The sequence below is a fragment of the Methylocaldum sp. GT1BB genome, from assembly GCF_051027545.1.
Classification (GTDB): Bacteria; Pseudomonadota; Gammaproteobacteria; order Methylococcales; family Methylococcaceae; genus Methylocaldum.
This window is the reverse complement of sequence record NZ_CP194902.1, coordinates 4,938,659-4,996,329: the sequence shown is the minus strand read 5'-3', so window position 1 is coordinate 4,996,329 and position 57,671 is coordinate 4,938,659. Positions and strand designations below refer to the sequence as shown.

33 protein-coding genes (1 of these 33 cut by a window edge) are annotated in these 57,671 nt (G+C 59.7%); 14 read left to right on the top strand and 19 right to left on the bottom strand.

Annotated features, from left to right (window positions below):
• Positions 1–1,292: the 3' portion of a DegQ family serine endoprotease gene (locus tag ACR2TX_RS23350; RefSeq protein ID WP_434130786.1), read on the top strand. It extends 64 nt beyond the left edge of the window; only the last 1,292 of its 1,356 coding nucleotides appear in the window; its start codon lies beyond the left edge, outside the window; the stop codon is at positions 1,290–1,292.
• A 61-nt stretch (positions 1,293–1,353) separates the two neighbouring features.
• Positions 1,354–1,995 carry a hypothetical protein gene (locus ACR2TX_RS23345; RefSeq protein WP_434130785.1) on the top strand — a complete coding sequence of 214 codons (642 nt, stop codon included), beginning with the start codon at positions 1,354–1,356 and terminating at the stop codon, positions 1,993–1,995.
• A 193-nt stretch (positions 1,996–2,188) separates the two neighbouring features.
• On the opposite strand, the gene ACR2TX_RS23340 is transcribed toward ACR2TX_RS23345, so the two are convergent.
• From ACR2TX_RS23340 to ACR2TX_RS23315, 6 genes are all read right to left on the bottom strand, one after another.
• A complete protein-coding gene (locus ACR2TX_RS23340) occupies positions 2,189–3,112 on the bottom strand; it encodes a branched-chain amino acid transaminase (protein WP_077728859.1) in 924 nt (307 codons plus the stop codon).
• Positions 3,113–3,148: 36 nt separating this feature from the next.
• Positions 3,149–6,007, bottom strand: a complete 2,859-nt coding sequence (gene glnE / locus ACR2TX_RS23335; RefSeq protein ID WP_434130784.1) for a bifunctional [glutamate--ammonia ligase]-adenylyl-L-tyrosine phosphorylase/[glutamate--ammonia-ligase] adenylyltransferase — start codon at positions 6,005–6,007, stop codon at positions 3,149–3,151.
• Positions 6,008–6,058: 51 nt separating this feature from the next.
• Positions 6,059–6,775 carry a tetratricopeptide repeat protein gene (locus ACR2TX_RS23330; RefSeq protein ID WP_168175350.1) on the bottom strand — a complete coding sequence of 239 codons (717 nt, stop codon included), beginning with the start codon at positions 6,773–6,775 and terminating at the stop codon, positions 6,059–6,061.
• Positions 6,776–6,887: 112 nt separating this feature from the next.
• The gene (locus ACR2TX_RS23325; RefSeq protein WP_434113649.1) at positions 6,888–7,487 is read right to left on the bottom strand and encodes a hypothetical protein; all 600 of its coding nucleotides are present in this window, start codon (positions 7,485–7,487) and stop codon (positions 6,888–6,890) included.
• A 65-nt stretch (positions 7,488–7,552) separates the two neighbouring features.
• On the bottom strand, positions 7,553–10,744 hold the full coding sequence (locus tag ACR2TX_RS23320; protein WP_434130783.1) for an error-prone DNA polymerase: 3,192 nt from the start codon (positions 10,742–10,744) through the stop codon (positions 7,553–7,555).
• A 3-nt stretch (positions 10,745–10,747) separates the two neighbouring features.
• Positions 10,748–15,085, bottom strand: coding sequence for a DEAD/DEAH box helicase (locus ACR2TX_RS23315; protein WP_434130782.1), 4,338 nt, complete (start codon positions 15,083–15,085; stop codon positions 10,748–10,750).
• Positions 15,086–15,354: 269 nt separating this feature from the next.
• On the opposite strand from ACR2TX_RS23315, the gene ACR2TX_RS23310 reads away from it, so the two are divergent.
• Positions 15,355–17,277 carry an ATP-binding protein gene (locus tag ACR2TX_RS23310; RefSeq protein WP_168183842.1) on the top strand — a complete coding sequence of 641 codons (1,923 nt, stop codon included), beginning with the start codon at positions 15,355–15,357 and terminating at the stop codon, positions 17,275–17,277.
• 171 nt (positions 17,278–17,448) lie between these two features.
• Here the strand turns inward: ACR2TX_RS23310 and ACR2TX_RS23305 are convergent, their stop codons facing one another.
• Positions 17,449–18,771 carry an NAD(P)/FAD-dependent oxidoreductase gene (locus ACR2TX_RS23305; RefSeq protein WP_086134559.1) on the bottom strand — a complete coding sequence of 441 codons (1,323 nt, stop codon included), beginning with the start codon at positions 18,769–18,771 and terminating at the stop codon, positions 17,449–17,451.
• 566 nt (positions 18,772–19,337) lie between these two features.
• Here ACR2TX_RS23305 and ACR2TX_RS23300 point away from each other — a divergent pair.
• Together ACR2TX_RS23300 and ACR2TX_RS23295 are read left to right on the top strand one after the other, a co-directional pair.
• Positions 19,338–20,681, top strand: a complete 1,344-nt coding sequence (locus ACR2TX_RS23300; RefSeq protein ID WP_086134558.1) for a diguanylate cyclase — start codon at positions 19,338–19,340, stop codon at positions 20,679–20,681.
• A gap of 132 nt (positions 20,682–20,813) precedes the next feature.
• A complete protein-coding gene (locus tag ACR2TX_RS23295; protein WP_434113639.1) occupies positions 20,814–22,919 on the top strand; it encodes a RelA/SpoT family protein in 2,106 nt (701 codons plus the stop codon).
• Positions 22,920–23,401: 482 nt separating this feature from the next.
• Here the strand turns inward: ACR2TX_RS23295 and ACR2TX_RS23290 are convergent, their stop codons facing one another.
• Both ACR2TX_RS23290 and ACR2TX_RS23285 read right to left on the bottom strand, forming a co-directional pair.
• Entirely contained in the window at positions 23,402–24,793 is a 1,392-nt protein-coding gene (locus tag ACR2TX_RS23290; protein WP_434130781.1) for a Coenzyme F420 hydrogenase/dehydrogenase, beta subunit C-terminal domain, read from the bottom strand.
• Positions 24,794–24,796: 3 nt separating this feature from the next.
• Positions 24,797–25,867 (bottom strand): polysaccharide pyruvyl transferase family protein, encoded by a 1,071-nt coding sequence (locus ACR2TX_RS23285; protein ID WP_210023856.1) that lies wholly within the window; start codon positions 25,865–25,867, stop codon positions 24,797–24,799.
• Positions 25,868–25,936: 69 nt separating this feature from the next.
• On the opposite strand from ACR2TX_RS23285, the gene ACR2TX_RS23280 reads away from it, so the two are divergent.
• Positions 25,937–27,751, top strand: a complete 1,815-nt coding sequence (locus tag ACR2TX_RS23280; RefSeq protein WP_434130780.1) for a hypothetical protein — start codon at positions 25,937–25,939, stop codon at positions 27,749–27,751.
• Here ACR2TX_RS23280 and ACR2TX_RS23275 read toward each other — a convergent pair.
• From ACR2TX_RS23275 to ACR2TX_RS23255, 5 genes are all read right to left on the bottom strand, one after another.
• On the bottom strand, positions 27,748–28,359 hold the full coding sequence (locus ACR2TX_RS23275; protein WP_434132542.1) for a histidine phosphatase family protein: 612 nt from the start codon (positions 28,357–28,359) through the stop codon (positions 27,748–27,750). The two genes, ACR2TX_RS23280 and ACR2TX_RS23275, sit on opposite strands and share 4 nt — an antisense overlap.
• Complete coding sequence (locus ACR2TX_RS23270) at positions 28,359–29,246, bottom strand: glycosyl hydrolase (protein ID WP_086134553.1); 888 nt, start codon at positions 29,244–29,246, stop codon at positions 28,359–28,361. Before ACR2TX_RS23270 ends, ACR2TX_RS23275 begins: the two co-directional genes overlap by 1 nt.
• A gap of 348 nt (positions 29,247–29,594) precedes the next feature.
• The gene (locus ACR2TX_RS23265) at positions 29,595–30,392 is read right to left on the bottom strand and encodes a TIGR04290 family methyltransferase (protein WP_210023859.1); all 798 of its coding nucleotides are present in this window, start codon (positions 30,390–30,392) and stop codon (positions 29,595–29,597) included.
• A gap of 10 nt (positions 30,393–30,402) precedes the next feature.
• Positions 30,403–31,488 carry an inositol-3-phosphate synthase gene (locus ACR2TX_RS23260; protein WP_077728873.1) on the bottom strand — a complete coding sequence of 362 codons (1,086 nt, stop codon included), beginning with the start codon at positions 31,486–31,488 and terminating at the stop codon, positions 30,403–30,405.
• A 330-nt stretch (positions 31,489–31,818) separates the two neighbouring features.
• Positions 31,819–34,713, bottom strand: a complete 2,895-nt coding sequence (locus ACR2TX_RS23255; protein WP_434130779.1) for a proline dehydrogenase family protein — start codon at positions 34,711–34,713, stop codon at positions 31,819–31,821.
• A gap of 176 nt (positions 34,714–34,889) precedes the next feature.
• Between ACR2TX_RS23255 and rocD the strand changes: the two genes are divergently transcribed.
• Complete coding sequence (gene rocD, locus ACR2TX_RS23250; RefSeq protein WP_434130778.1) at positions 34,890–36,989, top strand: ornithine--oxo-acid transaminase; 2,100 nt, start codon at positions 34,890–34,892, stop codon at positions 36,987–36,989.
• 56 nt (positions 36,990–37,045) lie between these two features.
• Positions 37,046–37,330: a hypothetical protein gene (locus ACR2TX_RS23245; RefSeq protein ID WP_156880424.1), complete on the top strand. Its 285-nt coding sequence runs from the start codon at positions 37,046–37,048 to the stop codon at positions 37,328–37,330.
• Between the two features lie 36 nt (positions 37,331–37,366).
• On the opposite strand, the gene ACR2TX_RS23240 is transcribed toward ACR2TX_RS23245, so the two are convergent.
• Genes ACR2TX_RS23240 through ACR2TX_RS23230 form a run of 3 tightly spaced genes read right to left on the bottom strand, consistent with a single transcriptional unit; the run spans position 37,367 to position 40,337 of the window.
• The gene (locus tag ACR2TX_RS23240; protein WP_347258810.1) at positions 37,367–38,200 is read right to left on the bottom strand and encodes a carbohydrate ABC transporter permease; all 834 of its coding nucleotides are present in this window, start codon (positions 38,198–38,200) and stop codon (positions 37,367–37,369) included.
• Between the two features lie 2 nt (positions 38,201–38,202).
• On the bottom strand, positions 38,203–39,075 hold the full coding sequence (locus ACR2TX_RS23235) for a carbohydrate ABC transporter permease (protein ID WP_434132540.1): 873 nt from the start codon (positions 39,073–39,075) through the stop codon (positions 38,203–38,205).
• Between the two features lie 8 nt (positions 39,076–39,083).
• A complete protein-coding gene (locus ACR2TX_RS23230; RefSeq protein ID WP_210023862.1) occupies positions 39,084–40,337 on the bottom strand; it encodes a sugar ABC transporter substrate-binding protein in 1,254 nt (417 codons plus the stop codon).
• 974 nt (positions 40,338–41,311) lie between these two features.
• Between ACR2TX_RS23230 and ACR2TX_RS23225 the strand changes: the two genes are divergently transcribed.
• Positions 41,312–43,573: a TonB-dependent receptor family protein gene (locus tag ACR2TX_RS23225; protein ID WP_077728878.1), complete on the top strand. Its 2,262-nt coding sequence runs from the start codon at positions 41,312–41,314 to the stop codon at positions 43,571–43,573.
• A gap of 732 nt (positions 43,574–44,305) precedes the next feature.
• Here the strand turns inward: ACR2TX_RS23225 and ACR2TX_RS23220 are convergent.
• Both ACR2TX_RS23220 and ACR2TX_RS23215 read right to left on the bottom strand, forming a co-directional pair.
• Positions 44,306–49,450 (bottom strand): hypothetical protein, encoded by a 5,145-nt coding sequence (locus ACR2TX_RS23220; protein ID WP_434113617.1) that lies wholly within the window; start codon positions 49,448–49,450, stop codon positions 44,306–44,308.
• 13 nt (positions 49,451–49,463) lie between these two features.
• A complete protein-coding gene (locus tag ACR2TX_RS23215; protein ID WP_077728880.1) occupies positions 49,464–50,153 on the bottom strand; it encodes a hypothetical protein in 690 nt (229 codons plus the stop codon).
• 1,135 nt (positions 50,154–51,288) lie between these two features.
• Between ACR2TX_RS23215 and ACR2TX_RS23210 the strand changes: the two genes are divergently transcribed.
• The 5 genes from ACR2TX_RS23210 (at position 51,289) to ACR2TX_RS23190 (ending at position 57,447) form a co-directional block, all read left to right on the top strand.
• Complete coding sequence (locus ACR2TX_RS23210; protein ID WP_077728881.1) at positions 51,289–51,828, top strand: copper resistance protein NlpE; 540 nt, start codon at positions 51,289–51,291, stop codon at positions 51,826–51,828.
• A 654-nt stretch (positions 51,829–52,482) separates the two neighbouring features.
• Positions 52,483–53,550, top strand: a complete 1,068-nt coding sequence (locus ACR2TX_RS23205; protein WP_086134547.1) for a TolB family protein — start codon at positions 52,483–52,485, stop codon at positions 53,548–53,550.
• A gap of 969 nt (positions 53,551–54,519) precedes the next feature.
• Positions 54,520–54,828: a hypothetical protein gene (locus ACR2TX_RS23200; RefSeq protein ID WP_077728883.1), complete on the top strand. Its 309-nt coding sequence runs from the start codon at positions 54,520–54,522 to the stop codon at positions 54,826–54,828.
• A gap of 112 nt (positions 54,829–54,940) precedes the next feature.
• On the top strand, positions 54,941–55,306 hold the full coding sequence (locus tag ACR2TX_RS23195; protein ID WP_139841096.1) for a hypothetical protein: 366 nt from the start codon (positions 54,941–54,943) through the stop codon (positions 55,304–55,306).
• Between the two features lie 1,421 nt (positions 55,307–56,727).
• Positions 56,728–57,447, top strand: a complete 720-nt coding sequence (locus ACR2TX_RS23190) for a TorF family putative porin (protein WP_168183841.1) — start codon at positions 56,728–56,730, stop codon at positions 57,445–57,447.
• Positions 57,448–57,671 lie beyond the last annotated feature (224 nt).

Sequence of the window (57,671 nt, the reverse complement as noted above, 5' to 3'; positions counted from 1 at the left end):
CGTATGCGGCCTGGCCGACCAGCGTGGATGGCCAACCCCTGCCTAGCCTTTCGCCTATGCTGAAGAAGGCGATGCCGGCTGTGGTGAATATTTCGACGCGTACGCAAATTCAAGAAGCCGAGCATCCTTTGTTGCGCGATCCGTTTTTCCGCTATTTTTTCGATATCCCGAATCAACCCCGCCGCCGCGAAACCTCCAGCTTGGGCTCGGGCGTGATCGTCGATGCGCGACGCGGCTACATCCTCACCAACAATCACGTCATCGACAAAGCCGATGAGATCACGGTGACGCTCAATGACGGTCGTCATCTCAATGCAAAATTGATCGGAGCCGATCCGGAATCGGACATCGCCGTGATCAAGGTCGAGCCGCAGAACTTGAGCGAACTACCGATCGCCGATTCCAGTCAATTGCAGGTAGGCGATTTCGTGGTGGCCATCGGCAATCCATTCGGACTGGGACAAACCGTAACTTCCGGCATTATCAGCGCGCTCGGCCGGTCCGGGCTCGGCATCGAAGGTTATGAGGACTTCATCCAGACCGATGCCTCGATCAACCCCGGCAACTCGGGTGGCGCGCTCGTCAATCTGCGCGGAGAGCTGATCGGCATCAATACCGCCATCCTGGCGCCGAGCGGGGGCAATGTGGGTATCGGCTTTGCCATTCCCGCCAATATGGCGACCAGTATCATGACCGCCCTGATCGAGCATGGTGAAATTCGGCGCGGTTTGCTCGGCGTAACGGTTCAGGACTTGACCCCTGAATTGGCGCAAGCTTTTGGCCTTACCCAAACCCAAGGCGCCGTCATTACCGGCGTCCAGCCCGATTCCCCCGCTGCCAAGGCCAAGCTGGAGCCGGGCGACATCGTGCTGGCGATCAACGACCACCACGTGAGGAACAGCATGGACGTCCGAAACGCCATCGGTTTGCAGCAGATCGGCGACAAAGTCTCGATCGAAGTTCTGCACAAAGGTGAAACCATGGTCCGTGAAGCGAAGATTGCCGAGCCCAAGATCACTCGGGAGGAAGGCAAGAAGATCCATCCGAAGCTTTCCGGTACCTTGCTCGCCAATACCGAGCCGAACGAAGCGGTGCGAGGCGTGCGTGTGGAAAAGATCCATACCGCCTCCTATGCTTTCCAGGCCGGTTTGCGCCCCGGCGACGTCATCGTCATGGCCAATCGCCAGCCGGTGGGCAATCTGAAGGAGCTCAAGGCCGCCGCAAACGGCAGCGGCGAACTGCTGCTCAATCTCCAGCGGGGGAACGGCTCGTTCTTCTTGCTGCTGCGCTGATAAAGAATGCCGGCTGATTAAGGGGCTGTTTAACAGCCCCTTTTTGTTGCGAGAGAAGTCTATGGATTTTTGGTGGGCGATTTCCCAACCGAACTACTGGCTGCCCTTACTGACCGCGGCCTTGCTGCATGTGCCGATGTTTATTCTGCTCGACAGGCTGCAACTTAGACTGGAGGGCGTTCCGCTAAGCCGCGAAATCGCCGCACGGGTTGGACCGCCGTTCGTTCATGCCGCACTTGCCCTCGGATTTGTCCTTCTCGTATACCCTCACCAGTTCGGACGCGCCGGGGAGCCGGATTTCGTTCGAAATCTCCATGCCGGAGCCAGGCCGATCTCGGATCTGTTCAATCTGGCTTTCGTGCTGGCGGTCTTTTTGCCCTGGCTGCCGGTGCTCGGCAAGTACAGAGGCATGGTGACATCGCTTCAGATCACTGTCCTCGGAGCCGTGCTGTTGCACTGGCGGTATCCGGAGGTGTCGATGAAATATTTTCCGCCTGCTTCGATGCTTCTCGGACTCATCGCCTTGTCGATCGGTTCGCATTTCTTGGCACGAGAGTTCGGCGAACGTCTAGGGCGCCGATTGGACGGCGTGTTTGAAACGGAAGGGTGGGCAAATCTGATCGAAGCGCCGCTCGATTTTCTGCTGCAAGGCGCGGTGTTGCTCAGATACGGGCTCTATCTGGGTGGGCAGTTGCCGGGGTAAACGAAGCGGAGCCGCCCGCAGGGTGCCGCACACGGATTTACGGAATCGCGAACGATGCCTGTCCTGAGCCCGGTCGAAGGGCGCTTCACTTCGTTCAGCACATCCTACGAGCTTTATTGGGGTGAGCAGTTGCCTAGTTAGCAAAGTGGGGTAGGGCGGGAAAATCCCGCCCCGAAGTACGGCTGAGGGTTGATCAGCCCACGTAGCTGAGCCACTCCTGATGGTCGTTACGGCGGCCGTGCACGTAATCGAAATACAGAGTTTGCAGCTTTTCCGTGATCGGTCCGCGTCCGCCTTCGCCGATGGTCCGCCCGTCCACTTCCCGGATGGGGGTTACTTCGGCGGCGGTGCCGGTGAAGAAAGCCTCGTCTGCGACATAGACCTCATCGCGGGTAATCCGCTTTTCGACAACTTCCAGCCCGTTCTCCCGGGCGATGGTGAAGACGGTTTCGCGGGTGATGCCTTCCAGCGCCGAGGTCAGGTCCGGCGTATAGAGCTTGCCGCGGCGCACGATGAAGATGTTCTCGCCGCTGCCTTCGGCTACGTAACCCTCGTGATCGAGCAACAAGGCTTCGTCGCAGCCCGCTTCCACGGCTTCCTGAACGGCCAGGATCGAATTCAGATAGTTGCCGTTCGCCTTGGCCTTGCACATGACGCTGTTGACGGAGTTGCGGGTATAGGACGAGGTGCGGACCTTGATGCCGCGCGCCATGTTTTCGGCGCCGAGGTAACTGCCCCATTCCCAGGCGGCGATCATGACATGTACATTGAGCCCCTTGGCGTGCAGGCCCATGCCTTCGGAACCGTAGAAGCACATCGGCCGGATGTAGGCGCTGGACAGGCCGTTCCGGCTTACGGCTTCGCATTGCGCCCGGTCGAGGATGTCCTTGTCGAAAGGAATCTTCATGTTCATGATGTGGGCGGAGCGGAACAGTCGGTCGGTGTGGTCGCGCAGGCGGAAGATCGCCGCGCCCCGGTCGGTCTTGTAAGCCCGAAGACCCTCGAATACGCCGCAGCCGTAATGTAGGGTATGGGTCAGCACGTGAACCTTTGCGTCTCGCCAGGGCAGCCACTCGCCGTCGAGCCAGATGACGCCGTCTCTGTCATCCATCGCCATCAGTCGTTCTCCGAAATTACCAGTGAATTGAAAAGCTTAGCGTTCCATCACGTTCCGCCAAATCTGCTGCACGCGGGAACGCAGTTCGAAATGTTCATGGGCCGGAACCAGCGCGGGCACTTCAAGCAGCGCAAGCCGGTGGGTACGTTCACGGAAAAGGCAATAGGCCTGCCTTAATAGTCCGGCATCGTCAGAACTTAAAAAACCGGCCTTCGTGAGAGAGTCCAGCAGGCGTACCACGTCGGTCCACTCGGTCAGTTTATTGCAATCGTGAGCACGCGAAAGAACCCCGAATTGTACTATAAACTCGATATCGACGATACCGCCGAAACTTTGCTTCAAATCGAACACGTCGGGGTCTTTTGCTGCCAGATTGGCGCGCATTTTTTCGCGCATTTCGCGAATTTCGGTCCGTAGGGTTTCGGTATCCCGCTCCCGGCACAGAGACTTCTCGCGGATAGTGCCGAACCGTTCGCCGATTTCGGGATCTCCGGCGACGAACCGGGCCTTTACCAGCGCCTGCTGCTCCCAAGTCCAGGCGTTATCCATTTGGTAGGTGTCGTACGCGTCGACACTGCTGACCAGAAGACCGGAACTTCCGGACGGCCGAAGCCGCAAATCCACCTCGTAGAGAATGCCCGCGGGGGTATTCGCCGTCAAAAGATGAATGATGCGCTTGCCCATCCGCGCGAAAAACTCGGCGGTGCTGACCGGCCGCTCGCCATTGGTGAGAGCGCTGTCGACGCCGTCATAGAGGAAGACCAGATCCAGATCCGATCCGTAGCCGAGTTCCAGCCCGCCCATTTTGCCGTAGGCGATTACGCCGAAACCGCCGACTTGGTCGACGCTTGCGCCGGGAGGAACGCCGTGCCGCGCGGCCGTCAGTCGCCAAGCTTGTCGCATGACTTCGTTCACCAGCACTTCGGCGATATAGGTGAGATAGTCGCTGACCACCATGATCGGAATGGCGCCGACGAAATCGGCTGCCGCGACTCTCAAAATGCTGCTTTGCTTGAACTGGCGCAGGCCGATCAGGATTTGTTCGAGATCCTCGGGATCGATCGAGTCGAGCTTCCGGCTCAGTTCCCGTTCCAGTTCCGCCTTCGACAGCGGCGTGTAAAGCGCGCGCGGGTCCAGCAATTCGTCCAGAAGCAGAGGATGTTGGGCGATATAGTTGGTGATCCAGGGGCTGCCCGCTGCCAGTTTGACGAGCTGCGACAAAGCTTGCGGGTTCTCCGCCAGAAGGGTCAGATAAACGTTGCGGCTAGCGATGGCCTCCAATAGCGCGAAAATCCGCTCCAGGGCATTTTCGGGCTGTTCGGTCGAGGCCGTGGCTCGGAGTAGCATGGGCATCAGGCGAGCGAGTTCCGAAGCGCCCCTCGGAGTGAGATTCTTGATGGCGTGGGAAGTCTGGAACGTCTCGATGAGTTTTGCCCCGGATTCAGGTGTAGGCCAGCCGAGATTCCGCAATGCCATGTAAATCTGTTCGCGATCGCCGCTCAATGCGAAAAAGTCTCGGCCCTCGGCCTTGACCGGCGCGACGACCTGTTCGAACACCTCGTGAACCTCCCGGCGCACCGCATCGATGCGCGCTTTGAAGCTCTCCCAGGCGGAAAAGCCCATCGCGAAAGCGAGGCTGAGCCGCTGTACAGGGCCGGTGGGAAGATCGTGGGTTTGCCTGTCGGCGTATTGTTGCAGCCGGTTTTCGACCGTGCGGAGAAAGCGATAGGCCTCCTGAAGTTTTTCGACCGTGGGCTTGGGCAGCAAGCCCAGATCGGCCAGGGTTTCCAGCACGACCTGGATGCGGCGCTCCTGCAGGCGTTTCTCGCGTCCGCCGCGGATCAGTTGAAATGCCTGGCCGATGAACTCGATTTCCCGAATGCCGCCCGGACCGAGCTTGATGTTTTCCTGGCGGTCCTTGCGTTGCAGTTCCAGCGAGATTTTCTGCTTCAATTCGCGCAATTCGCCGAGCGTTCGGTAATCGAGATAACGCCGATAGACGAAAGGCTTGAGAAATTCCTGAAGTTCGCGTCCGGCTTCGATATCGCCGGCGATGGGGCGCACCTTGACCATGGCGTAGCGTTCCCACTCGCGCGCCTGGCTTTGGTAGTACGCTTCCAAGGCATAGAAGTTCTGAACCAGGGGGCCCGAGTCGCCGAACGGGCGCAAGCGCAGGTCGACGCGGAAGATGAAGCCGTCCTCGGTCTGGGTGTCCAACACCTTGACCAGATTGCGCGCCAGCTTGGTGTAAAACTCGCAGTAGCTGGTTTCGCGCTTGTCCGCCAGAACCCCGTCGTCCCGATAGGCGAAAATCAGATCGATGTCGGACGAGAAATTCAGCTCGAAGGCGCCGAGCTTGCCCATGCCCAGCACGACCAGCGATTGCGGCCGGCCTTGCTTGTTGACCGGCGTTCCCTTGGCGGCGCAGGCTTGGCGAAAAAGAAAGTCCAGGCTTTCCTGTACACACACGTCGGCGAGCGCGGATAAATCCCGGAGGGTTTCTTCCAGGCTTGCCCAGCCGGCAATGTCGCGCCAGGCGATGCGCACCATTTCCCGGTTACGGAAGCGGCGCAGAACGGCCATCAACTCCGTTTCGGTAGCTACGCCTTCCAGGAGCTGTCGCAGGTCGCCGCGACAGGTTTCCTCGTCGGTCGAGTTCACCAGCCGGCCCGATTCCAATAAGTCTTGCAGGAGCTCCGGCCGGCGGGCGCATTGTTCGGCGACGAAAGGGCTCGCGGCCCAGACCGGACCCAAAGAGCCTTTGATCTTGTCCGGAAACTCGTCGAGTTCGATTCCGAGGTGCGCCGAGTGTGCGGAAAACGCGGTCCAAGCCGAGGCTACCGGCTGTTTGAGCGGTTCGGGCAAGCGCTGCAGAAAATCGGAGTTGTCGGACATAAGACAGTCTTAACGATGATGGAGTGGGTCAGGCCTCGGGACATGATCGTTTCAGGGCTTTTTAGCATCGTTACCGAAAAACGACGTCAAAAAGCCCTGGAAGAAATCCCCGTGCTCGTCCCGCTTTTCGCGTGCGGCTATCAGTGCCTCACGGACTTCTTCCTTCAATTTGGCATCGGAAAGCAACATGTAAGGCCGAATCGGTGCTTTCTCGGCTTTTTCCAAATAAGGCAGGGCCTTGTCATACTCGCCCTGCTGCAACAAAAAGTCGCCGTAAAAATAATTCGAATCCAGGGCGTTCGGATATAGCTTCAAAGCCGCTTCCAGATATTGACGGGCCGAATCGTCGTCTCCGAAGGAGATTGGCCAGCCGGGAAGCCGGTAATAAAGATTGCCGAGGGTGATATAAGCCGATCCTTCCATGGCGCGGGGATCGATGTCTATCGCCTTGATGAGCAGTTCCCGGGCCTCGCTGACCCTGCTCAGCGAGCTCAAACCGACGTCCGCAGCGGCGTAGGTGCAGAGGACGATGGCCTCCAGAACCAGCGGATCGGCTTCTTTGGGGTACTGCTCGGACACGGCATGAACCCTGGCCAGAAGGCCTTTGAACTTCTCTGCATGTTCAGATGGCGGCAGGCGGTAAAAAATCTCCGCCCATTCGTCTTCAAGACGCCGGACGGCCTCATGAACGCCCGATTCGGCCTTCGAGTGGCTGGTACCGGGGAGAATAACAGCTAACAAGGCGAGTACGAGATGTAAGGATTTCAAATGCAAATTTTCAGCAGTGGGCGATGAAACGAGCATTCTAACAATCGAGGATCGGGTGGTTAATGAGGAATGTCTATAGATTCTCGAGGTGGCGGCCGGTCCGATTGACTGGCTACGGCTGATCGGATTTTTCGTTGCCGAAATTTCTTCTCGTTTTTTCTATCTCTCGCCGATAAGTCTCGGCGTCGCCGTAATCGAGAAACCGGCCGTATGAGGAGTGGGGCGATTTGATGCGGCGCGCGTGTTTGATGGGACACCAGTGCTGTTCGGTGCGGGCGGCAATCTCGCGGACGTACGCGAGAAGGCCGTTACCGTAGGAACAGTACGCGCAATTGAGTTTTTCGATCAGATTCAGATAAGCCAATCGTCCTCGGTCGAAGACCAGGTAATCGCCGCGTTTTACCTTAGGAATGCCGTAAATCGGGAAGCAAACCGCCTGGTATAGCGTGACGGCCAGATCCAGAAGGACGAAAGGGACGATCAATGAGTAAATGATCGGCGCGGTGAGCAGCGTGAGCGGGTTGGCCCTGACGATGTACTTGGTCAGGCTCGCCTTGAGTCTGCGGTGTTCCCGCAACAGTTCGTGGGCATAATCGATCCTTCCGTTGCGGAGCTTGATCCGGAATTCTTCCCTATGTTTGGCCAGTTCGGCTTCGAGTTCCTCTTCGAGCGCTTGGATGTTTTCGATCAGGGTCGCGATTCGTGGGTTCATGAGGTGCTCGAAGAGACGGGAAAATGGATCGTCTACGATAGCACGAAAGTCGCAGATTCAGCCGGCTAATGAAAATCCCGGCAGGGCACGCTCAAGTTACCCAGCCAGTGGCTCAAGTCTTCCAGCCGGCCGGCAACGAGGTGCAACACGCCGTCTTCTTCCTGCACCGTGCCGTGCACGGCGAGGAGTCCCGCTTGCAGAACGATGTGGCGCTGCCGCTGGACCAGGCTGGGCCAGACGATGACATTGGTCTGGCCGGTTTCGTCTTCGAGGGTGAGAAAGATGACGCCGGAAGCGGTCATCGGGCGCTGCCGGCAGATGACAAGGCCGGCGGTGCGCGCGAAGCATCCGTGGCCCAGTGCGCGCAATTCCTCGGCACTGAGCAGGCGCCGTGCGGCGAGCCGGGAACGCAGCAGAGTCAAGGGATGGCGGCGCAGGGTGAGTCCGGTGGACGCGTAATCGGCGACGATGTTTTCGCCCTCGCGGGGCGGACGCAGCAAGGGCACGCCCTCGTCGAACGCCGGCTGGCCGAACAGCGGCGTGGGGCGTTCGTGCGCGCTCATATCCCAAAACGCGCGATGCCGGTGGCCGGCGAGTCCGTGCAAGGCATCGGCCGCGGCCAATGCTTCGGAATCACGGCGGTCGAGTTTTGCGCGGGCGATCAGGTCGGCGGCATCGGCAAAGGGCTTCTCCAGCCGGGCGGCGACGATGCCTTCGGCGCCTTGCCGCGACAAACCTTTCATCAGGCGCAGGCCGAGGCGGAGGGCGGACGGTTCGGGGGGCGACCCTTCGAGTGTGCAATCGTAATCGCTGTACCGCACGTCGACTGGGCGGACATCCACGCCGTGACGGCGCGCATCCTGAACGAGCTGGGCGGGAGCGTAAAAGCCCATGGGCTGGCTGTTGAGCAGCGCGCAGGTGAAAGCGGCGGGATGATGGCATTTCAGCCAGGCCGAAACATATACCAATAAGGCGAAGCTGGCGGAATGCGATTCCGGAAAGCCGTATTCGCCGAAACCCTGAATCTGCCGGTAGATCTGCTCCGCGAACTCGGCGCTGTAGCCGCGTTCGCGCATGCCTTCGATCAGACGGCTTTGGAATTTCTCCAGACCGCCGCGCCGATGCCAGGCCGCCATGGCGCGGCGGAGCTGGTCCGCCTCGCCGGCGCTGAAACCGGCGGCCACCATGGCGATCTGCATCACCTGTTCCTGGAAAATCGGGACGCCCAGGGTGCGCTCGAGCACTTTTTTCACGTCGGGACCGGGATAAGTGACCGGTTCCCGGCCGCTGCGCCGCGCCAGATAAGGGTGGACCATGTCGCCCTGAATGGGACCAGGGCGCACGATCGCCACCTGAATGACCAGGTCGTAGTAGTTCTCGGGTTTCAAGCGGGGCAGCATGGCCATTTGGGCGCGGGATTCCACCTGAAACACCCCAAGGCTGTCGGCCCGTTGCAGCATGGCGTAGACCGCCGGATCTTCCGCCGGAATGCGGTCCAGGCTCAGTGCTTCACCGCGCCAGTTGCTCACATAATCGAGCGCCTTGCGGATGGCGGTCAGCATGCCTAAGGCGAGAACGTCCACCTTGAGCAGGCCGAGCGCTTCCAGATCGTCCTTGTCCCATTGAATCACGGTGCGTTCAGGCATCGCCGCGTTTTCCACCGGCACCAAGCGCGGCAAGGCGTCCGCCGCGATGACGAAGCCGCCGGTGTGTTGCGACAGATGGCGCGGAAAGCCGCGCAATTGCCGGACCAATCCGGCGAGCAGGCGGAGTTTCGGATTCTTAGGGTCGAAGCCGGCGGCTTGGAGGCGTTCGGTATCCACACCGTCGCCGCTCAAAAAATGGGCGGCTCCGGCCAGATGGTCGATCTGCTCGCGGCTGAAGCCTAACGCCTTGGCCACGTCGCGCACCGCGCTGCGGGTCCGGTAAGTGATGACGCTGGCGGCCAGGGCGGCGCGCTGCCGGCCGTATTTGCGGTAGATGTATTGGATGACTTCCTCGCGCCGCTCGTGCTCGAAATCCACGTCGATGTCGGGCGGTTCGTTCCGCTCGCGGGAGATGAAGCGCTCGAACAAAAGATCGAGACGCCCCGGATCGACTTCGGTGATGCCTAGGCAATAGCAGACCGCCGAGTTGGCGGCCGAACCGCGACCCTGGCAGAGAATGCTCTGCTCGCGGGCGAAGCGGACGATGTCTTGAATGGTGAGGAAATAGGGCTCATAGGCGAGATCGGCGATCAAAGAGAGTTCGTGTTCGATTTGCCGCCGCACCTTGTCGGGAGCGCCGTCAGGCCAGCGGCGCCTGACACCTTCCTCGGTCAAATGACGCAGCCAACTCTTTGGTGTATGGCCTTCCGGTACCAGTTCGGCCGGATATTCGTAGCGGAGTTCATCGAGCGAAAACCGGCATCGTTCGGCGATGCGCACGGCTTCCGCCAGCAGCTCCGGGGGATAGAGCCGGGCCAGGCGGGACAGCGGGCGGAGATGACGCTCGCCGTTCGGGAACAGCGCGTAGCCGAGCTCGGAAAGCGGCCGGTTCAGGCGAATGGCGGTGAGCGTGTCTTGCAGAGGCTGCCGTTCCGGGCTGTGCATGTGCACATCGTTGCAGGCCACCAAAGGCAGTCCCAGATCGCTGCCGAGCCGGCAAAGGCGATTCAGCCGTTCCCGGTCCGTTCCGCTCAGGAACAGCTCCACGCCGATCCAAAGACGGCCGGAAAAACGCTCCTTAAGCCAGACGCCTTGTTCCGGTTGCGGCGTTTCGCCCGGCAGCCATAGCGCCAGGCAATGGTCCAGCGGGTGTCGTTCCAGTATGAGGCGGTCCAGCCGGTAATGGCCTTTGGGCGCATTCATCCGGGCTGCGGTGATGAGGCCGGAAAGCTGCGCGTAGCCTTCCCGATCGGTGGCCAGCAGCACCAGCTTGAGCCCGTCTTCCAATCGCAAACGGTCGTCCCGGGAGCGCCAGGACGACCCTTCCAATCGCAAACGGTCGTCCGGGGAAGGGGCTGGCCGGCGCTCCCGGCCAGGTCGTTTGCGATTGGAGCGTCGAACCGATCCTTCCAACCGGAATTCGCTGCCGACGATCAGCTTCAAGCCGTGACGGCGCGCCTCCAGATGAGCTTTTACCACTCCGGCCAGGGAGCATTCGTCGGTCAGCGCCAGTGCGGTATAGCCGAGGCGGGCTGCCGTTTCGACCAGCTCTTCCGGGTGCGAGGCGCCGCGCAGGAAGCTGTAATTGCTGAGGCAATGGAGTTCGGCCATATCCTATGACGCCGAGCCGAGATAAGCCCGCAGCTGCGGTGGGACGGTCCTTTGCGTCAGCCGGTTCTTGAACTCCCACTCCCGGTGTTTTTCCACCGAAACCAGGAATTGTGTTTCCTTGCCGGCGTGCAGGGCTGTCGGGATGCCGTCCCGGAACAGCACGCGATTGCCCGGGAGCGCGGGGATTTTCGCGCCGGGCGTGACGATGCCGACGAGATTCAGCGGATCGACGGCGCTGAGCGTGACCAAGGTTTCGGTGTCTTTCTCCTTGCGCACCGCGCGCAGGGCTTCCACGGCTTCGGGCAGGGCGAACTGCTCGCCGAAATGGCCGGCCACGAAGCGTCCTCCGCGTATTTCGCCGCGCGCTTCCAGACGCCGGTAAATGCGTAGGAGATCCTGCCAGGGCGGCGCGACGGTCTCGCGGGCCAACAGCGCCCGAAACACGACGCCATAGCGCTTGAGCAGTGTGCCGGCGATATGCTCGACGGCTTCCTGATCGGCCGACTCGGATGCGTTCTCGTCGAGTAGCAAGGGCGGTTGCACGAGCGTCCAGCGCCCGGCTTCCGCCATTCCGAAGGAAAGTCCCCGATAGCGCTGCTTTTTTTGCTCGGGGATCAGCAGGGCGCGCAGCCCCATGAAACTGTCCGAGGCGACCCACCCGCGCGCCACCAGTTCCGCCAGCGTGTTTTCCAGCTGGGTCGGCAGTAGACCTGTCCACTGCGCCAGTTCTTCGAAAAAGAGAGCGCCGCGGGTTTTCAGGATATCCGCTACGTGCCGTGCGGCGGGCGACAGCTCGGTTGACTCGCTTTGAACGGCGAACTGCCGCCAGTACGATAGATGACGCCGGGCTATGAGCGCCATGGGCGAGGATTTGACGGGCCCTTGGCCGCCTTTGGCGGCGGAAAGCCGGGTCCAGACAATCTTGCCCGAAAGACACAGGGCGTCGAGCCAGGCCGGGTCGTAATCGGCAATTCGCGCCGGCAGCACATCGCCTTCCCAGGCAACCGCGGCCGCCTCGAAGCCTTCCAGTTGGGCCAGGACCGCCGCGAGGGCTTGCGCGCCCTGCATGCGGTTTTCGGGATGCACGTGCTGCCAGCGGAACAGGAAACGCATGAAATCGGCGCTGGGCACCGGTTCGATTTCCTGGCGCAGACGGTTGATGGTGTAGCGGTGGATGCGCGCCAGAAGGCGCCTTTCGCACCATTCTTCCGTGCCGGCTCCTGGCGTATACGACCCGCGCAGGACGAAGCCTTCGTTCTGCAGCGCCAGGAGAGCATACTCGACGCGGCCGACGGGAAGAGCCATGGCTTCCGCCAGTTCCGCCGCCGTGACCGGCCCGGTGCAGTCGATGCGCGCGCGGACGATTTCCTTCAGCGCGTCTTCCGGCGTCCAGGTTTGCTCCAGATACTCCGGCGGCAGTTGTGCCGCATAACCGATGCCAGCCGACGAGGAGCCATCGGCCTGCGCATACACCGCCTGGAATTGCGGCAAGCGCTCGGCCGCAATCCAAAGAATGTTGCCGCTCGCTACATGCAATTCCGCCACGCGCCCTTGCAGCTTCAACTCCCGAAAGAATGCTTCCCAGCCGATTTCCGCTTCGGATTGCTGGAGAAAGCCCAGCATCTGCAAGGCGTCGTGCAGCTCGTCGGCGTTGGAGGCCTCGGGCCAGGCTTCCTGCCGCACCCGGTCGATGGCCGCCTGGTCGAGACGTCCGAGGTCCGCGGCTTCGGAAGGATCGAGCCAGCGGCGGCTGGCCACCGCGCGGGTCCGGCGCTCTTCCAGAGGCGCGCCGTCGAGGAAGCTGTAAACCTTGGAATTGACGATTTCGGCGGCGAGCGGCGAGGGTTCGGTCAGATCGCGGCACACCACGCGGATCGCGCCGCTTTCGATCCCGCCGATCACCTCGATCAACCGGTCGATGTCCATGGCTTCGGTCAGGCAATCGTGCACGGTCTGGTTGACCAGCGGATGATCGGGCACCTCCCGGTCGCCGACGATGTTCTCGAAGCACGCGAGCTGGTCGGGAAACACGCAGGTGACGAGGTCTTCCGCCTGCATGCGGAGGAGATAGGGGGGCGTCTTACGGCCGCCCTGAAAGCGCTTGAGCGCGAGCGAGCAGACGGCGTTCCAGCGCCAGCGCACGTTGAACATCGGGGCCGCGAGCAGCGCCTGCACCAACAAATCGCGCACGGTGTTGGCGTTCAGGAAACGCGTGACGTCCTCCAGCGGAAAGCTTTGCGAGACGCCCAGTGACAGGATGATGGCGTTCTCGGTGGCGGCGGCTTGCAGCTCGAAGTTGAAGGTACGGCAGAAGCGCTTGCGCAGGGCGAGTCCCCAGCCGCGATTGACCCGGCTGCCGTAGGGCGCGTGAATGATGAACTGCATGCCGCCCGATTCGTCGAAGAAACGTTCGAACACCAGGGTGTCCAAGGTGGGCAGTGTGCTTAGGGCCAGCTTGGCCGCGGCCAGGTAGTTGACGGCCTGCACTGCGGCCAGCGACGACACGCCGACCTCCTTTTCGAGAAAGGCATTGGCGGCGGGTAGATTCAGGTTCTTATCCGGGCCTACAAAGCCTGTATCGAACGGCCTTTCCAAGCGCTCCTCGATTTCCCGCCGGAGCCGCGCCACCGCGTAAGACAGCTCATGAGTCCGCCCTGGCGCTTCGCCGAACCAGAACGGGATATTGGGCGGCTGATGTCGGGCATCCTCCACGCGCAAGGTGCCGGCTTCGAGCCGCAAGACCCGCCAGCTCGCGTTGCCGAGCTGGAAAATGTCGCCGGCCAGGCTTTCGATGGCGAAATCTTCGTCCACGGTGCCGATGAATTCCCCGGAGGGTTCCAGGATCACGCGGTATTCGGCGTTGTCCGGAATCGCCCCGCCGCAGGTCACGGCGGTGAGTCTCGCGCCTCTCCGGGCCCGCAAGCGCTTGTGGATGCCGTCCCGGTGCAAATAGGCGCCGCGCGGCCCGCGCCGGGTACTGAAGCCCTCCGCCAGCATCTTGACGATTTCGTCGAACTCTTGCCGGCTCAGTTCGCGGTAGGGAAACGCGCGGCACACGGTGCGGTAAAGCTCGTCCTCCGACCAGTCCGCCGCGGCCACCATTGCGACGATCTGCTGAGCCAGGACATCCACGGGCTTTTGCGGCATGATCAAGCGATCCAGATCGCCTCGTCGTATCGCATCGATCAGAGCGATGCATTCGATGAGATCGTCCCGGCTGGCCGGGAACAGCCGGCCCTTGGGCAGACCTCCTGCAAAGTGCCCGGAACGGCCCACTCGCTGCAGAAAGGTGGAGATCGAGCCGGTGGTTCCCAGTTGGCAAACCAGGTCCACGTCGCCCACGTCGATGCCGAGTTCCAAGGAGGCGGTGGCGACCAGCGCTTTCAGCTTCCCCGTTTTCAGCCGGTGCTCGGCGGAAAGCCGCTGCTCCCGCGACAGGCTGCCGTGGTGCGAGGTGACGTGTTCCTCGCCCAGCCGTTCGCTCAGGGCGCGAGCCACCCGTTCCGCCATGCGGCGCGTGTTGACGAAGATCAGCGTGGTCTTGTGCGCCTCGATCAAGGTCGTCATGCGGTCGTAGATTTCCTTGGCCGCTTGCTGGGAGAGCACCGCCTCCAGCGGCGAATCGGGCAGCTCGATGGCCAGGTCGAGTCGGCGCCGGTGGCCGGTATCGATGATGCGGCAATTGGTCCCGCCGGTCAGAAAGCTTGCGACCGATTCGATGGGGTTCTGGGTTGCGGAGAGACCGATGCGGGTGAGGCGGTGCTCGACCAGTCGTTCCAGCCGTTCCAGCGACAAGGCCAGGTGCGATCCGCGCTTGCTGCCCACCACCGCATGGATTTCGTCGACGATCACCGTCCGAACGGTTTTCAGCATTCGCCTCCCACCTTCGCTGGTGAGAAGGATATAAACCGACTCGGGAGTGGTCACCAGAATATGCGGCGGATGCTTGTTCATAGCCGCCCGAGCGAGTGCCGGGGTGTCGCCGGTGCGGACCTGGGAGCGAATCGCCACGTTTGTCGAGCCGAGTTCGAATAGCCTGGTGTTGATTCCGTCCAGCGGCGCTTCGAGGTTCTTGTGGATATCGTTGCTCAGCGCCTTGAGCGGCGAGATGTAGAGCACGCGGGTTTCTTCCGGCAAACCGAAGACTTCGCCTTCCCTAACCAGATCGTCTATGGCGGCCAGAAACGCCGCGAGGGTTTTGCCGGAACCGGTGGGCGCGGCAATCAGCGTATGCCAGCCGGATTTAATGGCGTCCCAGGCTTCGGTCTGGCATTCGGTCGGCGCGGGGAAGGCGTCCCGGAACCAAGCCGAGACAGCTGGGTGAAATCGATCGAGAATCATGGAACTACGTTACCCCAAAGCGGACGGCAATCTCAATCAGGCTTATCGTCGCGGCCGGGCGATCGCGCAGTTTTCACCCTCTCCCTCTGGGAGAGGGTGAAAACGACGCCGCACCGGGACCCTTTGACCGATGTCCCAGTTTTGTTATAGCGGTTTCGGTCAAGGTATCGTATTTTCCGCGGCAGTCGATTTTACGGTTTCGATTTCATCCGAAGAGATTCGGATCAATAAGGGCTACCTCCTTGCACAGATTTCCAATCAGACGGATTTTGAGTAACGGCTATGTTGTAGCGGCATTGGCGACAGCAACCATAGTGATCGTTCAGTATTTCCTGCTGCCGCTTTTCATGGGATCGCCTCCTTTGCTTCTCTTCCTGCTCGGAGTGGCGCTTGCGGCCTGGTACGGCAGCTTTAGGGCGGGACTTTTTGCCACCGTGTTGAGCACCTTGGCGAGTATCTTCTATTTGATCGAGCCTCTCCATTCATGGCAGATCGTGGAACAAAGGGAGTGGCTCAGAACCTTGCTGCTGTTGAGCGTGGGCGCTGTGCTCAGCCTGATGGTTTCGCTTCTGCGTAGCGGAGAACGAAAGGCGCTCCTCGAGGTGCTGCGGCAAAAGGAACGACTCGAGCGGGAAATCGTCGAGCGCCAGCGGGCCGAACAGGCGCTGAACGCGGCGCATACCGAGGTCGTGAACGAGCGCAGCCGGCTCGAAGCCATCATGGAAACCTTGCCCGTGGGTGTGGCCATCCTGGACGCACAAGGCGGCATCATCGGCACCAACCGAGCCGTCGATCAGGTTTGGGGCGGGCCGTGTCCGCCCGTACGGTCGGTCAGCGATTATGCCGTCTTTAAAGCGTGGTGGGTGGATACCGACGAGCGCGTCCGGCCGGAGGATTGGGCCCCGGCGCAAGTCTTGAAAAAAGGAGAGCCGGTCGTCGGGCAGCTGATGGAAATTCTGCGTTTCGACGGCGCTCGGGCCATTGTTCACAACAGCGCCGCACCCATCCGCGACGCTACCGGTCGCATCGCGGGCGCCGCGGTGGTGGTTATGGACATCAGCGAAAGCGTCAAGCGGGAACAGGCGTTGCGGGAGAGTGAGGAGCGGTACCGATTGGCGATCGATGCCGCGCAGATGGGTACCTGGGATTGGGATCTCGGCAGCCGGAAAGTCGTGGGGAATTCTCGTCATGCCGCGCTTTTTGGCTACCCGCCCAAGGAGACGGTGATGGACGAAGGAATGATTTCCGATCGGATACATCCGGAGGATTTGCCGCATGTCGCGGCCACCGTCGACGAGGCGAGGGAAGGTCACACCCGCTATGACTGCGATTTCCGCATTGTCTGGCCGGACGGTTCGGTTCGATGGGTTTCGTCGATCGGAGATTTCCACTATGACGCCCATGGCACTCCGGTGCGCATGATCGGGGTGTTGCGGGACATTACCGACCGTAAACAGGCGGAGGAAGCGCTTCGCGATGCCGACCGGCAAAAGAACGAATTCATCGCCATGCTCGGACACGAACTCCGGAATCCGCTGGCGCCTATCCGGAATGCGGTTCATCTGATGCGCAAGCTGGATACTCCCGATCCCAATCTGCGGTGGGCGCGCGATGTGGTCGACCGGCAAGTCGATCATCTGGCTCGCTTGGTGAGCGATCTGTTGGATGTGTCGCGAATCGTACAAGGCAAACTCACGCTTCAAATCACTCTGGTCGATCTCGTGACGGTCATCAACCAGGCTGTCGAAACCAGTCAGCCGCTGATCGAGTCCAGACACCACACGCTTTCGGTCGCGATGCCCGAAGAGCCGGTGTATCTCGAAGGTGACCACGTGCGCTTGGTTCAAGTCGTTTCGAATCTTCTCGACAATGCTGCCAAGTACACGCCGGAAGGCGGCAGAATTTGGCTTGCCGCAGTCGCCGAGAACGGGGAAGCGATCATCTCCATCCGCGATACCGGCGAAGGAATCTCCAGCGCATTACTGCCCCATCTTTTCGATGCATTCACCCAAGCCGCGAGAACGCTGGACCGAGCGCAAGGCGGGCTCGGACTGGGTTTGATGATCGTTCAGAAAATCATCGAGATGCACGGGGGAAACGTCGAAGTCAAAAGCGAAGGGCTCGGCAAAGGCAGCGAATTCGTAATACGCTTGCCGCTTTGCGAGCAGGTGTGCGTGGTTCCCGGATTGTAGGATGCGGTTTGTGCCTCACCGCATCCTACGTTCTCGTTTCTTGATTACAAGTCAGTTTGTAGGATGTGGTGACCGAAGTGAACCGCATCAATCGCGAACGATGCGCTTCCAATCGCAAACGGTCGCTTTAGTCGCGACCCTTCCTTCGTCAGCACATCCTATAGACGAGGCTCAATGCAGCTTGATCTTCGGCCTCAATCTCCGCCGGAAGAATCCCGAGACCATCAGCATGCTGACCCGGATCGGTCCGAATAGCGCCAGTTGGTGCATCTTGTAGAGCGAGAGGTAAACCAGCCGGGCGATCAGGCCCTCGATCATCACGGTGCCCATCAGATTGCCCATCAGATTGCCGACGGTGCTGTATTTGCCGAGCGATACCAGCGAGCCGTAGTCCTTGTATCGGTAGGTGAGCATGGGCTTGCCCTCCAGTTTTCGACGGAGATTCTTCAGGACGAGGGTGGCTTGCTGATGGGCGGATTGGGCGCGTGGCGGAACGGTGGAGTTTTTTTCCGGCCAAGGGCAGGCGGCGCAGTCGCCGATGGCGAAGATGTCGTCGTCGACGGTGGTTTGCAGGGTGGGGCGGACCACGACCTGGTTGATCCGGTTGGTTTCGAGATCCGTGATGGTCTTGAGAAAATCGGGTGCTTTGACGCCGGCAGCCCAGACTTTCAGCGCCGCCGGGATGAATCGGCCGCTTTGGGTCTTCATGCCTTCCTTGGTAACTTCCACCACGCGCTCGCCGAGATGGACCTGAATGCCGAGTTTTTCCAGCTGTTTGAGCGTGGATTTGGAGAGGCGCTCGGGCAGTTCCGGGAGCAATCGGTCGGCGGCCTCGATGATGTGAATCTGGAGGTCGGACGGCTTCACGTTATCGAGCCCGTAGGCGCTCAATAGCCGTGTGGCCTGATGAAGCTGGGCGGACAGCTCGATGCCCGTGGCGCCTCCGCCGACGATGGCGACGTCCAATTGACCGGTTTCCTTGACGCCTCCGGTGGCGTGGGCGTGGAAATACGCTTCCAGCAGCCGGTTTTGGAACTGTTCCGCCTGGTCGGTGGTATCCAGGAACAGGCAATGTTCGGCCACGCCGGTGATGCCGAAATCGTTGCAGATGCTGCCCACGGCGATGACCAGCATGTCGTAGGGATGGGTGCGGGGCGGCATGATTTCTTCGCCCTTTTCGTTCACCATCGCCGCCAGATGGACTTGTTTGTTGGTGCGATCGAGACCGTCCATGCGGCCCAATACGTACCGGAAACCGTTGCTGCTCGCCTGGGCTAGATAATCCAGTTCGTCGTCGTGGGAATCCAGGGTGCCGGCGGCCACTTCGTGCAGCAGCGGTTTCCAGATGTGAGTGCGGCTGCAATCGATCAGCGTGATATCGGCCTTCTTCCGGCCAAGGCTCTTGCCGAGCTGCGTAACCAGTTCCAGACCGCCGGCGCCGCCGCCGACCACCACGATCCTGGGCCGGTTTTCACTTGTTTTAGATTCGCTCATATCCTCTCCCCCCTTTTTTAATAGATGACTGATCTAAGACTGGAATAAGCCGGTCTTGCCCCCTTGAAAGGGCGGTACCCGTTCCCGGCATTTTCGCGTCTTGCCGAAAATGTGATGCTTATCCCGTGCGTAATTCTTTTCCGGTGCTTTGCTTGGTATAAGCATCCGTCTGAAGCGGCGTTGATGGGACGGCTGCGTAAATCCGCTGAAACAATCGATGAGTCTACGCTGTTATCGATGGCGAATTGATCGGTATGCCAAAACCGCTAGTCCAAACTGTGATAGCGGAAAAATGCGACATCGAGCGCCTCCCGAATATTCGCTGAAGCCGGCTCCCCCGGCCCGCTGGCGGTCCGGATTGAGTCGCGCCGATGACGGATTACCGTGAGATGTTCGGCCGCTGCGGATTCTGCCACAGCCGAAGGTCCGATGTCTTTAATCCGGTGTGCGTCGAGGAACGCGGTGGATGTTCGTCTTAGCCCTTGCTAATATTCGAGCATAGGATTTGGTTATCGGTTGGCTGAAGAACTAGCGATGAGTCGGTTTGTCTTACGGACGTTAATCAGATGTGTGCCCCACAGGATTTTGTGCTGAATTCCGAGTTTCCAAATCCCATTCCCGATTGGAGCGACCAAATTCCTGTTCCGCTCGTTACTATTCGACTGGCCGATCAAAAGCTGCTTTTTCTCAATCGCCCGGCTCGCGAACTTTTCGGCGATACCGTCAAACCCGGACTCGATGCGTCGGTGCTGTTCGACGACCCTAATGCTCTGCGGCAGTTGCTCGAATCGGTGTGCTCTGACAAGAAGACGGTCCGTTCGGAGGCGCTTCTTAAGAACGCGTCGAACAAACACCATAAGTATTCGATCGACGCAAGCGCGGCCGAGCTGGACGGCGAGCCTATCGCCGTGTTGTCCTTGATCGATGTGCCCGCCTATATACCCCAGCCGGAAGAAGCCGAGTTTCGTTCCAACATCGCTTTGTGGCGGGGGGTGTTCGACCAGGCGGCCGTCGGGATCGCTTTGTTGGATACGAATTTTCGGTTTATCGAGGTGAATCGGCGTTGGTTGGAACTGTTCGGATACACCGCCGACGAAATGAGCGCGTTATCTCCGAGCGATCTCATTTCCTCGGAAGACAGTTTCGTATCGCGCGAACGAGCCGAGGCGCTTTTGGGCGGTGAAGTCGACCAATACCGGGGAGAGAAGCGTTTGGTCCGAAAGGACGGAAGCGTATTCTGGGGCGATTTGTCCGCGAGCATGCTGCGGGACGGGAAAGATACGGTATCCGTGATTTTAACTTTTCTGATCGACATTACCGATCGCAAGCTGGCGGAAGATAAATTGCAGGCCAGCAACGAGCGGCTCGAAGCGCAATTGGCCGAGAACCGGATATTGCAGGAAAAACTGAGAGATTTGGCGGTACGCGATCCGCTGACGTCGCTGTTCAACCGGCGGTACATGGAAGAGACCCTGAGGCGCGAGTTGTCACGATCGGCCCGGGAAGATCAGCCGCTCAGTCTGGTCATGATCGACATCGACCATTTCAAGCAACTCAACGACACTTATGGTCATCCGGCGGGGGATCTGGTCCTGAAGGAACTGGCAGCACTGTTGCTGCGCCACCTGCGCAGCGAGGATATCGTCTGCCGCTTCGGCGGCGAGGAATTCGTGGCCATTCTGCCGGGCGCTCCGTTGTTGACGGCGGCTCAGCGTGCCGAATCCTGGCGTTTGGCGTTTCAGGAATTACACATCGTTTATGAAGACCAAGTATTAACCAGCACGCTCTCGATGGGGATCGCGGAATATCCTCGTCATGGCGCGACCAGCGAGGACCTTCTGTTCCAGGCCGATAGTGCGATGTACATGGCCAAGCGTGCGGGAGGCAATCGGGTGATGGTCTGGGGTTGAGTAGTCTTTGGCGCTGGTGCGCCGTTTGCTTGTCTTGCTCGACCTTGTGTGTTTATACGGATTTTCATGAAGCATTCTCTGTCTCGCTCTGATATCTCTTCTCACGCTATCGATGACTTGGAGGCGCGGCTGATGGCTACTGCCGGCGGGGCCGAACGCGGCAAGATCGCCGAGGCCCTGAACCTCGCCCGCAGGGCGCGGGATCAAGATACGATCGTCAGGCCGCGCGGCATCGACGTCGCGGATATTCTCCTCGGGATCAAGGCCGATGGGCTCACGCTGCAGGTTGCGCTGCTGAGCGATCCTTATCTCCGCGATACGCTCAAGGAAGCCGACATCAAGGCCCAATTCGGGGAGACCGTCGCCGATTTGGTGCAGAAGGTCAATTGGCTCAACACCTTCGACGAATACCGTCCGACCGAAATCAAGGAGCCCGCCCAGGCGGAACTCTTGCGCCGCATGCTTTTATCGGTGGTCAACGACGTGCGTGCGGTGCTGGTCAAGCTCGCCTATCGTCTGCAGCGCTTGCGGCTGCTCAAGAATCAGGACGGCGAGTTGCGCCAAAGGATCGCCATGGAAACCCTGGACGTGTTCGCGCCCCTGGCGAACCGGCTGGGCGTGGGGCAGCTCAAGTGGGAGCTGGAGGATCTCGCTTTTCGCTATCTAAACCCCGACAAATACCGCGATCTTGCCAACCAGTTGGCGACCAACCGCGCCACGCGGGAAGCTTTCGTCGGTCAATTCATCGAGATACTGCGGCAGGAATTGGAAGCGAACCATATCCACGCCAAGGTTTACGGCCGTCCCAAGCACATCTACAGCATTTATCGGAAGACGCAGCGCAAGGAGCTGGACCTGGAGGAGCTGTATGACCTGCACGCCGTAAGGGTCATCGTCGACGATGTTGCGACCTGTTATGCGGTGCTCGGTCTGGTGCACGGCCGCTGGCTCCACGTTCCCAAGGAGTTCGACGATTACATCGCCAACCCCAAGGAAAACGGCTATCAATCGCTGCACACGGTGGTGATCGGACCCGAAGGCCGGCCGGTCGAAGTTCAGATTCGCACCCAGGCCATGCACGATTTCGCCGAATACGGTGTCGCGGCTCACTGGCGATATAAGGAAGGCGGCAAGCAGGACGCGGTTCTCGATCGCAGCATCAATGCCCTGCGCCGCCTGCTGGAAAGCAGGGACGACGATCAGTCGATGCTGGAGGATTTCCGCGCCGAACTGTTCGAGGACCAGATCTTCGTGCTGACGCCGAAAGGGCAGGTGGTCCGGTTAAGTAAAGGAGCGACGCCGCTGGATTTCGCCTATCACATCCACACCGAGGTGGGGCACCGCTGCCGCGGCGCGAAGGTCAACGGACGTATCGTGCCGTTGACCTATTCGCTCAAGTCCGGCGAAAAGGTCGAAATTCTCACCGCCAAGCACGGCGGTCCGAGCCTCGGGTGGCTCGATCCGCACCTGGGTTATGTCAGGACGGGCCACGCGCGTACCAAGATCCGCCAATGGTTCAAGCAGCAGGATCATGAAAAGCATCTTCGCGCCGGGAAATCCATTCTGGACCGGGAGCGGCAGAAGCTGGGCATCAAGGAAGTCGATCTGGACGAGCTGGCACGGCATTTCCATTTGCCGCGCGGGGACGATCTGCTGCTGGCCGTCGGCCGCGCCGACATCGCTCCGGCCCAACTGGCCAATGCCTTGAAGCTTCCGGAATGGCAGCCGAAGGTTCCGGCGGCTCCCCCGGCGAAAAAACCCTTGCCGCCGGCGACGGGCAAGGCATCGGAAGAGGTGACCATCCAGGGAGTCCGCAACCTTCTGACCTATTTCGCCCATTGCTGCGAGCCCAAGCCCGGCGATCGGATCATCGGTTATGTAACGGTGGGCAAGGGCGTCGCCATCCATCGCCAGGATTGCGACAACATCATTCAGTTGCCGCCCCGCAAGATGAGCCGTCTGATCGACGTGGCCTGGGGTACGGAGCCGGAAGCGTTCCCGGTGGAGCTCGAAGTCAAGGCGCTGGATCGAAAGGGGCTGCTCAAGGACATCACCCATATTCTGGCGCACGAACATATCAATATCGTGCGCACCCACAGCGAGACCAACGGGGACGATCAGTCGGTCGTCATGAGGATCACGGCCGAGGTATCGGACCCCGGACAGCTCAGCTCGGTGCTGGACAAGATCGGCCAGGTGCACAACGTGTTCAGCGCCAGGCGCTTGCAGCACGGGTGAGGGGTTGTGATTTCTTTTCGCATTAGTCGCTTTGGTAAAAGGTGCCGCTGATCGCGGCGACTGCTTTGGAGCGGGTCTCGCCCCGCTGGCGAGTTACTTTTGCAAACCCTATCCATGGGGTTTGCCCTTCGGGCCAGCCTTTGGCTGTCCAAACTCGCTCCCGGCGAGTTTGTCTTTGCTTGCCCAAAGACAAATTTGTCGGGAACAAATTTGGACGCGCGAAGTGCGCCCGAAGGGTTTGCGCCAGGACAGGCGCAAATCCAAAGTAACCCAAAGAAAGGGCACCCGGATGGCGCGCTGATCCTGCGCTTCGCCGCCTTGATCCGGGGGCGACAAAAGGCACGTCCGTGTGCCTTTGTCGCCGCACGCGATCCCTCGCGTGCCCCTTCGGGCGGTTCCGACTCAAGCCGGCGATGCTCGGGCGCGCCATAACGGGAAAAAAACAGAAGACCGAAATGTTCTATACGTAATACGTAGTCTCCTTAGTGTTGCCCCCATCGGTCGATCATTGCGCCAAGCCAGCCCCGGGAATAGGCCAAACCGTGATAGATCGCCAACGCCAGACGCGCCCAGCGGATATAGAGCCCCGGCCGGCGGATCAAACGGGCGAACCGGAATACCGGATGGCTCCAGGCCGTGATCAGGCTGCGAAACCGGTAAATCAGTTTTCTTCGGGCGGATAGGCCTCGGGAATCCGGCGGTACACGCTTGCTCGGCTTCACGCCGGGACGCCGCCAACTCAGTCGATAGGCGAGACCCTCCCGGCGCTGCCGAAAACCCGCGGCCTGGGTTTGTTCGACGAACCGGGCGTCGACCGGCGTCAGGTGCAGCCGGCCTTGTTCGAACCCGGTCGTCACGAGCCGTTCCATTTCCGGCGAGCGGACGATGACCACATTCGTGCCGCGCCCGTCGGATGAATAAGGTTCCACCCAGGCATCGCCGAAGGCGATGTCGGCCGTTTCCGCGACCACGTCGTCGCAGGCGTTGCAGGCCGAGTTCTGAAAAAAACCGGCGCCCCAGTCGCCGTCCGCCAGATGCCACCAGTCCTTCTGTACCACTTGCCCGTTCCTGAGCGTCAATTGAGCGGTGTACCAGTTCGCCGGACGATCGGGGTCCTTATGGCGGAATTCGACATCTAAAATGTCGTCCATCGAGACACCCATTTGCCAGGCGAAGCTTTCCACGAAACGGGCGCTTTTCATATGGCCGCAGAAAAGCCCCAGGGTGAACCGAATGCGTTCGCGAAACACGGGATCATAGCGGCGGAGGAGTTGTACCGCCTTGATGAAACAGGGGACTCCGACCACGGCATAGCGTCCCGGATTCGCCCGGATGAGTCCGAGCGCGTCCGATAATTCCACCGGATAATAGCGCGACTTCGCGCCAGCCAGGATTTCGTCCTCGGTGCGCGAGATCCGATAACGGAAGAACAGCCCGTCGCGCTTCGGGTCCGTGGCCGCGACATGCGCCGCGCCGTCGATCCGCCCGCTGCGCAGCAATTCCGCCAAAACCCAGCTGACCATGCCGCCCGAGCTTCCACGCTCGCGGAAGTCCTTTTCGGCCACGTAACCCACGTAGGCGGCTCGAAAATGTCCCACGGCGGAATCGTGCCGGCCGGCATCCGGAAAAAGCTGCTCGGCCAGCTCGTTCTCGTCCCTTGCACCAGGCGAAAACGGGCAGATTCGCGCGAACTCCGAGGATCTGCGGCGCAGCCATTCGGGAGACCCTGTCGGCTTATATTGCCCGTACCGGTCCAGCTCCATCCGCGAGGCGAAGGCATTCGCCCGTGCCACGCAACTGCCGCAGCCGATGCAGAGATCAGAATCCACGATGTCCCGCGGACTGAAGGTCTGTCGATCGGCTGGGGTCGGCATCGGTCAATCCAATGCGTGATCGAGAAATTCGTTCGACTGTCGACGGAGCCGATCGACCCGGTCGAGTATCCGGGAATCCAAAAGTTCGCTCAGGCAGACGTCGTAAGTGGTCGCCGTCGAATCTTCCGATAGTAGACGCTTTTCTCCGCCGATCATGGCCATCAAGTTTTCGATCTTGGTGGACCGGTACGGGGAGCGCTCGGAGACGAAAGGTTTGGCATGGCGGAGGGCAAAAATACAGCCGTGGAAGAAGTTGGTCGCTACCGCTTCCGCACGGGCCATGGCATGGGCGAAATCCTGCGGACCGGCGGTGATCCATTGCTGATCGGCCCAGTCGTTCCGATAGCCCAGGCTGACCATCGGATAGCCGTGCGATCTGGCCCAGCGCCTAACATTTCGGCCGAATGCCTCGGAGAAATTGTGCCCATAGACCGCTACGAAAGGCCGATCCGGCCCGCGCCAGATTCCTTCCGGTCTCGGCATGAACTGAAGACAGGGGTCGAGCACCAATTCCGGTTCGAAGCCGAGCGCGTTTTGAATAATGGCGCGGGAGTTGTCGTCGCGAACCGAAATCGCCTCGAACCTGCGCAGTCGATCCGCCCAAGCCGGTTCGAGTTCTTGCGAAGCGTCGTAATTGCCGAAACTGGCGCCATAGGAAACCAGCCGTGCCCCGATGCCGGCGCCGAAGAACAGTGGACATCCGCCATACCAGGGGTGTCTCAGATTCCACACTTCGTCGCTGCCGACGATCACCCGATCGAAGCTTTCCAGATTGCTCGCATGTTCGAGGTTGAAGCGCGGCGAACGCGGCAGCTTGGAAATGGCACGGAGAAACTTGAGGAGCTTCAAGCCGTAGAGCAGGTAGTCCATGCTTGGAACCGACGTCGGCAGGACAGGGCGGAGTGCGCACGTCCATTCGGCGCGTTTGATCCGCCAGGCATCGTGATCCAGGATCACGGCCTCGTGCCCGCGCGAGCGTAGTTCCTCCACCAGGCAACGCGCTTGCCAGTAGCTGCCGTAATTGATGCAGCGGTGAAAGGTCAGGATTCCCATCCTTGGCTTAGGATTCCCCATAGCGTTCCGTTCCTGCTTTAACGATTAGATGGCGCGCGAAAAGCGATGTGCGGCACGGTCCAAGAAAATATGATTGTTTATGGCGACCCAAGCTACGAAGAGCCTGTTACCGCCACGCTCGGCCGGGTTCGGCAATGGGCCGACCGTGCGAGCGGCCATGCGCCGGATCGAACGGATTCGTCGGCAAAGGATTGCCGACCTACCGATCGATGCCGCCGAGTAGGTCGGGAATCCTTTCCCGACGCAATGGATGGGCAAGCGGATACGGCGCCACAGTATGCGGCGGGCGAAGGACGGGACGCCCGCCGAAGGCTGCTGATCGACGCGGGACAACTGGAGCAAGCCCTGGCCGACCGGGTGGAAAACGACACGCTCGTAGAACGCATCATGAGCGTCACCGATCTCGCCGCCGACGCGTTTCTCCACGATTCCGATCTCGGGCCACTCCAAGAAGCGCTCGCCCAACTCGAACTGCCGGCGGACTTGACGGTGCGCGTCAAAGTGCCGGAAGGATTTGCATTCTACGCGCTCTATCCGGAGCAATACGCCCAAGCCGCGAGATTATGGGTTCGCAATCATGCGGATTCCGATTCGCGGCGGGCGGTGGTGGTCGGCATTCGCAGCATCGGGACCAGTCTTTCGGCGGTGGTGGCGCGGGAGCTGGCTCAAGCCGGATGGAACGTGCGACGGCTGACGGTCAGGCCGTCGGGGCACCCGTATGCGCGGCGCGCGGCGATTCCTCGCGAGGCGGTTCAAGGAGCGGTTTTCGGATTGGTCGTCGACGAAGGGCCCGGGCTATCCGGCTCGTCGATGGCGGCCGCGGCTCAAGCGCTGGTCGAAGCGGGACTCGATCGATCCGGAATCGGCTTTTTTCCGGGACATGACCGCGGCCCCGGAAACGCCGGAACCGAAGACGTGCGGAGGTGGTGGAGCGATACGCCGAGGTATGTCGTCGGGCCGAGCGAAATGGCTTGGCAGGGCCGGCCGCTAGCGGAAGAGCTGGCATATCGCAGCGGCCCGGCCGTTCGGGTGGACGATCTGAGCGGCGGGATGTGGCGGCATGCCGTCTATCGGCATGAGCAGGAATGGCCGGCGGCGTTCGTCGCATTCGAGCGGGCCAAATATCGGGTGGTGCGGCGTGACGGCTCGTCGGTGCTGTGGAAATTCGAAGGACTGGCCGGCGGGGCGGAGGCGGTCAGGGATAGCATGGCATGGCTGGCTCAACGCGGATGGACCCTGGCTCCTCTGGATTCCGCCCACGGTTTCGTGGCGAGGCTCTGGATCGAAGGCAAGCCGCTTCAAATAGATCAATGCAATACCGCTGTTCTGGATCGAATCGGGCGCTACATCGTCGATGCGGCCGGTACCGCGCTTTCGATTTCCGAGCAAAGGACATCGCTGGAGCGGCTCAAAGAGATGTTGTACTGGAACACTCGGGAAAGTCTGGGAGAGGCCTTGGCAACGCGTACGCTACGGTGGAACGGGTTGGTCCCGGAGCATCCATGGCCAGCCTACGGCGATGGGCGGCTGGCACCCGAGGAGTGGATACGCTCGATCGACGGGAGGCTGATCAAGGTCGATTGCGCCGGGCATTCGACGGATCATACGGTAATCGGACGTCAGCCCCTGATTTGGGACTTGGCGGGCGCGACGGTCGAATGGCGGCTCGATAGCGAAACCGTCCGGCCTTTGCTGAGTGCGTTCGCCGATGCGGGCGGCGAGTTGCCTACACCGGGGACGCTGGCCTTTTACTGCGCGGCCTATGCCGCGTTTCGCTTGGGACAGTGCGCGATCTGCGCCGGCATGAGCGATCCGAGCGAGCAGCGGCGGCTCCTTCGCGCCGGCGATTTCTACGAGTCGCAACTGTTTCGAATTCTCGCTTAGTAAGGCATGGGTAATTCGCTGCCCGTATTGTTGACGCAAAGCACCCACGGGCCATGGTCGAAGATGGCGACGATGCTGACCGAGGCCAGTCCGATCTCGATGCGGCTGAAAAGATCCAAAGGCACGCCCAGAAAATAGGCGAGAGCGGCTTTGATCACGTCGCCGTGGCTCACCAGGGCGATGCAGTCGTCCGGGTGTTTTTCGCGCAGGCGGAGCATTTCGCCGACGATGCGGGCTTGCGTCTCGACCATCGCTTCGCCGTTGGGGACGCGTGTCCCGCTGCGAAAACTATTCCATCGGCCAAAGGTTTCCAGACGGCGGAGATCTTCGAGCTTCCTTCCGGTCCAGTCGCCGAGATCGATCTCGTGGAGGGTTTCGAGGGGTTGAACCGGCAGGCCGAGCCGTTCGGACAAGAATTCGGCCGTCTCGCGGGTTCGGTCGGCCGGGCTCGAGTAGAGAGCGGAAACCGGTAGACCGGCGACGCGTCCTGCCATCTCGGCGGCCTGGTCCCGGCCGAGTTCGCTGAGGTGCACGCCCGGCGCTCGGCCGGCGATGGTGTCGCCGCCCAAGAGATGCGCACCGTGGCGAATCAGCAGAAACGTGGTCATCACGCGTAGCGCCGGGTCATTTCGACGCAGAATTCGGCGAATTCCTCCACGCGTTGCGGCGGGCTGGTGTGGTGGGCGTTGATGCCGCGGTGCTCGGGGGTGAAGCAGTAGGTTACGGTTACCCGGAAGGGTTCGAGCGCCCGCATCTGCCGGTCGAACCAATCGAGTGCGTTCGGCCGAAAACGGTCGGCCCAGCTCAGGCCGGTACGGAGATAGGTGACGCCCAAATCTTTCATGATTCGCACGGCGTCGTCGAGCCGGTGGTCCTCGAAATGAAACCACTGGCACAGGCCCATTTCCGGCGCATACTCGTAGAAATGCCGAAAAGCGCGTTTGGGCATGCCGTCTTCCCGCAGCAGGCCCATGTAGAAATGGCGGTAATAGGACGAGCCTTCGGCCTCGCGGTGACGGGTCGTGGCGGGCCAGGCTCTGGGCAGGTCGTAAAGGCTGTACCAGTGAATCCGCGGCGCCTGCTCCAGCAGCAGTTCCGCGGTTCGCTTGAGCCCGAATTCCTGTACTTCCTCGGCGCCGAAGCTGGAGACGCCGACCTCGGAAATCCAGATGGGCTTGTCGTCGACGACGCTGCGAATTTCGTTCAGCTTGTCGGGCCATTCGTGAATCTGCCAGTGGTTCCAGTCCAGCGGAAACCCGTGGACGGCCACGGCATCCATGCGCGGAATGACGCCGTAGTTTTTCATCCGTTCCATGAACAAGGGATCGATGGGAGAGATGCCCCCGAGGACGACCGGGAGTTTCGGATGTTCCTCGTGCAGGGCATCGGCCGTGAGATTCACCATTTCGGCGAAAAGACTCCAGTCCTGGTCGATCTCGAAATCCCAGTGGGATTTATTGTTGGGTTCGTTCCAGAGCATCACTGCTTCGATCATGATTTCCCTCCGCAAAGCTGTAGCGGGTCGCAAAAGCCTCGTTCCTTTTGGGGTGTCGCAAACGGTCGTCTTGGGAGCGCTAGGGCGAGCCTTCCCGACGCCATCGGTCGGCCAAGTGGAGCCGTCGGCGAGGGATTGCCGCCCTGCAACCGTGCCACTGTGTAGGTCGGGAATCCTTTCCAATCGCAAACGGCCTGGCCGGGAGCGCCGGCCAGCCCCTTCCCGACGCAATGCCCCATCCAGCGGATTCATCCGCCAGGGACGGCCGACCGACGATTTTTCGCCGGCGACTTTTCGTAGGCTCGAAAGGTATACCGTTCCCGGCAAACCGCCAATGCTTATTCCGGCCTACGGTTTTCTCCCGCGACAGGGATAGACCGCCCGATGATCCCAGTCTTCCAGGTTCAGTTCGGTCCTGCGGCAGACGTAGACCTCCTCCTCCGGACGGTCGAGGATATCGAAGCCCGCGCTGCGCAGCATCGCTTCGGTGCCGGCGCGGTTGGGAATCCACCAGTTGGTGGGATCGCCGGAATAGCGGTGTTCTATGAAATGCATCCTGGGAAAACCTGGCCGGTCGAAGACATCCCGTTCCTCGAAGCCGTAGTCCCGTCCTACCGCCTCGATCTCCGGGCTGCCGCGCTGCATGGACTGGAACAGCAGCAGGTCGCGGGCGACGTGTTCGTGGATCAGGTCCAGCGCCAGCAAGGGGTGGCGCAGGTGATAGAACACGCCCATGAAGATCACCAGACCGAAGGTTTCGCCGAGGTCGGCGATGTCGTAGACGGACAGCCGGCGAAATTCGATGTCGAGCCCTTTGACCTCGGCCGCGAAGCGGGCCTGGGCCAGATAATCCTCGTCCGAGTCGATGCCGACGACCCGCTCGGCACCGCGCTTTTTCATCTCGATGGCGTAGAAACCCGCGTTGCAGCCGATGTCGAGCACCGATCGGCCGCTCAAATCGGCGGGAAGCGCGTCGGCGAATTGCCGCCACTTGACGGCGGGATAATCTCCGAGGAAATGATCGGGAGCGGTATGTACGCCGTCGAGGTCGAGGTTGTGGAACCATTCGCCCAGCTCGCGGACGCGCCGCTCGATGCGGTCGCGGGTCCAGACGGTGGTCCCGTGAGTTTCGGTGGGTTCGATCATGGCGACTCCGTCAACGCGGCGCCTTGCCGCGTATGAATGCCTCCGTACGGGCACGGGCTTCGGCATCGGTGAACTGTTCGGGCGGGGATTTCATGAACCAGGCGGCCGGTCCGATCAGCGCTCCGCCGATGCCCCGATCGAGCGCCAGCTTGACGCAGCGCACCGCATCGATGACCACGCCGGCGGAATTGGGCGAATCCCAGACTTCCAGCTTGAGTTCGCCGTGCAGCGGCACGTTGCCGAAGGTCGTGCCTTCCAGCCGGATGTAGCAGAACTTGCGGTCGGTGAGCCAGGGCACGTAGTCGCTGGGGCCGACGTGGGCCTCGGCGTCGGACAGGGCATGGTCGAGCTGGCTGGTCACGGCGCGGGTCTTGGAGAGCTTCTTGGACTCCAGCCGTTCCCGTTCGAGCATATTCAAAAAGTCCGTGTTGCCGCCGAAATTGAGCTGATAGGTGCGGTCCAGCCGGACGCCGCGCTCGCGGAAGAGATTCGCCAGCACCCGGTGGACGATGGTGGCGCCCACCTGCGATTTGATGTCGTCGCCGATGAGAGGAAGGTTTTTTTCCTCGAAACGCTTGCGCCAGCGGAGGTTCGAGGCGATGAACACGGGAATGCAGTTGACCATGCCGCAGTCGGCTTCGAGAGCCTGCTCGGCATAGAACTCGGTAGCCTTTTGGGCGCCGACGGGAAGATAGGAGACGACCACGTCGGTGGCGGTATCGCGGAGGACCTGGGCAATATCTGAGGGCGGATCGGGCGATTCCTCGATGACTTCCCTGAGATATTTGCCGAGGCCGTCGAGCGTGATGCCGCGGCGGACTTCGACGCCGATTTCGGGGACTTCGCAGAACCGGTATGTGTTGTTCGGCTCCGCGAAAATGGCTTCGGACAGGTCCTTGCCGACCTTGCTCACATTGATGTCGAAGGCGGCGGAAAACTCGATATCGGAAATGTGATAGCCGCCGAGGTTGACGTGCATCAGGCCAGGGACGGCATCGCCGTTCTTCGCCTTGCGGTAGAACTCGACGCCCTGGACCAGCGAGGATGCACAATTGCCTACGCCGACGATGGCGATCCTTACCTTCTTGCGATGCATACTCTCTCCTTGAGCATGTCTGGCAGATCGGGAGCGGCCTACGAGACCGTCCGGTTATGGCCGCGGTTTCCTCCCTGGAATAGGCGCAGGGACGGCATTCATTGCCGGAAGCGCCGGAGGAAAGTAGATCCCGGTTCGAATATATTTTTCGAGATTAATTTTTGCAAGAAGTTTCGCGGCGTACGGCGGGTTTCACTCCGTTAACCCGCCCTACGAGCTGGGTAGGGCGGGTTAGGCCGACAGGCCGTAACCCGCCGTACGCCGCGAAAAGGCGGGTTACGCGAGTACGCTAACCCGCCCTACAACCTTCGTCGGGAACGGATTCCCGACCTACTCGATGTTTGGAACGAAACCGTGCCTCAGCGTGTTCTCGCTCACCACCCGAGTCCACAGAAACTGCTTGAGATAGTCGGGGCCGCCGGCCTGTACGCCGGTTCCCGAAAGCCGGGTGCCGCCGAAGGGCTGTACGCCGACGCGCGCGCCGGTGGTGCGGCGGTTGAGATACAAATTGCCGACGCGATACCGTTCCCGCGCGAGATCGAGATGTTCCGGAAGGCGCGAAAAAACGCCGCCGGTCAGAGCGTAGTCCGATTCCAGCGCCAGCGTGAGCGCGGCCTCGAAGGTGGGCGCGCGCAGCACGGCCAGCACGGGGCCGAAGATTTCCTCCCGCGCTAAACGGTGATGGGACTCGATGCCGGTGATTATGGCGGGCGGACAATAGAAACCGTCCGCGGGAACGCGTCCGAGATAATGAAGGCGACCCTCGGTCCGGCCGAGCTCGATATAGCTCATGGCCTTCTGCTGCGCATCGCGGGTGATCATCGGTCCGAAAAGAAATGCCGGATCTTCCGGCGGACCGTAGTCGTAGCTGTCGAGGGTTTCCGTCAGCCGTTTCACCAGCCGGTCGTGAACCCGGCCGACGGCGATGAGACGGGAGCAGGCCGAGCATTTCTGGCCCTGGTAGCCGAACGCGGAGTACAAGGTTTGGGCGACCGCTTCGTCCAGATCGGCGTCCTCGTCGACGATGATCGCGTTCTTGCCGCCCATTTCGCAGACCACCTGCTTGATGTACCGTTGCTCCGGCGCGAGCGTGTGCGCCTCCCGAAGAATCTCCAGGCCCACCGTCTTGGAGCCGGTAAATGCAATGACATGAACGTCCGGATGCTTGACCAGATACCGCCCGACCGTTGCGCCGCTCCCCGGCAGGAGCTGGCACACGCCGGGCGGAAAACCGGCCTGGTCGAGGACGGACTTGAATCCGTGGGCGACGAGATTGGCGGGTGTCGCCGGCTTCACGATAGCGGTATTGCCGGCGACCAGCGCCGCCGCGGTCATGCCGGTGAGAATCGCCAGAGGGAAATTCCAGGGCGGAATCACGGCGGCGACGCCGCGCGGCTCGTAGCGAAGATGATTCGGCTCGCCGGGAAAGCAGCGGGTGGGCCGCCAACCGGCCAGTTGCTCCATCCGGTAGGGGTAATAGCGCAAGTAGTCGACGGCTTCCGCCACGTCCGCGTCGGCCTCGCGCCAATTCTTTCCCGTTTCCAGAACCTGCCAGGCGGCCAGTTCGCCGCGGCGAGCGTCCATGATGTCCGCCGCCCGCCGGCACAGCGCGACCCGAGCGGCGGCGGGCGTGTCGCGCCAGCCGGGGAATGCGCGGTACGCATTGCGGACGGCGCGCTCGGCATGGGTGACATCGGCAACCGCCACATGTCCCAGAATCTCGGACGGTCGCGCCGGATTTCTCGATACTTCCAGCTCCGCGCCCTGCGGCGGAACGCCGGCCATGTCCAGCGGGTAGGTCGCGCCCAGTTTCGTACGCACCGCCGCCAGCGACCTTCGGAATTCCTGGCGAACCCGGTCGTGGCTGAAGTCCTTTAACGGGGCATTGAGAAAGGCGGGAGAAAGTGTTTCGGTTCCGGGTTCGTGCGGGTCGGGCGCCGCCAGAAGGTCGTCCAAATCGGCGCCTTCGACATAGGTTTGCCGCAGAATGGACGTGTTGGCGGTATTTTCCATCAAGCGCCGGATCAGATAGGCGATGCCCGGAATCAGCTCTCCCGTGGGGAGATAAACCCGGAGCGCGATGTCGGATGCGGCGACGGCGTGGCGCAAGGGCTCGGCCATGCCGTACAGCATCTGGACCTCCCAGTCGGCCGTGGAAAGACCTTGCCGGGACGCCGACGCGATGGAGTAGGCGAGACTCCGAAGATTATGGCTGCCCACGGCGGGATAGACAGCATCTGCATGCCGGAACAAGAGATCGAGCAGCGATTCGAACTGGGCGTCGGTAGCCGATTTGTCGAGAAACACCGGCACCGGCCAGTTGCGCTGCTCCGCAAGAGCCACTTCCGTGTCCCAGTACGCGCCTTTGACCAGACGCACGGAAATCCGGCGTTTTTCCCGCTCCGCCCAGTCGATCAGTTCTCGGAGATCGTCCGCGGTCTCCGGAAGATAAGCTTGCAGCGCGATGCCGGGATGCCAGCCGTCATCTCCCTCGCTTTCGACCAGGTCGCGGAACAGGCGGAGCGTCAAGGACTTGAGTTCGTAATGCTCCATGTCCACCGTCATGCCGGCTCCAAGTTCGCGAAGCTTGGCCACCAAGGGCTCCAGCCGGGCGAATACCCGGCGGCGCACGCCGGCGTAGTCGAGCGGATCGAAGTGGGCGGTCAGAGCCGAGAGCTTGACGGAGATATGAATCGGCGGATGTCCGAGCGGCAAGCGGTTCGCCGCCAGAAGGTCCAGCAGCGACAAGTATCGGCCCAGATAAATATCGCATTCCCTTTCGCTCAAGGCAGCTTCGCCCACGGCGTCGACGGTAACGGCCGCGGGTATCCGGGAGATGGTATCCAGCGCTCGGTTCAGGCGATCTTCTTGCTCCTCGACAACGAATTGACGCGCAAGGCGCGACACGGCGCGGCGCAGTGCAAAACCGCTGAAGGAATGGCCCCCCAGCTTGAACATGCGGCCCCACAGTCCCCGAAGCCGATCGGCATGAGGCGCCAGATAGTTCTGAAAATGGCGGGCCAGTTCCCGATCGGTTTCCAGTACCGGCAACACGTCGACGAATTGGAACAGCGCGGCGCGTAAGCCTTCGTCATGCATGGCCCGCATCAACACGCGCCCTCTCAGGCCCCGCGGGTCGAATAAGGACGGCGGCGACTCTCCGGCCAAACGGTAAAGGTTTTCGCCGATGTCGCGGACCCTTCGCTCGAAAGCCGTGTCGTTCATGACCCTACCTCAGAGTTGCCCAACGAATTCGGACCTCACCCGCGATGATAGTTCCATGGCGGAAGCCGCAGCGGGCGTCTCCGACAAGGAACAGAGTGCAGCAAATCGTCTCTAAGGGGAAGTGGCATGAGTGTGATAGATTGGAGGCTATTCCAATGCTTTCCGGATCATCTCTCATGGACGACAAAACCTTAAAACCGATACGACTGATCGGCGTGGCCTTCGACCGCGACGCCGAAACGGGGCCGGAATCCTTGCGCCTTCTGGGCTTGGATCGGAGGCTGAGAAGCCGGGGCGTTTCGGCCGCCTGGCAAACGATTCTCCATCCGCACCGAATACTGGACAAGGTGCCCAAGGTGGCGGATCTCTGCGAACGAGCGGCACAGGAAACCGAGAGCGCCCTGAGAGCCGGCGAATTTTTCGCCGTATTGGGGGATGACCATTCTTGTGCCGTAGGCTCCTGGACTGGTGCGGCGGCGGCTTTGGCCGAACGAGGCCCGTTGGGGCTGATCTGGATCGACGCCCACATGGACAGCCATGTGCCGGAGACGAGCCCCAGCGGCGCATTGCACGGCATGCCTCTCGCGTGCCTCCTCGGTTTCGGCGAACCGTCTCTGGTGAATTTGGGCGGATTCGGCCCGAAGCTGTTTCCCCGGCATGTTTGCCTGATCGGCGTCCATAGCTTCGAGCCGGCCGAGCATGCTCTGCTGGAAAGGCTCGGCGTCCGGATCTTCTATTTGGGCGAAGTCCTTCGGCGCGGACTGAACAATGTCATGGAGGAAGCGTTGTCCATCGTCCAATCCGATACGGCCGGCTTCGGCGTCACCCTCGATCTCGACGCCATCGATCCGAAGGACGCGCCTGGGGTCACGACGCCGGTGGCGGGCGGCATTTCCGGCGAGGAAATGATCGGCGCTTTGGCCATGCTCCAGGGCAATCCGGACTTTCTCGGCATCGAAATCGTGGAATTCGACCCGCCCCGCGATAGGAACCGTGCCACGGTCTATCTGGCCAGCGATCTCTTGCTGGCTGCCGTGGTTCCCGAGCGAGCCGCGCGAGCGGAAGACGTTCTGAGCATCACCGAACGCTATGGCGCGCACAACTACGACACCTTGCCGGTGGTTTTGACCCGAGGACAAGGCGTCTACCTTTGGGACGTCGAAGGGAAACGCTATCTGGACATGATGGGCGCCTATTCCGCCGCAAGCCATGGTCATGCCCATCCGCGCCTGATCCGAACCTTGACCGAGCAGGCGAAGCGGCTGGCCATCACCTCGCGCGCCTTCCACAGCGACCGGCTCGCGCCTTTCCTCAAGAGGGCTTGCGAGCTGACCGGACAGGACATGGCGCTGCCGATGAACACCGGCGCCGAAGGCGTGGAGACCGCGCTGAAAGCCGCCCGCAAGTGGGCGTATCAGGTCAAGGGCGTGGCTCCCGATAGCGCCGAAATCATCGCCTGTCGAGGCAATTTCCACGGGCGGACCATCGCGATCGTCGGTCTTTCATCCGAGCCCGGCTACCGCGAAGGCTTCGGGCCGTTTCCGCCGGGCTTGAAACTGATTCCGTACGGCGATTCCGCGGCCTTGGCCGATGCGATTACCGAGAACACGGCGGCGTTTCTGGTCGAGCCGGTCCAGGGAGAGGGCGGCATCGTCGTCCCGCCGGCGGGTTATCTCGCCGAATGCGCCCGGATTTGCCGGGAGCGGAAGGTTTTGCTGCTGTGCGACGAGGTTCAGACGGGGCTTGGCCGAACCGGCAAATTCCTGGCTTCCGAGCATGAAGGCGTGAAACCCGACGGCCTGATTCTCGGCAAGGCGTTGGGAGGCGGTTTGCTGCCGGTGTCGGCATTTCTGGCGAGCCGCGAGGTGATGGGCGTTTTCGGCCCGGGCCATCACGGCAGCACCTTCGGCGGCAATCCTCTGGCCGCGGCGGTCGGGCTGGAGGCGCTCAATGTGATCGTCGAGGAAGGGTTGGCCGAGCGCTCGGACGAGCTCGGCGCCCATTTTCTCGAAGGGCTGCGCGCTTTGAGGAGCCCTCTGATTCGCGAGGTCCGCGGCAAAGGTTTGTTCATCGGTCTGGAACTTAACTCAGGTTTCTCCGGCCGCGAGTTCTGTATGAGGCTGATGGAGCACGGGATTCTGACCCGCGAGACCCATCAAACCGTCATCCGATTCGCACCGCCTCTGGTCATCGAACGCAAGGAGGTCGAGTGGGCGGTGGAGATGCTCGAGACCGTCATTCGAGATCTGGAACGCAATTGTCCCGGCAAGGGGTAAAAGCATGCGGCTCCGGTCTTTGCGCTTTTTCCAATTCCACTTGGAAAACGGTGCTCATGGCCGATCAGTTCAGCGATGTCCACAATGCGGAAGGGCAGGTCAATCCCGATGGAACGCCCAGTCCGAGCGGGCAGTTCGGCAAGATCGAGGACTGCGCCATCGTCAAGCTCGCGGCCACGTATCGGATCAAGCCCTTGAATACCGACGTGTTCGTCAGCGTGAAAAACCTCTTCGACCAGAACTACATCGTTGATCGCACCCGCGGCATATCGCCGGGTTCGCCGAGACTGGTGCAGGCGGGATTCAAACTAGACTTCCGAGCCTTTCCTGACCGCTCTTAGCCGGTTTGACGCCGCACGAGGGCGTACGGCGCAAGGTCATTCCTTGACGCTTCCCAATACCAGTCCTTCGATGTAGTACTTCTGGAGGACGAGAAACAGAAGAATCACCGGCAGCACGGTGAGCACCGAGCCGGCCATCATCAGTTCGGCGTCTTGCACGTGTTCGCCTAGAAGATTGGCGAGAGCGACCGGCAGCGTGTAAAGATCGCTGTCGGTCAGGATGATGAGCGGCCACATGAAGTCGTTCCAGGTGCCCATGAAAGTGAAGATGGCCAGGGTGACCAGGATAGGCTTGCAGAGCGGCAGAACCAGGGTCCGGTAGATCCGGAATTCGCCAGCGCCGTCGATGCGGGCGGCATCCAGCAGGCTGTCCGGAATCGACAGGGCATACTGCCGGATCAGAAAAATGCCGAAAATGCTCGCCATGCCGGGTACGATCACGCCGCTGTAAGTATTCACCAGCCCCATCTCTTTAAGCATCAGGAACAAGGGCAGCATGGCGACCTGCGCCGGAATCACCATGGAGGCCAGAAGCAGACGAAACAGGCGGTCGCGTCCCTTGAACCGCAGCTTGGCGAAGGCGTAGCCCGCCATGGAATTGAGCAGCAGGGAGAGCACGGTGACCGATGTGGCGATCAGCGTGCTGTTCAGGAGATAGGCGGCGAGATTCAAGCGGGAGAACAGCATCCGGTAATGTTCCAGCGTCGGCGCTGCCGGCAGCAGCGGAGGCGGGAACCGGTTCGCCTCGGCCGAAGACATCAAGGACACGGAAACCATCCAGAACAGCGGGAACAGAGTCGCGATCACCGCCGCGATCAGCGCGAGGTGAAGCAGCAGTGTCTTGATCGGTTTTTCGGAAAATACGGCCACTGTCAGATTTCCCGTCGCCTCAATCTCAACTGCAACACTGTCCCCGTCAGAATGATGAGAAACAACGTGAAGGCCACCGCCGCCGCGTAGCCGAGATTCCACCAGCGAAAACCTTCCTGGAACATCAGGAGCGCCACGCTCAGGGTGCTGTTGGCGGGACCGCCCTGGGTCATCACGTAAGGTTCGGCGAAAAGCTGGAAGTAGCCGATCATCGTGATGACGGTGACGAAGACGAAGGTCGGCGCCAGCATGGGCAAGGTGATGTGGCGGAATTGGCGCCAGGTGCTCGCGCCGTCGATCACCGCGGCTTCGTACAAACGGACCGGAATGCTTTGCAGCCCGGCGATGAAGATGATCATGTTGAAGCCGAAATTCTTCCAGATCGCCATCAGGATGATGGCCGGCATGGCCCAGTCGGGGTCGCCCAGCCAGTCGACGGTATCGAGCCCGAGCAGTCCGAGCAGATAATTCAAGAAGCCGTAGCGGGGATGGTAGAGATAGCGCCAGACCACGGCTATCGCCACCAGGGTGGTGACGACCGGCAGGAACAGCAGCGAGCGGAACAGTCCCTTGAACCGGACCAGGCGGTGGTTGACCAAGAGCGCCGCGCCCAGCGACACGGCCACCGACAACGGGCCGCCTACAAGCACGAAATACAGGGTGTTCTTGAGCGCGGTCCAGAACAAGGGGTCGCCGAGCAACCGAAGATAGTTGTCGAGCGCCACAAAGCGCAGCCGTTCGTGGTCGCCGAGGGCGTAGATGTCGAAATCGGTAAAGCTGAGCAGCAGCGACGCCGCGACCGGCAGGAAAAAGAAGACGACGATCAGGATCAAGGCCGGCGCAAGGAACCAGAAGGCGGTATTCGCCGGTAACAGCGGGGTTTTCATGGCGCCCGTTTCCGCAACAGCCAGCGACGCTTTTCGAGAATCCGGTCTACGTCCTTGTCCAGGGCAGCTAAGGCTTGCTCCTCGGTCAATTCGCCGCGCACTGCTTTTTCCGTATAATGGGCGATTTTGCTGGCGATGCGTTCCCATTCGGGAATTTTCGGCGTGGACACCACCCGCTCCAACTGCGTCTTGAAGGCCTGCGTGCGAGTCGCTGTGGCCAGATCGGGGTGCAGCCAGGCGGAGCGGCGGGCGGGGAGGTCGCCGGTCAGACGGTAAAAGGCAAGCTGTTGTTCGGGTTCGGAGAGAAATTCGATCAGCTTCCAGGCTTGATCTTTACGGCTGGAACTTCGGGCGATCGCGAGACTGGCGCCGCCGGCCAGTGAAACGCCGGGATAACTCTCATCGGGAGCCGGCATCGGCGCGGTGGCCCACCGGCCTTGCATGGACTTCGGAAGCCGGTGTTCGAACTCGACGATATTCCAGGGCCCGGTGACATACATCGCGAAATAGCCGCTGGCGAATTCCTGATAAAGATTGGCGATCTGGGCTTCCGATACGGCGGGTGCATACCCCCGGCGGAAGATGTCGAGATAAAAACGAAAAGCCTGGCGAAAGGCATCGCTCCGGAAATTGCCGAACCGGGCCTCGTCGCGGAGCAGTTCTGACCCCATTTGCAGCGCGAGGATCACCGGGACCTGCCATTCGTTCATGGGCAAGAGCAGCCCGTAGCGGTCTCCACCGGGCAACGCCGCGATTGCCGCCATCGCCGCGAGCCATTCGTTCCAGGTCTTGGGCGGCGCCGAAAAACCGGCCTTGACCAGAATATCGGTACGGTAGAAGAGCAGGCGGGTATCGACATACCAAGGCAGACCGTGAAGCCGTCCGTCGATTTCGTTGGTTTCGATGATGCCCTCGAAATAATCCTCCCGTTGTTGGGCCGTCAGCCTATTGTCAAGACTGTCGACGGCTTTCAGAACGACGAATTCCGGAATCCAGGTATTGCCCAACTGAAAGACATCGGGCATCGCGTCGCCCGCATAGGCGGTCAACAGCTTTTCGTGAGCCGCGCTCCAGGGAATTTGCTGAACCTTGACTTGAAGTTCCGGATGGAGCCGCTCGAATTCGGGCATCAGAGACTGAACCACCTCGCCTTCTTGCCCCATGGCCCAGAATTCGAGAACGGTTTTTTCCCTGTCCCCACCGCACGCGCCAAGCAGGGCGGGCATCAACAAAAAACCGATCAGGCGCACGTAAGGTTTTCCGGCAGGTGTCGAGACACGGTATTCATTGTTTGTTTATTTATCGCGGGAAAACCCCCGGCTCTGCCGCAATGCCATTAAGTTAAGCCGTCATTCCGGCAGGGATTGCCGAAATCCAGTGCACAAGGAAGTGAGAGGCCTTTGCCGTCCTTGGCGTCTGGACCCCGGCATTCCCTGCCGGGGTGACGTCATTCGTCTTAACTTAACGGCAGTGCGGCTCTGTCGGGGGACTCGCAGAGTTTGACATTTCCGGGAGTCAGGTATTGTCCCAATTTCGCTGGGCCGTCATTCCAATCGCAAACGGGCGTTCTGGGAGCGCCAGAACGCCCCTTCCGGCAGGGATTGCTCACCCCGTCCTTGGGGTTCGTCCTTCGGACCGTGCTGCGCACGTCCAAATTTGCTCCGGGCAAATTTGTGCCGGACAAACCGGCAGGACAGCCGGTTTGCACGCATCGCGCCCGAAGGGTGCCGGGCAGGATCGCCCGGCATGAATCCAGTTCACAGGGATTGTGAATGGTCGAAACCATCCGTGGTCACTGGACCCCGGCACTCCAATCGCAAACGGGCCTTTAGTCGACCCCTTCCCTGCCGGGGTGACGACATGGCTTTTGCCCGATGGCGGTCAGGCCCCTTTGAGGGGCCAGCCGTCGAAAGCCACCGGCTTTGCCGGTGGATCGTTACTTTTAGAAAGCAGCCGATCGTCAATTTACCACAGCACCAGGCCCGCACGGCGAGACGGTTTGCCCCCGACAACTTGCCGAGTTTCGGCATAGCCCGCGCGTGTGCCGATTGAGGAACGAGGCCGGAAAAAGCCCCCTTCTCCGATCAGAGATTGATTTACTGTTCAACGTCGTAATAGTTCTCAAAAAGAGATTGATTATCATTAATCTTAGATATACAGTGAAGCCATGCCGTTTAAGCGAGTTTCTTAGCGCAGGCACTGATTAAAACCTTTGGGGGAAGGTATGTTGCTATCCAAGCGAATCGTTGGGCCATTGTCATTGGCCTGTCTTTCGGTGAACCTGGCGTCACAGGTTCAGGCAGATGATCAAGCTGCGCCACCGGCAAGCCTCGGCACGATCCAGGTCGTAGGCAGCGAGGAGCAAGCCAGGGATATGCCGGCTTCAGCGCAATACATCGACACTTCGGAAATTCGCGATCAAAGTTACAGCGACGTCAACCGCATTTTACGTCGCGTGCCCGGCGTCAACATCCGGGAGGAGGATGGTTTCGGATTATTTCCCAACATCAGTTTCCGCGGCGTCGACACGACCCGAAGTGCCAAGATTACCGTGATGGAAGACGGTGTCTTAACCGCGCCGGCACCTTATTCCGCACCCGCCGCATATTTTTCGCCCGCTGCCGGACGCATGAGCGGAATTGAAGTCTTGAAAGGCTCGAGTCAAATCAAATACGGTCCGCATATCACCGGCGGGGTGCTCAACTATTTGTCAACTCCGATTCCGGACAGCGGCAAGGCCTATCTGAAATTTCTCTACGGCAGTTATAACGAAGTCAGAACGCACGGTTTTGTTGGCGATACCTTGAGCACGGAAAACGGCCGTTTCGGTTACTTGGTAGAAGGCTTTTACCGCGGTTCGGACGGGTTCAAGACTATTGATGAAACACCCGATTTCCGCAATGGCGACGAAACCGGATTTCAACAGGTCGAGCCGATGGTGCGTTTGTCCTGGGAACCCAACACGGATATCTACCAAAAGCTCGAGGTCAAGTTCGGCTATTCGAATATGGATGCCGATGAAACCTATCTCGGCTTGAGCGACAACGATTTCAGGAAAGATCCTTATCGGCGGTATTCGGCCTCGCGCTTCGATAATATAGAAACCGAGCACTTTAGAGGATTTGCTCGTTATTTCATTTCTCCGACCGAGAATTTGGATATTGTCACGACGGCTTACTACAGCGAATTCAACAGGAATTGGCAAAAGTTGAACGATCTCAGGGGCGGGGTAACGGGCAATATGGATCTATCCGCCGCCCTGGCGGGCGCCAGGAACGGTCTGGGTCTCGACTGTTTGAAAGGGAACATCGCGTGTAATTTGAGAGTGCGTGACAACAACCGCAGTTATTATTTGGGCGGTGTTGAAACAGTTGCGAATTATCGTCTTGATTTAGGCGCCACACATCACGAGCTCAGTGGGGGATTCCGTTATCACGAGGACCAGGAAACCCGGTTTCAGCACGATACTCTCTATAACCAGGCGGCGGATGGAACGATTATCGGCAAGACCGTCGGTGCGCCGGGAAGCCAAGACGACAGAAAAGGCTTGACCAATGCTTATGCCTTTTTCCTGAAGGACCGCATCGAGTGGGGGAAATGGGGTTTTACTCCGGGTATCCGTTACGAGCACTTGTATCAGACATATAAGAACAACCTGTCGCCTGCGAATAACGGCAGCAGCTCTCTCGATATGTATGCCGGAGGCGCGAGTCTCGATTATCGTTTTAACGAAGACTTCATGATGTTCACTAGTGTTCATCGTGGGTTTTCGCCGCCAGGTCCCCAGGATGCCGTGGTTGACAAGCTTAAGGAAGAAACCAGTAACGCCTATGAACTCGGTGGACGCTATACCCACGGTGCGTTCTCCGCCGAAGTTATCGGATTTTATACGCAGTTCGAGAATTTATTGGTTATCGACAGCATAGGCGGCACCGGCAGCGATGCGAATCAAAACTTCGGCAAAGTCGACAGCCGCGGCGTCGAACTGGCTCTGAATTTCGATGCCGGCGACGCTTTCGCATGGGGTTTCCGCAATCCTTACTTTTTGTCATTCACTTATACCGACGCGGTGCAGCTGAACGATGCCGCCTCTACCAACCCGGAATCGATTTTCAGCTTCGGCAAGGAAGGCAACCGCGTACCCTATATTCCCGAGTACACGCTCAGCTTCGGCAGTGGCCTGCACTTCGACCATTGGGGGGTGGACGTCGTAGTTAACTATGTCGGCGAAACATACACCAGCGCGAGCAACACCAGCGAACAAGTCAACGGCGCAGGCCAACCGGATGCCCGCTTCGGCAAGACCGACGACTTTGTCCTTCTCGATATCTCCGGCTACTATCAACTCACCAAGGGCGTAAAGGTGTTGGCAGGCGTCCAGAATGCGACGGACGAGGAATACATCGTGTCACGACAGCCGCACGGTCCACGCCCCGGCATGCCTTTATTCGCCTACGGCGGCTTCGAGCTGGATTTCGACATTTAGAGCATTTTGCGGTTCGGTGTGTTAGCAGGCCGGGAAGCCTTTTCCGACGAAACCGAGCTTCACAGACCCGCGCATTGGCAAGGGATTGCCGGCCTACTGCTTATTCCTGCCTTCATGTTTGTGGCGCGGGGGAGTCTTCGGACCAAAAGGATGCCATAGGGGGTACGCAGAGCGGACATAACGACGGGATCCGTGCAGCCTGCCGCGAAATCGCGGCAAACTGGCTTGAATGCCCCGCCGTCGCTTCCCGTCAAAAGTACAATGAATCGCGCATCCGGCGGCAATTACTCCGCCGGGGTCTCCATTGCCACGGCTCGTTCGCTTACAGTCAAAGTCCAGCGAAGGGGGAGTCGTAGGTTTATCTCCGAAGCACGCCAAGGCCGTGTCCGAGCCATCGCAGGTGGTCCGTTTCCCAAGCTCCGCGGCAGGGGGTAATGCCAATGCATCACGATCCTGCCGCTATCCCGCGCCATTTCGTCAAACTCCTTTCCGCTGCCACGACCGCTCCTTAGAGCGTTTTTCATCCCGGTGTACGGCTTCGTGTCGGGCGGGAAGAACGTAGGTCGGCAATCCCTTGCCGACTTATCGGCTCGGCAAAGGATTTTGTTGGAAGGGTCGCGACTAAAGCGACCGTTTGCGATTGGAAGGGTCGCGACTAAAGCGACCGTTTGCGATTGGGAAGGGATTGCCGACCTACCTATCGGGCGCTCTGACACCGAATCGGAAAATGCTCTAGTCCCTGACCACCAGCCGCCCCCAGGTACCCCCGGCGAACAGATGAGCCGGACCGTCCCGATAGAGCCAAATTCCGGGCTTCGCGCGTTCGACTTCCGCCGTGAGCGTCACCCCGGGCGTCACCAAGCGCGACCAGGGGGAACCGAAATTCGGGACGTCGTCCTTGAACGAATGCCCGTACAGTTGGAAGCTGTGCTGACGGGCGCGGCCGGCCGGATGGACCACGTGGAAACGCAAGCGCTCATCCGCTTTGGCTTCGAAATCGACGAAGGCTAAGGGTTGCCGATCATCGGTGAAGAAGTCGTTCGCGAAGACGTTGTCATTGAGGTCCTGGGTTTCCTGACCATGCGCATTCGGGTGTGGATCCAGTCCCATGCGCACCCAGAAAGGCGCACTGTGGTAGTTGATGCCTTGCTCGCCGAGATCATAGGAATCGTCGCAGATGCGGCAGTCGGGAACGGGCTGTCCGTTCTTGTGCAGATTCAGCCCGTCTTGATAGACCACGACGAATTCCCGCGCATAGTTCTTGGTGTCATCCTCCCAGACCACGGCCGAGAGACCGGAGGCTCGTTCGAAAGGAATTTCGGTACCGTGGGGCCGGCCTCGCGAGTCCACGTAAAAATCCTCGGGGTCGAACAACTTGGCGTCGGCCGGTTCGATAATGAGCGCGCCGATCAGACCGTGCGTGCCATGGCCGATGACGTCGCCGTGGGAATTCAATCCCGCCGCGAGCGGTTCATTGAAGGGTTCGATGACGAGGCTTTCGACCTTGCCGCCCTTCCGGTCGATATTCACCCGGCCCGCGAACCAGTTGTAAGTTCGCGTTTCGCCTGGGACCGCCAGCGCTTTATCGATGCGGTTGAAACCCGCGACTGCGCCGTTTCCGGCATTGACGTCCACGGCCACCAGCTGCGGATGGAGCGAGACACGGTTTGACGGCGGCGCGTCCAGCAAGCCCTCGTTGTGCTCGTCCACATTGATTTGAGTGATGCGCGGCATGAGTGCGTCGCCCGGACGGTCCGACAGGCGCGTCCCCAGGTGATTGGTCAGCTTCACCACCGCGCAATGTCCTGCCTTGACCCGAAGCACGAGTGGCGTCAAAGGCTTGCCGTTGCGAATCGCTTCGACATCGCCAGCCGGAACGAAAACCAGACCGTCCGGGTCATCCAGGCCGTGGACATCGTCGTAGCGCATTCCCCTCTCGCCCAGCAGGTCCTTCACTTGCCAAGCTTCTATAGCGTATTCAGACCGCGGTGCATTCCGGGGACAACCGTCACCGGCCACCAATTGTCCCGCTTGGGGATCGCTTATCCTGCCGTCGGTATTGTCGTCCAGAACCGCCAGCGCGCAATGATCGTCGCTACGCCCGCCGTCCGGGCAACTGTTCGGCCCGTCGAGGTGCTGCCGCGCGACCGGCTGGGCGGCGCAGCCGGCCTGCCGGAGTTTGTCAATGAAGGGCTTGCGCTGTGCCGCATCCTTGTCCGGCGCGCTGGCTTCGAGCAAATCGACTTGTCCGACTTTCAGCACGCCATGCTCGTCCTCGCATGCCGCCGGGTCGAAAACTTCAGGGCTGGCGAAAGCGCGCAACAGTCCCCAACTGCCGTTCCACAAGTCGTCCTGAGTGCCGAAGTGGAAGAGGTAGTCGGCGGTACCGAGTCCGGCGCCGATGTTAGCCAGATTGACCGTGTCCATCTCGAAATGTTCGGAAATTCCGATTTCCTGGGCATTGATCCAGGGGGCAGTCGGGTTCTTCGCTTCCCTTCGCCAGGCCAGCCCGTGTACGGTGAAACCGTGCTGGACTTCCTGCGCCCCCTGGATTACGCGCAATTGAACCCGGTCGCCCTCATAGGCCCTGAAGGGCTTCAGGAAGGGATCGCCATGCGGTGCCGAGGAGCTAAAGACATAAGCCAGATCGCTGGGGCGACACAGCGCCGGGCGCGCGCTTTCGGGGTCGTCCAGATGCCCTGCGCATTCGCCGGGCTTGAGCTTTGAAAAATGACTGCCGCTTGCGGGGCTGTCGCGTTCGCCGATACGCAGCGGGATGGGCTCGTGTTTGTAATTGACCAGATAGGGATTGTGGTGGTCGGTGGAAATCGCCTCGGGCATGGCCGGCGGATCGACGGGATAGCCGTGCAGCTTGCGGTAGGCGACGTAATAGTCCTCCACCGTGGTGTTCACCTTGCCCGCCATGCCTTCCGGCAGAGCCGGACCTTGCGTTTGCCCGGCATCGTAGAGCAACGCGAAATCGGCGATGGCCAGGGCGAATTCGCGCGTGTCGGGATGCTTTTCCCTGGCTTCCGCCTTGACCACCATGCCGCGCGAGCCGACCGCGAAAGATTCGCGGCATGTACGCTCCGGTTCGGTGACGGGGGCGCGGCAGGCAATATCGCGGCTGGCGCCGGCGACGTTCTGCTCATTTCCGCCGGGTAATCGCCGCTTGCCCGTTTTCATGTCGGTACCGTCCGGGGTACGCCAAACCGAGCCCTTGGGTTCGACCAGCATGGCGTTGTAAAACCCGTGATGCTGAATCGAGGACGGCGCGAAGTGATCGTGCGTGAATACCGTGCCCAGCGTGCCGTCGCCGTCCTTATGGTCGTGGGCATCCGCCCACCAGCGCTGGATGGTGGTCTGAAACACCGGACGGCCCTGCTTGTTGGTCTTGGCGCGAGGCTTAGGCTTGATTTGGCCGAGGTGATCCTTCACCACGCCGAAGCGGCTGGCTTCGGACAGCTCCTTGATCGCTTCCCAGGCCAGTGTGCCATCCTCGTAATTGAAGCCGTTGCCCGAGCCGTCCGCAGCGAGGACATCGAATTTGACCAGATGGATGTGTTGACCGATGGTGTCGGTAGGCGTGGCGACCTGGAAATCGTCGCGTCTCACCGTGGCACCGGCACGGTTGGTATGCAGGAACTCCACGCACTCGCCCGATTCCACACGGAAGAAGAATGGCTCGGCCGCGGCGGTTTTTTTGCCTTCGTAACGAGCAACGTCCCGGTCCAGAACATTGATGCGTGACTGCGGGTCATGCCAGCCGTGTTCGTTGGTTTGAATGTCCAGATCGATCACCGAAGCGCGGTAACGCCGAATCGGCGCCGTGGGATCCTCGCCGCACGGGTCGGCGAAAGGCGCGCCGGGCCGCCGCGCTTTGCCGTTGACCCGGAATACCGCATCCCGGCCCTCCGGCGTCCGGCTCGGGTAACCGGCGGCGTGTTCATGGAAAGCCATCGCCGCTTTTTCCAATGCGGTGCCCGCTTCGGGCAACAGAATTAGATTCGCGCGGGTGATATGCGCGGTCATGTCGGCGTTCGCCAACTGTTCCGCGGCGGTTCGCCCGCCGTTGAATTCCCGCTCGCCGCCGGTTACAAGGTGCCGCCCAAGACCGCCGTTTTCGACGATGTCGAGCGGAGGCTGCGGCGCACGGTGTCCGGCCTGACCGGGAATGTAAAAAGGGAAGCCTGGAAAGGATTGGGCTATGCGCTTGCTCGGATCGGGATCTTCCGCATAAGTCGGAGCGGGCGCGATGGCGAGCTCAGGCAAGGGAATCACTGCCGGAATAGGGGTGCCGCCCGTGGCGACGCCGGTTCTCGGATCGGTGCCGGGTCCCCGTTCTCCATCGGGCAGACGGCGCGTGCCGTCCTCGAAAACGTCGTGGACGCGCCACAACCCCCACATGCCTTGAGCGAAATGCGGGTAGAGATGACAGTGGAAGATCGAATCGCCCGGCGCCAGATTGCGGTTGCCGCTGGCCTCGTGCGCGATGGCGTAGGCAAAGCTTTGTTGCGGTGCGATGGTCTGCGAATCGAGATAATTGGAATACCCGCTTCGACTGGATTCCCATTGATGTGCATGCAGGTGGAACACATGGGTTTCCTTCGGGCCGGCGTGCGAGTTGCGGAACAGCACGGGATCGCCGAGATAGCTGTGATGGACGTTGGACGGATCGTCCTCGTACTGAGGCAGCAGCGCGGGATCGCCGTTTGCCCAGGATTGCAGGAAAAATTCTTCGTAAAGGCAGTCGACGCAATCCTTGGCCGGTCCTTTGCCCAGGCGGTTGGCCAACAAGATGGTGCCCATGCCGCTCGCGCCGTAGTTGATGGCAAATCCGTCTCGCACCCCCGCCAATTGCGGGTTGGTGGCGAGAATGCGGAAGTCCTCGGGATAGACGGTCTTCAGTTCATCATGGAAGGTGACCGTGAATTCGCGGCCGCTCTTGCCGCTGTCGTGATCGACGATGATGGCGTCCAAGGGACTGTGGATCAGTTCGAACCGGTCGTTGCCAAGCGGCTTGAGCAGGTTCAGGACGGGATCGCCGTGCTCGTCGAGCGCTTCATACTCGATCAGCGCGGGTGCCTTGGCCTGCCGTTTCGCTTCCTTGAGTTCGTCGGCGCGGACCGCGCTGCGATACCAGGTGCTGCGTTCCGGTTCCACCGTCACCGTGCCGAACAGGCCGTGTACCAGCGAGCCGCCGTCGCCTTCGCCCCCGGACGGCGCGGCGAGACTGGCGAACAAAAAGGTGCCCTCGCGCTCGGCGCGCCAACGGTAGGTGATTGTGGCCCCCGGAGGAATGCCCTGCAAACCGGTTGCGGCAGGATCGTGGCCATCGGCTTCGACCCGCAGACCCGAAAGTGCGATGGAGGCGCAGCGGGTGGTTGGGGTATTCCCGTGCGGCGGCGGCGTGCCGGCTGGCGCGCACGGGTCGGAATCAGTCCGATGCGCCGATACGACCTGGTTGGCCGCATGGCCTTTTTCCTCGATCGCCTCTTCCTCGATATCGTCGGGATGTCGCTTGGGCCGTTCGGGGCTCAGCAAATTGGTGAAGGTCACTTCGAGAATGTCTCCCTTGTGCGCCCTAAGTGCCAAAGGCCGGGCCCGCTTGACCGACTTCAGCCTGACCTTGCCCGGCCGCAGTTCGGGCTGTCCATCGCTGCTTTCCACATCGCGCTCAAGGGCGTAAATCATGCCGTAGGGGTTGTGGGAACCGAAGCGGTTGTACTGGATATCGTGCTCGATTGCGACGACATCGGCGTGGATGACTCGGGTGTGACGGGCGTCCCCGCCGTTGTCTTTCGCGGGGCGGCAACCGACACCCGCGAGGGTGGTCAGGATGAGAGCGAAAATTGTGATAACGCGTCCGACTTTCATGACGGCATCCCCCCTAAATCAACCAAATTCCGTCTACCAGCAACCCGCTGGGGAACGCTCGCCCTTGCACTCTCTGCAAGGGATCGGGGCCGGACAGGGGATTGAAGGTGTAGCCGTTGCTGACGACGATGCGAAACGTCACGCGCACGGAGCTCGACGTTTTCCAGGAATAAGGCATCCAGCCGCTCGACCAGCGGATCGAGCCGTCGGGACTCTTCAAACCTTGGCTTTGCACCAGGAGTTTTTGTTCAATCGTCTGTCCGGTTTGCTCGTCGATCAATTCGGCCAAGGCAAAGTCGTTGATATCGTCGCGCTGGTCGTAAACCAGAAAATTCCAGCGCGTCATGATGCCTTCGCCGGGCTTGAGGCTGATGCCCTCCACCGCAAGACTGGCGCCGTCGATGCCGCGCGTTTTCTGCGACAGCAGATCGATGAAATCAAGGTCCGAGGTGTCCAGTGGATCACGGCTGGCTGGCGCGGTCAGATCGGATGACAGTATTTGGCTGGGCGGCAGGCGGGTTCCGTTGGAGAGATCGATAAGATTCGGATCGTCGAGGATGGCGAAATGCTTACCAAGTCCGGGCGACACCGAGCGGTTTTCCCAAGCATGTCGAAAATCCCGATCCACTCGCGCTCGCCCGCGGACGGCGAAACCTTCGAATGTGCCCTTTTGAAAGATGTTGTTATCGGCTGGAAAGGACATGGCGCCTCCTCATTTTTTGTTATTACGGTGTTGTTAAGGGCGTGAGCAAACTGTTTATCCGCAATCCAGGATGTTTTCCCGCTATTCTCCGCTCGGGTATGCCTATGCTGTCAAGTTAAACCTTGAACTGATTAATAGTATTGAAAAAGAAGTTCTTAATACTCTTCAACGCCAGCATCTCTGGTGCCGATATTCAGCCGCATTTGAGGCAGAATTTCTAGAGAGGCGGCCAATTCAAAGAAGTTTTCGATAACCCGTGGTTCGAGATAATCGGCATGAATTTGAATCGACTCGATTTGGGTTACATAAAACCGGTTATATTTTCGATTCCCTCTGTCGAAAGGTTATACGGCGCTTATTCATCAACGGGTTATTGCCAATCACTGCTTGCAAGGTTGCCGTCCACTCTGTGCTGAAGGCGCAATGTATTTCATACGACACAACAAATCCTTTTCAGCACATCACAAAACCAATTTGAGCAATAAAGTAGAACGGCTACGAGATTTTGTCGGCAAAATATAAAGTCTGACGAAATATCCGGGCGAGTCTTTTAGGTCTTCAACCAAAGAACTGATCCGGCACTCAAACTCTCAAATTCATTCCTCTTACCTGGGAGGAAGCCAGTCCTGCAAAATCAAGCCATGTGTATTATTTGCTAGCCATGAGCCTTGCTACGAAGTGAATCTTCTGGATATACGTTAAGCCGGGGTCCGTTTGTATTAGGCGATAGGTATCTTGTGCCGGAGCGTGCACGCTCCGACAAGGATTCGTCTGTGAAAAATTACCCTGGCACGTACAATTTGTCCCTTGTTTGGTTTCGAAGCGGTTAACTGTGTTGGAATGTAAGAACTGCCCCCCTTTCGCCCGTGCTCAAGATTCGCCTCGATCGTCTCAAGATCGGCCTCAACGGGCGTTCACCTCTGCCGATACCGGCCTTCCCGAGCGTCAGCTCTCTTCGAGACCGAATCGGTGGTTCGTTCCCAAAGGCGCCATTGAATACGCGATTCCAGTTGCCGGCACACGACAAGACAGAACGTGAAGTCAAATTAACACGCCCTCGGTGGCGTACAATATCACACGCATATCCGCCTCATGGGCTACGCTGGTTTCGGACATAGAACACGAGAAATCCCTTATGAAAGCATCGAACAGGAAAATGACTCAAAAGGTGTTAGTCATTGTTTTCGGCGCATTGCTGTCCTCGCTTAACCCCGCTTGGGCAGAAACCGATAAGGAAATCCAAGAGAAGGCGCTCAAAGCTCGCGAACAGAGCCAGCACGGTGCCATGGATCATTCGGCTCATGCCAGCCCCGAGGGAGCGGCAGGCAAATTTCGGGGCGTCTTTTACGGCTACCTGCCGTGTCATGAAGAAGATTGCAACGGTCTGAAAATGACCCTGTCCTTGAATGCCAAGAACAACTATCTTTTGGTCATCCAACCCGCAAAGCCGCAAAACCGAGAGTCCTTCGAAAAAGGAAAATACGAATGGAACGACACCAAAGGTGTCGTCTTGTTGACCCCCAACAAAGAGGCCCCTCAGCGTCGGCTCGCCATTAAAGATGAAGGCACTTTGCTCTATCTAAGCGACGACGGGGCGCCATTGCCTGGAGACCAGGACAGGTATCTGCTGCAACGGAGCGACAGGGCCGGCAATCGGGAAATGCACATCCATTGACGAATACTGCGCCAAAGGACAATTGGCGAAGAATTGAAGTTCAAACGAGCTCCGATAGTTTGTTTTCGGGTGGGTAGTTTTCGGCCTCAACGGCCATTCGTCCTTCCAAGGCCCGCCATTCCTGAGCGGCCGCTTTTCCAAAATCGAGCGAGTCGTCAGTGCCCAAAGCTACCGGTCGCCACTCTGCGGATTCAAGGGCGGGTTACCGAGTGGAGTGGTCATTCGCGTCCACAAGCCGACAGGCTGCTGAGGCAATGATCGACAGTGACTCTCGCCGAGATCCTGCACGCACGAGCGAGCTTTGCGGAAAGCGGCCGCCCCACACATGGATGCTAGGTGTGGCGACCTGAAATCATAAAGCGCTGGAAGAGCAAGCGGCTGCATTCGTACCCGGGCTATCAGAGCTCGGATCAATTTGAGATAAATGGCCGAATGGCCAATGCGGCTTGACTGGGGTGTCCCTTTCTACTTGACCATGTCAAACATTAAAACATTAGAAACTTCTCATTGACCACGTCAAACATTAGACATAATCTGACGCCGCAACGACAGATAAGGAGGGGCTTATCGCAAAAATTGCGATGCGGTGTAGCATAAGCTTTGTTTATGAAAAACAGTACGAAGTATTATCCATCTGAAATGACGGGGCGGGGTATGAAAGAGAAATGCCTTATTCTAAGGCTCTGTTCCGTGGCGCCGGTACTCATCCTGGCGCACGGGGTTTGTGATGCGATGCCCGGTATGGACATGCCGGGTAACGAGAGCGCCAAAGCGATTCCGCCAATATCGAAAAGTATGGGCGAACCGCTCAACTCGGCTGGTGCGGACTTCGAGATCACCTACAGCGCCGACGGGAAAACCGCCATCTTTACCTCCACCCGTCCGGGCAGCGTAGAGTCGTCTGGGACCCCCTACAATTTCGACATTTGGATGTCCCACTATGAGAATGGCGCCTGGCAGGAGCCCGTCCATTTGGGACCGGAGGTTGATCCCGCTGTAGGGCCGAACATCAACACGTCCGCCTGGGAACTGGAGCCGAGTTTCTCCGATGACGGAAATGTCATTTACTTCACGAGATACGAGCCGGGTAATCTGTCCACCGGCGATCTCTACGTCACTCAAAAAGTCGATGGCGTCTGGCAGCCGGCCAGAAACTGGAACGAAGTTCCCGAGCTGCCGCACATCAATACGCCGACTGGCGAGGAGCACTGCCCAATCATCGCTTCCGACAGCCTGATTTACTTCAGCTACCAACAGCCGGGAGTAACGCAAGATAGCGACATCTGGAAGGTTGAGAAGAAGGACGGCGTCTGGCAGAAGCCGCAGAGCCTCGGTCCGAGGATTAATTCGCCGTACCGCGACCATCTGCACTGGACCGGACTGTCAAAGGACGGCAAGAGCATAATCGTTACCAGCACGCGGCCTGACCTCGGTTCGCGGGGCGGCCATGATGAGTGGATCGCATACCAGAATCCGAAAGGTGAATGGCAGGAACCATTGAACCTCGGTGATACCATCAATACCGCCGGCGAAGACATGTGCTGGAGCTTCACGCCCGATGGCGAGAAGTTCACTGGAGGTTGGGGGCAGCCGGGTACCTACGATCTTGACCTCAGGTGGGTCAACAAGGATGACATTCCTCTGCTGAAGAACTTCAAGCCGATCGGTCCGCCGCCCAACCTGCTCGCCAGCAGCAGGACAAAGCAGAAGAATATCAGGTAATTGCTGTAGCCCTATATCAAGAACCAGACTGTCTCAGCGGCGCATTCTCGAAAAGGACAAAGGGACGGTGGTTTGCCTATGAATATGAAACGGAGGGGGTCTGCGAGAATCCTCTCCGTTTGTTTTTTTCCTTGAGTTTCGACCGCTTGGATTATCGGCTGGGTGAAATCGGCGCATGTGAAAGCCGATTGCCATTTGAAATTGCGCCCTGGCACCAATGTGGCGCTGATCAATGCCTTGGCGCGTGTGATCGTTACCTATAAGGACCGGCGAATGACGCTTCGCGCTGGAGCGCTTCGAACCGGCCTCCTACGAGAAATGGCAGGCGCTCGTCAGCGAAGAGCGTGATTCGCCCGAGGCTACCGAGTCGGTAACCGGGGTAGACCCAACACGCCTGTCACCGGCCGCCATTTAAGCCTGTCGATTGTCGCTCCGTGCCTGTTCCGATCATTCACTCAGGGTGGCCACGGCGACCGGAATTCGGCCATTTCTGCCGTTCGCACTTAGAGCGTTTTCATCTCGCTCGTACGGCGAAACAGGCCTGGCAGGAGTCGTTGGCGCCTTCGGCCAGGGTAGATCGACTCAATCGTAGGTCGGCAATCCTTTGCCGACGAACCCGTTGCGTCGGGAATGGATTCCCGATCTACTCGCGAGTTCCCATACAGTCGGTATGAAAATGCTCTAATTTTCAGCGGGCTTGGAACGTCGGCTTCATGGAACCATGATCGAATTGGTACTTTGGCCGATCTTAAGACCGTTGGGACGCGCGCCGTGAGCATCCGCGGCTGGCCGCTCACCGCCGGACCGTATTGGGCTATTGGGCAGGGGCCCCCTTTTCAGACCGCCGCGACATCCCGCGGCAAAAAATCCTGACGGCGGTGAACCTTTCCGAATTTCCTGAAATTTACGGTAAAAGAAGGAATGCGAGGATAGGGGAGGCGTTAACCCTGTAATACAAGGAGTTCGATTATGAAATCTTATGCAATAGCAGCAGTACTGTCTTCGGTGATGATGGCCGGGCCTGCAATGGCCGATAACGACTTCCGGGCATTGGGCAAGGTGTCCAGCTTGAAACCGATGACCGAAGGGCAACTCTCTGCTGTCGAAGGCGGGATTTTGTTCCCGTTTAAGAAAGATCACGATCGTAAATTAAACGTTGGTAACGTTAACCAGAACATAGCCGTAACCACGATAACCGCGGTCAACCTAGCCTTGGGCAAGGGCGGCGCCAATCAGAATATTGTGGCGGTCACGCAGCAGAGCATTGGCGGTAAATAAAGCGAAGCCCATGGCCCATATCGAATGCTGATGAGGGCCGGAGAACCAGGCGGGGGAACGGTCATACGATCCCCCGCCTTTTTGCTTCAATCAGAAAAGTATGGAGCGGCCGATGAAAACATCATTTACATGGGGCGGTCTGCTACCGCTCGCTCTCTTATGTATGGCTGCGGCCTCCGCTGATTCCCAGTTTCACGCCTTGGATAATCTGTCCCAGCAAGAAACGGGTACTGCGTTGTCTCGGCTGGACGATAGCGCGCTCGATCGAGTGGAAGGCGGGCTGGATATTGCGTCCGGTTCGGTCGATCTGGCATCGCAACAAGCCGTGATGCAAGCGGTGGTGCTTGAGAGCACAATGCAAGCAGCCAATGGCACTGTGACTGAAAAGCGGGTCGATCGCGCGACCTCGCTGTTTCAGGTTTGCAGCTCGCCACCCTGTACCCAAAGTTGGCATCTTACGACGTCTTCGCATCTTTAAAATTGTGTCATAGCGATCGACGTCCGCCGGCGTATGGATTGAGGAGCATGGATTGGCGCATCAATCCGTACACCGGTCGTCAGTCGGAAATAGTTTTCAAACGCGGGAAGGGGGGCGGCGAAGCATGGGAGAAATCATGGTGATCCGAATAAAGCCCTTTGAGGCGGCGGAGTGGATCTCGTAATCTTTGCTCAAGCGGCGTGCATTATTGCTGGGCCAGGCGAAGCCCGCTCGGCCAACCAGCAGCGCCAGGGCAGCACTTCGAACAGTCCGGCATGACGCGGCTCACCATCGTCAGGATTCATCGGAACAGGTATCCGGTCCAATCGAGCCGGCTGCCGCTGTAGGCGGCATCAGCCAAGATGGCCTAGATCCGGTGGATTGGCGACGGCAGTCGACGCAAGACCAGGTGATGAACCCCAATTCGATCCTGAATCCCGGCCGAAATCACAGCATCCGCCAATACCAAGGTATCGACCGCGATAGGCCGGTTGCGGCTTTTCACCCTCTTGCCGGCGTCGTAACTTGCGATTCCCTCTTTTTTGCGCTGTCCTGGCAGACTGCTTTTTCGATCTTGTGTTTCTTATCCCGGTCCGCATGTGTGGGGCGGTTATTCCAAATCGCTTTCAATCAGGCATTAATTTTTGTAGGGTGGGTTAGGCCGCGAGGCCGTAACCCACCGAGCGACCTCGAATCGGTGGGTTACGCTCCGCTAACCCACCCTACGTAATGTTCACTCGAATGCCGAATGGAATTAGAGACACCCGAGGTCAGATTTCTCGATACCAGCCCGACACTGTCAGTAGAAAACCTTCTTTGCCCTCGAACACCCGTCCTAGTCGCATGAACCGAATACGACGAAAGTCGATAGGATGCTTGAGCGGACGGGAGGTTTTACAAACGACGGACTGCCTATAGCTCGGGAAAGGTGTGCCGTGCTGACTCGTTCGGGCTTGCTGTGTATCCTTCAGGTTGAAAGGTATCCGCCGCAAGAATCTCGGAGGTGGGTTGAACTTTCCAATATTTGGACCGACTCCAAGTAGTATTCCTGGCGGACCGCCGTTATCTTTTTGGTTCCACAACTTGGCATAGCCAGTGGATAGGCATTTGCGCGACTCGATCGCCCAACTGACTCAGGAGGAGTTTCCTATGACAGCCCAACGCCCAACTCCCGGAACCCGCGCTGCTCAGCCCCCGTGCGAGCCTTCTGCCGTGCGCCTTCGCTATGCGCATCACCGGAGTTCCGTCCCTATCCGAGGCCGGACGTGTGAACGCCTGCCGTCCGTCGTCAGCCGAAGATGTGTCGGTCGGACGAATTCTCTCATGGCGAGCTGAGTTCACGCTTGTCGACATCGGATCTCTCCTGATCGTTCCCGGAGAGAATGCGGTCATATCCCTTGCCGAAACCGATAAGAGCTTTCATGAATCGTAGGCTTTCGTGGCTACTGCTCGCCTTGTTCAGTGTTCCGGCGCTTGCCGACTTCAAGGGATCCGTGAGCTTTGCAACGGATTATGTTTATCGGGGCTATACGAAGAGCAGAAACAATCCCGTCGGCCTGGGGAATCTGGAATACGAGCACGAAATCGGCCTGTATGCCGGCCTCTGGGTGGCGCCGGTGAGTTTCGACGATGAATACTACGATGACCGAGCCCATGTGGAAATCAATCCTTATCTGGGTTGGGCGACCAAGTTTGCCAAGAACTGGAAGCTTGATCTCGCGGCTAGCCGGTATCTATATGATGGCAATGTGTTCGGCCAGGACTCGGACTATAACGAACTCTACGGTTCGCTCCATTACCGCGATCTTCTGAGCGCTCGGGTGGCTTTCGCCTACGATACCTATAACCGTGGCGCCAAGACCTTGGCCTATGAACTGGTCGGCCGCTATAGCCCGGTGGATCGGCTGCAACTGTCCGCGGGCGTAGGCTTTCATCAGGCCGGCGAACTGGCGCACTACGACTACTTTTTCTGGAATGCCGGAGTGACCTGGTACGTGAATCGGTATATTTCGGTCGATTTGCGCTATGTGGATACCAAGTTGCCTTATTACGAGCATCACGAGGACGAGCCTGAGAATGGATCGATATATCTCCAGCCGCTGGATGACCGCTTTCTATTTTCCCTCTCTGTCGGCTTTTAGTGAACTTTTGGCCTGGCCGCGGAATAAATAGAGTAGAACCGCGGATTGACAGGTCCTCTTGTAGGCGATTTATCGCTTACTAGCCGGATAGCCGAACGGTCAAAAGAGCACGGTCGACCTTGTTCGGGTCCAATGGTTTTGTAATGACGACAGGTCGAGTTTCTTTTGAAGGACGCCCCCTAGAATGCAGGCTTATGGGCTAGACCTGTTCGACAGTGGTGTAG

Excerpts from the sequence above, each read along its gene's own strand:
- ACR2TX_RS23320 (WP_434130783.1), bottom strand. The coding sequence starts at position 10,744 with ATGGCCGAACTCCATTGCCTCAGCAATTACAGCTTCCTGCGCGGCGCC.
- ACR2TX_RS23295 (WP_434113639.1), top strand. The coding sequence starts at position 20,814 with ATGGCTACTGCCGGCGGGGCCGAACGCGGCAAGATCGCCGAGGCCCTG.
- ACR2TX_RS23275 (WP_434132542.1), bottom strand. The coding sequence starts at position 28,359 with ATGACCACGTTTCTGCTGATTCGCCACGGTGCGCATCTCTTGGGCGGC.
- ACR2TX_RS23340 (WP_077728859.1), bottom strand. The coding sequence starts at position 3,112 with ATGGCGATGGATGACAGAGACGGCGTCATCTGGCTCGACGGCGAGTGG.
- ACR2TX_RS23260 (WP_077728873.1), bottom strand. The coding sequence starts at position 31,488 with ATGCATCGCAAGAAGGTAAGGATCGCCATCGTCGGCGTAGGCAATTGT.
- ACR2TX_RS23315 (WP_434130782.1), bottom strand. The coding sequence starts at position 15,085 with ATGATTCTCGATCGATTTCACCCAGCTGTCTCGGCTTGGTTCCGGGAC.
- ACR2TX_RS23225 (WP_077728878.1), top strand. The coding sequence starts at position 41,312 with ATGTTGCTATCCAAGCGAATCGTTGGGCCATTGTCATTGGCCTGTCTT.
- ACR2TX_RS23265 (WP_210023859.1), bottom strand. The coding sequence starts at position 30,392 with ATGATCGAACCCACCGAAACTCACGGGACCACCGTCTGGACCCGCGAC.
- ACR2TX_RS23200 (WP_077728883.1), top strand. The coding sequence starts at position 54,520 with ATGAAATCTTATGCAATAGCAGCAGTACTGTCTTCGGTGATGATGGCC.
- ACR2TX_RS23280 (WP_434130780.1), top strand. The coding sequence starts at position 25,937 with ATGATTGTTTATGGCGACCCAAGCTACGAAGAGCCTGTTACCGCCACG.
- glnE (WP_434130784.1), bottom strand. The coding sequence starts at position 6,007 with ATGTCCGACAACTCCGATTTTCTGCAGCGCTTGCCCGAACCGCTCAAA.
- ACR2TX_RS23305 (WP_086134559.1), bottom strand. The coding sequence starts at position 18,771 with ATGAGCGAATCTAAAACAAGTGAAAACCGGCCCAGGATCGTGGTGGTC.
- ACR2TX_RS23220 (WP_434113617.1), bottom strand. The coding sequence starts at position 49,450 with ATGAAAGTCGGACGCGTTATCACAATTTTCGCTCTCATCCTGACCACC.
- ACR2TX_RS23285 (WP_210023856.1), bottom strand. The coding sequence starts at position 25,867 with ATGGGGAATCCTAAGCCAAGGATGGGAATCCTGACCTTTCACCGCTGC.
- ACR2TX_RS23270 (WP_086134553.1), bottom strand. The coding sequence starts at position 29,246 with ATGATCGAAGCAGTGATGCTCTGGAACGAACCCAACAATAAATCCCAC.
- ACR2TX_RS23210 (WP_077728881.1), top strand. The coding sequence starts at position 51,289 with ATGAAAGCATCGAACAGGAAAATGACTCAAAAGGTGTTAGTCATTGTT.
- ACR2TX_RS23245 (WP_156880424.1), top strand. The coding sequence starts at position 37,046 with ATGGCCGATCAGTTCAGCGATGTCCACAATGCGGAAGGGCAGGTCAAT.
- ACR2TX_RS23205 (WP_086134547.1), top strand. The coding sequence starts at position 52,483 with ATGAAAGAGAAATGCCTTATTCTAAGGCTCTGTTCCGTGGCGCCGGTA.
- ACR2TX_RS23290 (WP_434130781.1), bottom strand. The coding sequence starts at position 24,793 with ATGCCGACCCCAGCCGATCGACAGACCTTCAGTCCGCGGGACATCGTG.
- ACR2TX_RS23255 (WP_434130779.1), bottom strand. The coding sequence starts at position 34,713 with ATGAACGACACGGCTTTCGAGCGAAGGGTCCGCGACATCGGCGAAAAC.
- ACR2TX_RS23325 (WP_434113649.1), bottom strand. The coding sequence starts at position 7,487 with ATGAACCCACGAATCGCGACCCTGATCGAAAACATCCAAGCGCTCGAA.
- ACR2TX_RS23300 (WP_086134558.1), top strand. The coding sequence starts at position 19,338 with ATGTGTGCCCCACAGGATTTTGTGCTGAATTCCGAGTTTCCAAATCCC.
- ACR2TX_RS23345 (WP_434130785.1), top strand. The coding sequence starts at position 1,354 with ATGGATTTTTGGTGGGCGATTTCCCAACCGAACTACTGGCTGCCCTTA.
- ACR2TX_RS23190 (WP_168183841.1), top strand. The coding sequence starts at position 56,728 with ATGAATCGTAGGCTTTCGTGGCTACTGCTCGCCTTGTTCAGTGTTCCG.
- ACR2TX_RS23195 (WP_139841096.1), top strand. The coding sequence starts at position 54,941 with ATGAAAACATCATTTACATGGGGCGGTCTGCTACCGCTCGCTCTCTTA.
- rocD (WP_434130778.1), top strand. The coding sequence starts at position 34,890 with ATGGACGACAAAACCTTAAAACCGATACGACTGATCGGCGTGGCCTTC.
- ACR2TX_RS23215 (WP_077728880.1), bottom strand. The coding sequence starts at position 50,153 with ATGTCCTTTCCAGCCGATAACAACATCTTTCAAAAGGGCACATTCGAA.